This window comes from Acinetobacter sp. AS5 (assembly GCF_048957595.1).
Lineage (GTDB): Bacteria > Pseudomonadota > Gammaproteobacteria > Pseudomonadales > Moraxellaceae > Acinetobacter.
In genome coordinates this window covers 1-45,330 of the sequence record NZ_JARDAL010000038.1, presented here as the reverse complement: position 1 = coordinate 45,330, position 45,330 = coordinate 1, and the positions used below count along the sequence as shown (strand labels likewise).

Annotated in this window: 47 protein-coding genes, 6 tRNA genes and 1 pseudogene; 17 read left to right on the top strand and 37 right to left on the bottom strand. The window is 44.3% G+C overall.

Features of this window, described 5'->3' with window-relative positions; translation table 11 throughout:
* The 19 genes and pseudogenes from PV763_RS12615 to PV763_RS12525 form a co-directional block, all read right to left on the bottom strand.
* A pseudogene (locus tag PV763_RS12615) lies at positions 1 to 76 on the bottom strand (elongation factor Tu); the annotation flags it as partial.
* A gap of 150 nt (positions 77 to 226) precedes the next feature.
* A tRNA-Thr gene (locus PV763_RS12610) sits at positions 227 to 301 on the bottom strand.
* Between the two features lie 17 nt (positions 302 to 318).
* Positions 319 to 394: transfer RNA gene (locus tag PV763_RS12605), tRNA-Gly, on the bottom strand.
* 38 nt (positions 395 to 432) lie between these two features.
* A tRNA-Tyr gene (locus PV763_RS12600) sits at positions 433 to 516 on the bottom strand.
* A gap of 56 nt (positions 517 to 572) precedes the next feature.
* A tRNA-Thr gene (locus PV763_RS12595) sits at positions 573 to 648 on the bottom strand.
* Positions 649 to 755: 107 nt separating this feature from the next.
* Positions 756 to 2,249, bottom strand: a complete 1,494-nt coding sequence (gene trpE / locus PV763_RS12590; RefSeq protein ID WP_314104309.1) for an anthranilate synthase component I — start codon at positions 2,247 to 2,249, stop codon at positions 756 to 758.
* Between the two features lie 108 nt (positions 2,250 to 2,357).
* The gene (locus PV763_RS12585; RefSeq protein WP_086044201.1) at positions 2,358 to 3,026 is read right to left on the bottom strand and encodes a phosphoglycolate phosphatase; all 669 of its coding nucleotides are present in this window, start codon (positions 3,024 to 3,026) and stop codon (positions 2,358 to 2,360) included.
* A gap of 78 nt (positions 3,027 to 3,104) precedes the next feature.
* A complete protein-coding gene (locus PV763_RS12580) occupies positions 3,105 to 3,764 on the bottom strand; it encodes an FHA domain-containing protein (RefSeq protein WP_004729299.1) in 660 nt (219 codons plus the stop codon).
* Between the two features lie 62 nt (positions 3,765 to 3,826).
* Positions 3,827 to 6,088, bottom strand: a complete 2,262-nt coding sequence (gene gspD, locus PV763_RS12575) for a type II secretion system secretin GspD (RefSeq protein ID WP_420937968.1) — start codon at positions 6,086 to 6,088, stop codon at positions 3,827 to 3,829.
* A gap of 38 nt (positions 6,089 to 6,126) precedes the next feature.
* A complete protein-coding gene (locus PV763_RS12570) occupies positions 6,127 to 6,981 on the bottom strand; it encodes a type II secretion system protein N (RefSeq protein ID WP_005250460.1) in 855 nt (284 codons plus the stop codon).
* The gene (gene gspN, locus PV763_RS12565; RefSeq protein ID WP_005250453.1) at positions 6,981 to 7,724 is read right to left on the bottom strand and encodes a type II secretion system protein N; all 744 of its coding nucleotides are present in this window, start codon (positions 7,722 to 7,724) and stop codon (positions 6,981 to 6,983) included. The genes PV763_RS12570 and gspN overlap by 1 nt, the downstream gene beginning before the upstream one ends.
* Before the next feature lie 183 nt (positions 7,725 to 7,907).
* Positions 7,908 to 8,234 (bottom strand): H-NS family nucleoid-associated regulatory protein, encoded by a 327-nt coding sequence (locus PV763_RS12560; RefSeq protein WP_026055760.1) that lies wholly within the window; start codon positions 8,232 to 8,234, stop codon positions 7,908 to 7,910.
* 141 nt (positions 8,235 to 8,375) lie between these two features.
* A complete protein-coding gene (locus tag PV763_RS12555; RefSeq protein WP_086044203.1) occupies positions 8,376 to 8,804 on the bottom strand; it encodes an acyl-CoA thioesterase in 429 nt (142 codons plus the stop codon).
* Between the two features lie 8 nt (positions 8,805 to 8,812).
* Complete coding sequence (locus tag PV763_RS12550; protein WP_005250450.1) at positions 8,813 to 10,006, bottom strand: hypothetical protein; 1,194 nt, start codon at positions 10,004 to 10,006, stop codon at positions 8,813 to 8,815.
* 6 nt (positions 10,007 to 10,012) lie between these two features.
* On the bottom strand, positions 10,013 to 10,852 hold the full coding sequence (locus PV763_RS12545; RefSeq protein ID WP_005105429.1) for a hypothetical protein: 840 nt from the start codon (positions 10,850 to 10,852) through the stop codon (positions 10,013 to 10,015).
* Positions 10,849 to 11,628, bottom strand: a complete 780-nt coding sequence (locus PV763_RS12540; RefSeq protein WP_005105426.1) for a uroporphyrinogen-III synthase — start codon at positions 11,626 to 11,628, stop codon at positions 10,849 to 10,851. The genes PV763_RS12545 and PV763_RS12540 overlap by 4 nt, the downstream gene beginning before the upstream one ends.
* Entirely contained in the window at positions 11,628 to 12,551 is a 924-nt protein-coding gene (gene hemC / locus PV763_RS12535; protein ID WP_004647306.1) for a hydroxymethylbilane synthase, read from the bottom strand. Before hemC ends, PV763_RS12540 begins: the two co-directional genes overlap by 1 nt.
* Before the next feature lie 108 nt (positions 12,552 to 12,659).
* The gene (locus PV763_RS12530) at positions 12,660 to 13,400 is read right to left on the bottom strand and encodes a LytR/AlgR family response regulator transcription factor (RefSeq protein WP_086044204.1); all 741 of its coding nucleotides are present in this window, start codon (positions 13,398 to 13,400) and stop codon (positions 12,660 to 12,662) included.
* Positions 13,401 to 13,469: 69 nt separating this feature from the next.
* Positions 13,470 to 14,624: a sensor histidine kinase gene (locus PV763_RS12525; RefSeq protein WP_086044205.1), complete on the bottom strand. Its 1,155-nt coding sequence runs from the start codon at positions 14,622 to 14,624 to the stop codon at positions 13,470 to 13,472.
* Here PV763_RS12525 and argH point away from each other — a divergent pair.
* Together argH and PV763_RS12515 are read left to right on the top strand one after the other, a co-directional pair.
* Positions 14,615 to 16,045: an argininosuccinate lyase gene (argH, locus tag PV763_RS12520; protein WP_222110601.1), complete on the top strand. Its 1,431-nt coding sequence runs from the start codon at positions 14,615 to 14,617 to the stop codon at positions 16,043 to 16,045. The two genes, PV763_RS12525 and argH, sit on opposite strands and share 10 nt — an antisense overlap.
* Positions 16,046 to 16,060: 15 nt before the next feature.
* Positions 16,061 to 16,330: an oxidative damage protection protein gene (locus PV763_RS12515; RefSeq protein WP_004278636.1), complete on the top strand. Its 270-nt coding sequence runs from the start codon at positions 16,061 to 16,063 to the stop codon at positions 16,328 to 16,330.
* Positions 16,331 to 16,990: 660 nt separating this feature from the next.
* Here the strand turns inward: PV763_RS12515 and pgsA are convergent.
* From pgsA to uvrC, 3 genes are all read right to left on the bottom strand, one after another.
* A complete protein-coding gene (gene pgsA, locus PV763_RS12510) occupies positions 16,991 to 17,578 on the bottom strand; it encodes a CDP-diacylglycerol--glycerol-3-phosphate 3-phosphatidyltransferase (protein WP_016806864.1) in 588 nt (195 codons plus the stop codon).
* Positions 17,579 to 17,685: 107 nt separating this feature from the next.
* The gene (locus PV763_RS12505; RefSeq protein WP_086044207.1) at positions 17,686 to 18,480 is read right to left on the bottom strand and encodes a thioesterase family protein; all 795 of its coding nucleotides are present in this window, start codon (positions 18,478 to 18,480) and stop codon (positions 17,686 to 17,688) included.
* Positions 18,481 to 18,595: 115 nt separating this feature from the next.
* Positions 18,596 to 20,395 (bottom strand): excinuclease ABC subunit UvrC, encoded by a 1,800-nt coding sequence (gene uvrC / locus PV763_RS12500; protein ID WP_005250444.1) that lies wholly within the window; start codon positions 20,393 to 20,395, stop codon positions 18,596 to 18,598.
* 225 nt (positions 20,396 to 20,620) lie between these two features.
* Here uvrC and PV763_RS12495 point away from each other — a divergent pair, with 225 nt between their 5' ends.
* The gene (locus PV763_RS12495; RefSeq protein WP_420937967.1) at positions 20,621 to 21,682 is read left to right on the top strand and encodes an AAA family ATPase; all 1,062 of its coding nucleotides are present in this window, start codon (positions 20,621 to 20,623) and stop codon (positions 21,680 to 21,682) included.
* A 17-nt stretch (positions 21,683 to 21,699) separates the two neighbouring features.
* On the opposite strand, the gene PV763_RS12490 is transcribed toward PV763_RS12495, so the two are convergent.
* Positions 21,700 to 22,113 (bottom strand): PH domain-containing protein, encoded by a 414-nt coding sequence (locus PV763_RS12490; RefSeq protein WP_005105414.1) that lies wholly within the window; start codon positions 22,111 to 22,113, stop codon positions 21,700 to 21,702.
* A gap of 586 nt (positions 22,114 to 22,699) precedes the next feature.
* Here PV763_RS12490 and fadB point away from each other — a divergent pair.
* From fadB to PV763_RS12465, 5 genes are all read left to right on the top strand, one after another.
* A complete protein-coding gene (fadB, locus tag PV763_RS12485) occupies positions 22,700 to 24,850 on the top strand; it encodes a fatty acid oxidation complex subunit alpha FadB (protein ID WP_420937966.1) in 2,151 nt (716 codons plus the stop codon).
* Between the two features lie 12 nt (positions 24,851 to 24,862).
* Positions 24,863 to 26,035, top strand: a complete 1,173-nt coding sequence (gene fadA / locus PV763_RS12480) for an acetyl-CoA C-acyltransferase FadA (RefSeq protein WP_004729264.1) — start codon at positions 24,863 to 24,865, stop codon at positions 26,033 to 26,035.
* A 146-nt stretch (positions 26,036 to 26,181) separates the two neighbouring features.
* Complete coding sequence (locus tag PV763_RS12475) at positions 26,182 to 26,907, top strand: hypothetical protein (RefSeq protein ID WP_004729261.1); 726 nt, start codon at positions 26,182 to 26,184, stop codon at positions 26,905 to 26,907.
* Positions 26,908 to 26,912: 5 nt separating this feature from the next.
* A complete protein-coding gene (locus tag PV763_RS12470) occupies positions 26,913 to 28,016 on the top strand; it encodes an XRE family transcriptional regulator (RefSeq protein ID WP_004729258.1) in 1,104 nt (367 codons plus the stop codon).
* A gap of 151 nt (positions 28,017 to 28,167) precedes the next feature.
* Positions 28,168 to 28,548, top strand: coding sequence for a hypothetical protein (locus tag PV763_RS12465; RefSeq protein ID WP_005250432.1), 381 nt, complete (start codon positions 28,168 to 28,170; stop codon positions 28,546 to 28,548).
* A 98-nt stretch (positions 28,549 to 28,646) separates the two neighbouring features.
* On the opposite strand, the gene tehB is transcribed toward PV763_RS12465, so the two are convergent.
* The 8 genes from tehB to PV763_RS12425 form a co-directional block, all read right to left on the bottom strand.
* Positions 28,647 to 29,513, bottom strand: coding sequence for an SAM-dependent methyltransferase TehB (gene tehB, locus PV763_RS12460; RefSeq protein ID WP_086044208.1), 867 nt, complete (start codon positions 29,511 to 29,513; stop codon positions 28,647 to 28,649).
* 215 nt (positions 29,514 to 29,728) lie between these two features.
* Positions 29,729 to 30,001 (bottom strand): hypothetical protein, encoded by a 273-nt coding sequence (locus PV763_RS12455; protein WP_004278649.1) that lies wholly within the window; start codon positions 29,999 to 30,001, stop codon positions 29,729 to 29,731.
* A 109-nt stretch (positions 30,002 to 30,110) separates the two neighbouring features.
* Entirely contained in the window at positions 30,111 to 30,860 is a 750-nt protein-coding gene (locus PV763_RS12450; protein ID WP_005108098.1) for a hypothetical protein, read from the bottom strand.
* A 174-nt stretch (positions 30,861 to 31,034) separates the two neighbouring features.
* The gene (locus PV763_RS12445; RefSeq protein ID WP_148334663.1) at positions 31,035 to 31,538 is read right to left on the bottom strand and encodes a hypothetical protein; all 504 of its coding nucleotides are present in this window, start codon (positions 31,536 to 31,538) and stop codon (positions 31,035 to 31,037) included.
* A gap of 237 nt (positions 31,539 to 31,775) precedes the next feature.
* On the bottom strand, positions 31,776 to 32,297 hold the full coding sequence (locus tag PV763_RS12440) for a hypothetical protein (protein ID WP_005250420.1): 522 nt from the start codon (positions 32,295 to 32,297) through the stop codon (positions 31,776 to 31,778).
* A gap of 275 nt (positions 32,298 to 32,572) precedes the next feature.
* Positions 32,573 to 32,648, bottom strand: a tRNA-Phe gene (locus tag PV763_RS12435).
* 137 nt (positions 32,649 to 32,785) lie between these two features.
* A tRNA-Phe gene (locus tag PV763_RS12430) sits at positions 32,786 to 32,861 on the bottom strand.
* Positions 32,862 to 33,064: 203 nt separating this feature from the next.
* Positions 33,065 to 33,442 carry a GNAT family N-acetyltransferase gene (locus tag PV763_RS12425; protein ID WP_004278652.1) on the bottom strand — a complete coding sequence of 126 codons (378 nt, stop codon included), beginning with the start codon at positions 33,440 to 33,442 and terminating at the stop codon, positions 33,065 to 33,067.
* Between the two features lie 96 nt (positions 33,443 to 33,538).
* On the opposite strand from PV763_RS12425, the gene hisB reads away from it, so the two are divergent.
* From hisB to PV763_RS12395, 6 genes are all read left to right on the top strand, one after another.
* Positions 33,539 to 34,132, top strand: a complete 594-nt coding sequence (gene hisB, locus PV763_RS12420) for an imidazoleglycerol-phosphate dehydratase HisB (RefSeq protein WP_005250418.1) — start codon at positions 33,539 to 33,541, stop codon at positions 34,130 to 34,132.
* Positions 34,132 to 34,749: an imidazole glycerol phosphate synthase subunit HisH gene (gene hisH, locus PV763_RS12415; RefSeq protein ID WP_005250416.1), complete on the top strand. Its 618-nt coding sequence runs from the start codon at positions 34,132 to 34,134 to the stop codon at positions 34,747 to 34,749. Before hisB ends, hisH begins: the two co-directional genes overlap by 1 nt.
* A gap of 160 nt (positions 34,750 to 34,909) precedes the next feature.
* Entirely contained in the window at positions 34,910 to 35,443 is a 534-nt protein-coding gene (locus tag PV763_RS12410) for a DUF805 domain-containing protein (protein WP_005250414.1), read from the top strand.
* A 103-nt stretch (positions 35,444 to 35,546) separates the two neighbouring features.
* On the top strand, positions 35,547 to 36,206 hold the full coding sequence (locus tag PV763_RS12405; protein ID WP_044113079.1) for a 3'-5' exonuclease: 660 nt from the start codon (positions 35,547 to 35,549) through the stop codon (positions 36,204 to 36,206).
* A 327-nt stretch (positions 36,207 to 36,533) separates the two neighbouring features.
* Positions 36,534 to 37,268: a 1-(5-phosphoribosyl)-5-[(5-phosphoribosylamino)methylideneamino]imidazole-4-carboxamide isomerase gene (gene hisA / locus PV763_RS12400; protein WP_004278658.1), complete on the top strand. Its 735-nt coding sequence runs from the start codon at positions 36,534 to 36,536 to the stop codon at positions 37,266 to 37,268.
* Positions 37,269 to 37,334: 66 nt separating this feature from the next.
* A complete protein-coding gene (locus PV763_RS12395; RefSeq protein ID WP_420937965.1) occupies positions 37,335 to 38,264 on the top strand; it encodes a DMT family transporter in 930 nt (309 codons plus the stop codon).
* 59 nt (positions 38,265 to 38,323) lie between these two features.
* On the opposite strand, the gene PV763_RS12390 is transcribed toward PV763_RS12395, so the two are convergent.
* Genes PV763_RS12390 through PV763_RS12380 form a run of 3 tightly spaced genes read right to left on the bottom strand, consistent with a single transcriptional unit; the run spans position 38,324 to position 40,342 of the window.
* Entirely contained in the window at positions 38,324 to 38,719 is a 396-nt protein-coding gene (locus PV763_RS12390; RefSeq protein WP_278357823.1) for a hypothetical protein, read from the bottom strand.
* 21 nt (positions 38,720 to 38,740) lie between these two features.
* Positions 38,741 to 39,367 (bottom strand): DUF1294 domain-containing protein, encoded by a 627-nt coding sequence (locus PV763_RS12385; RefSeq protein ID WP_195725268.1) that lies wholly within the window; start codon positions 39,365 to 39,367, stop codon positions 38,741 to 38,743.
* 27 nt (positions 39,368 to 39,394) lie between these two features.
* Entirely contained in the window at positions 39,395 to 40,342 is a 948-nt protein-coding gene (locus PV763_RS12380) for a homoserine kinase (RefSeq protein WP_420937964.1), read from the bottom strand.
* Positions 40,343 to 40,455: 113 nt separating this feature from the next.
* On the opposite strand from PV763_RS12380, the gene hisF reads away from it, so the two are divergent.
* Together hisF and PV763_RS12370 are read left to right on the top strand one after the other, a co-directional pair.
* Entirely contained in the window at positions 40,456 to 41,214 is a 759-nt protein-coding gene (gene hisF / locus PV763_RS12375; protein WP_420937963.1) for an imidazole glycerol phosphate synthase subunit HisF, read from the top strand.
* A 53-nt stretch (positions 41,215 to 41,267) separates the two neighbouring features.
* The gene (locus PV763_RS12370; protein ID WP_420937962.1) at positions 41,268 to 41,714 is read left to right on the top strand and encodes a hypothetical protein; all 447 of its coding nucleotides are present in this window, start codon (positions 41,268 to 41,270) and stop codon (positions 41,712 to 41,714) included.
* Positions 41,715 to 41,942: 228 nt separating this feature from the next.
* On the opposite strand, the gene PV763_RS12365 is transcribed toward PV763_RS12370, so the two are convergent.
* Positions 41,943 to 42,590: a hypothetical protein gene (locus PV763_RS12365; RefSeq protein ID WP_420937961.1), complete on the bottom strand. Its 648-nt coding sequence runs from the start codon at positions 42,588 to 42,590 to the stop codon at positions 41,943 to 41,945.
* 115 nt (positions 42,591 to 42,705) lie between these two features.
* On the opposite strand from PV763_RS12365, the gene PV763_RS12360 reads away from it, so the two are divergent.
* On the top strand, positions 42,706 to 43,713 hold the full coding sequence (locus tag PV763_RS12360; RefSeq protein WP_026443915.1) for an AraC family transcriptional regulator: 1,008 nt from the start codon (positions 42,706 to 42,708) through the stop codon (positions 43,711 to 43,713).
* A gap of 39 nt (positions 43,714 to 43,752) precedes the next feature.
* On the opposite strand, the gene PV763_RS12355 is transcribed toward PV763_RS12360, so the two are convergent.
* Together PV763_RS12355 and PV763_RS12350 are read right to left on the bottom strand one after the other, a co-directional pair.
* Positions 43,753 to 43,995, bottom strand: coding sequence for a hypothetical protein (locus PV763_RS12355; RefSeq protein WP_005156717.1), 243 nt, complete (start codon positions 43,993 to 43,995; stop codon positions 43,753 to 43,755).
* Between the two features lie 71 nt (positions 43,996 to 44,066).
* On the bottom strand, positions 44,067 to 45,143 hold the full coding sequence (locus PV763_RS12350; protein WP_420937960.1) for a DNA/RNA non-specific endonuclease: 1,077 nt from the start codon (positions 45,141 to 45,143) through the stop codon (positions 44,067 to 44,069).
* Between the last annotated feature and the right edge of the window lie 187 nt (positions 45,144 to 45,330).

Genomic DNA, 45,330 nt, shown 5'->3' with positions numbered 1-45,330 from the left:
TTTTACCATGGTCAACGTGACCAATTGTGCCCACGTTAACGTGTGGCTTATTACGTTCAAACTTAGCCTTAGCCATGTTAATCTTCCTCGTTTACGTCGAACACAATTCTGAGTAAAACCCAGCTCCGACATATCGTTTAAAAAAACCGAACACCAAATACTTGAAAAGCAGACTAAATAGCCTGCTTTTGGAATTTCTTTGCAACAAAGTTGCCAAACTGTAATCTGGAGCTCTTATCGAGATTTGAACTCGAGACCTCTCCCTTACCAAGGGAGTGCTCTACCACTGAGCTATAAGAGCAAATATTAGTACTTCAATGGAGCGGGAGACGAGGGTCGAACTCGCGACATGTAGCTTGGAAGGCTACCGCTCTACCAACTGAGCTACTCCCGCACGATGTTGGTACAAACCACTTATTGAAGTCTTAAAATTGGTGGTGAGGGAAGGATTCGAACCTTCGAAACTTTCGTAGCGGAGTTACAGTCCGCCCCCTTTGACCGCTCGGGAACCTCACCATTTTTTACACTTACATCAGTGCTGTTCTTTACTTCACACTACCAAACTTCTAAGATGGTGCCGGCACACGGATTCGAACTGTGGACCTACTGATTACAAGTCAGTTGCTCTACCAACTGAGCTATGCCGGCGTTTCTTAGTGTTTCGTACGTTTCGTACGTTTCGTATCGGAACGGTGTGCAGTTTAGCAAAACTCAGAATCCTTGCAAGTGTTTTTTTCAAAAAAAACGTCAAAAACTCATAAAATCAAACCATTTGATGATAATTCAACCGCTTTGATCACTGCGCGAGCTTTTATTTGGGTTTCATTCCACTCAGATTCAGGATTTGAGTCGGCAACTAACCCTGCTCCAGCCTGAACATAGACCTTATTTTCGCGAATGACACAGGTACGAATCGCAATCGACATGTCCATTTCGCCGTGCCAGCCTAAATAACCAACAGCGCCACCGAAAATTCCACGTTTTACCGGCTCAACTTCATCAATAATTTCCATGGCACGGATTTTTGGCGCGCCTGAAAGTGTGCCTGCGGGGAAAGTTGCCTTAAAAACGTCCAGAGCATCGACATCATCACGTACTTCACCCTGCACATTGGAGACAATATGCATCACATGTGAATAACGTTCGATCACCATTTGATCAGTTACCTGCACTTTGCCAATTTTTGCAATGCGTCCCACATCATTACGTCCCAGATCAATCAGCATGACATGTTCAGCAATTTCTTTTTCGTCAGAGAGTAAGTCCTGCTCAAGTGCCAGATCTTCTTCTTTGGTTTTGCCACGTGGACGGGTTCCCGCTAATGGACGAACTGTGGCAATACCATTTTCCAGACGGGACAGAATTTCAGGAGAGGAACCGACAATATGGAATGGCGTGTTATTTTCCAAGGTCTGCCCTTGCACCAGGAACAAATACGGCGATGGATTGAGATGACGCAGCGCACGATACACCTGTAGCGGGTCACCGTCGAAGTCAGACACCATCCGGTGCCCGGGTACGACCTGCATTACATCTCCAGCACGAATATACTCTTTGACCTTTTCCACCGAAGCAATGAAGTTGTCATGTCCGGTGAGGGACTCGAAATGTGGCGGACTATGTTTTTCAGCTTTAAGACTGATGGGCGTGGCAAGAATATTTTCTAATTCATTTAATTGTTCATGTGCTTTTTCATAAGAACCCGGAGCAGTGGCATCAGCATGTACGATCAGGAACAAGGTATCTTTTAAATTATCAAACACGATGACGGTTTTAGACAGCATCATCCAGATATCGGGTAAACCAACCGGATCTGCTTCAGGCACATTTTTTAACTTCGGCTCGATATAACGCACAGCGTCGTAACCAAAGTAACCAACTAATCCACCAGTAAAACTCGGCAAGTCCGGCAATTCTACCTGGGTAGGCACCTTAAATTGCGCCTGAAAATCACGGATATATTGAAATGGATCAGCACAGTGCTGTTTTTCAATTGAAGCATCTGCATACTGTACAGTCAGTTCGCCTGCATTGCAGGAAAATACAGTAGATTCACCTAGTCCAATAATCGAATAGCGTGCCCAGTTCTCTCCGCCTTCTACGGATTCAAATAAATAAGCCTGCTGATGCTGTTTAAGGCGTGCAAAAATAGAAAGTGGTGTATCGGTATCTGCCAGACGCTGACGATAAACAGGAATGAGATTATAGCCTTGTGCAGCAAGTTGCTGGAATTGTGCTTGAGTGGTCATGCGGTTTTTCTCTTTAAATTAGGGTTACTCAGTATGTAAATAGAATTGAACTGAGCGACGCCATCGAAAAACCTTACAACTATTCATTTTCTTTCCTTAGTACGCGTATTAGGCAAGTAATTCTCTAAGATCATCCACAATCTGCTGCGGCTGACAATCTGCAATATTTTCACCATGATTATAGCCATAGCTGACCACAACACAATCAATCCCGGCGCGGCGTGCGGCTTCGACATCATTGGAAGAATCTCCAATCAACAAGACCTGTTCTTTGCTCACCTTATAATGTTCGACACAGTGCAACAACTGGCGTGGGTGCGGCTTACGTTCAGTAAAACGGTCGCCACCAATGGTATCGGCAAAATAATGAGCCATATCCAAGGTATCTAAAATGCTGCGGGCAGGAAGTTCAGGCTTATTGGTCACACAAATCAAGGTTTTACCTTGGGCTTTAGCCCAGTCCAGAAATTTCAGGATTCCCGGAAAAGGAACGGTATCAACACAGGGATCGACATTATAGATATCCAGAAAAGTCGTTAAGAGTTCCTGATGCTGTGCCGGTGTGACTTCACCCACCAGATGCTGCAATACACTCTCACAGAATATCGACGTGCCCTTACCTACCCAGGTCCGTACCTGCTCTTCAGTCACCAGAGGCAATTGCAGCACATTCAGGCTCATATTCATGGCGCGATACAGATCATGTGCTGAATCCACCAAGGTACCATCCAGATCAAACAAGATCAGTTCACGCTTTTCTAATTGTGCAATAGACATCCCGACCCTCTTTTATAATGTGCGCAGCCACAAAAAAGGCATGCGCTATGCATGCCTTGATTGTAACCAATCATCAGCTTATTTGAACAACAACCAAGCCATAATTGCCAAAATAATCAGCACAATCACTGAAATCAAACCTACAGATACATTTTTCTGGGTTTCTTTTTCCTGTTCTACACGTGATACAGGCTGCTCAACCGGAATTGGGGTAGGCTCTGGTTTTACCGCATTAATGTCCACGCCTTCCGGAATAGGTGCCGGTTTTGGAATACCGACATTGGTTGGCATGCCATCACGGGTTAATTGTACCGTAGCATCACGATGTTTCAGTTCCGGCATTCCCTGATCATTCATTTGCTGTGCAGGTGTAGGCTCAGCGACTTCGACCTGTTCCACGACTTTTTCTGCCGTTGCTTCAATTTCTGCTGGAACCTCTACTGCAGCCGCAGGCGCCATTACTGAAAATTTCAAGCTGGCAAACTGAACAATGTCATCCTGCTTTAATAAGGTTTCTTGCGCAATCTGCACATCATTGACGAAAGTGCCATTCGATGAACCCAAATCCTGCACCCAGAGCGCATCATCCTTTAGTAAAAATGCCGCATGTTTACGGGAGATTTCCGCAGCCTGCAAAACAATATCTGCCGCCTGATGACGCCCCACCAGCATGTCACGGTCAATGCTAATTTCCTGTCCTGTTAAGTCGCCTGTAATCGCGTGTATTTTCCAAGTCATGAAAGTTACTTCTCTGTTCTCTTTGACATTATCATAACATGCTGTCTGCAAATGCGAATGGCTTAGCTTTTGGGTCTAAGTGTGGTTGTTGTAACGGTATTTTTACTTTTTTCCACCTGCTGAACAGGTTGTGCCACTTGTCGCTGAATCACTGGTTCTATCGCTACCGGCGTAACGACTACATTGGCTGGTTGCGCCTGAACGGGTGCGGTCGGCACAGTTTGATAAGTCGAGTTTTGTAATGGCGTTCTGGATACCGGAATTCGCTGCTGATATACATCTTCAACACTTTCTGGCAGCTTGGCAAAGTTCCCATCTGAATCGAGTGCGAGTTGCAGACTATATAACTGACTATAACGTTGCTGGGTCAGTTTACGCACTGCATTTTTATCCCCCACAATGGTTGGATGGATAAAGATCAATAAGTTACGTTTTTGATTGGACTTACCTTCTGAACGGAATAAACGTCCCAAGCCTGGAATCGCACCCAAACCTGGCACCGCTTGGCGTCCATAACTGGTGTTATCCGAAATCAGACCGCCAAGCACAATAGTTTGTCCATGTTCGGCCAGAATTGAGGTTTTGATCGCTCGCTTGCTGGTAACCAGATCCTGCGCCTGCCCTTTACTGGCTTTGACATCAGAAACTTCCTGTTCCACTTCCAAGCGTACCGTACCATCTTCGCCAATATGTGGAACCACCTTTAAAGTGACCCCGACATCCTTACGTTCAATGGTGGTATAGGGATTAGCAACTCCAGCAGCGCCTGTAGATACTGAGCCTGTCACAAAGGGTACGTTTTCACCCACTACAATATAGGCTTCTTCGTTATCCATGGTCACAATCGACGGTGTAGACAACAGATTGGATTTAGTAGTTTCTTTGAGTGCCTGAATCATCGCGCCATACAGACGACGGGAACCATCACTGCCTTCACGATAATCTCCAAGTACCAGTGAGCTACCTGCGCCCACGGCACTTGCAGCACCTGCACCACCACCGGTGAGATAACCGGCCGCAATATTTTTCAGGCTAGTCCCAAAATTATCGAAATTCACCAGCCCAATACCACTGCTGATATCGCCCAAGGCCCATTGCACACCGAGTTGATCCGCATCGGTTCCTTCCACTTCAATAATCGCGGCTTCGATCAGCACCTGTTGACGACGGATATCCAGCTGGTCAATCGCCGATTCAATTTCCCGCATCAGTTGTGGATCTGCTTTCACCACCAGAGAATTTTGTGTGGTATCGGCAATAATACTGACGCCATTGCCATTAAAGCTGGTAATTCCGCCCTGCTCATTATTCATGCCGGTATTCAGCTGAATGCCTGAAGAGGTGTTGCTACTTGAACCTGTGCTGGTATTGTTGTTATTTAAATTGCTACTAGAACTGAGCGAAGACGAGTTCGAGGATGTACTACTCGAATTTGAATTACTGTTCACCGCCTGCCCGCTTACCAAACCCTGCAAGATTTCCGCAAGATTTTTAGCGCTGGCATATTTCAGACGAAAAACTTTTAATCCACCCAAACGATCCGCAGCCGGCACATCCAAGGTTTCGATCACTTGACGCACCCGTTTGCGCGTCGTGGGATCACCTTTGATGATGATCCGGTTGGTACGAGTATCTGCAATCACCCGCACCCGTGAACCGCGGACATCTTTAGCTCCACCGGTGGCAGTCATGGACTCGATCAGTCCAATCATTTCTTCGGCCTGACTGGATTGTAAACTGACCGCTTCAATATCATTTTGACCGGTGCCATCCAGATTACGAATAATGGTTTCCAGCTGGTAAATATTGCTGGCACGATCCGACACAATTAAGGCATTCGTACCCGGCACCGCCGCCAAATGGGCAAACTGCGGCATTAAAGGACGTAATGCAGGAATCAAGTCATTCGGATTGGTATTTTCCAGCCACAACACTCGGGTCACAATCTGGTCACCACTGGCACGGCTTCTGGCATCATAGGGAATGCCTGAGCTTTTGACATTGCTGTCCGGAACCAGCTTGATGGTGTTACCCGAAGGAATCGCCACCACACCATTGACATTCAGTACGCCTAAAAACAGGTCATAGACTTCATTTTTATTCAGGGCTTTATTGGAGATGACCGTCACGTTGCCACGTACCCGCGGATCGACTGCGAAGTTTTTGCCGGTAATATCGGCCACTTCATTAATGAATGCAGTTAAGTCAGCATCTCGAAGGTTGATTTTCCAGGTTTGTGCATAACTCGCCGTACTGACCATAGCCATTAACGGTGCGGCCACACAGAATGCCCATGCTGATCGATTATTATTAAATAAAGCCATAAACTTTCGTGTTTCCTAACCCTATGCGTGATGACACATCACTTCAAATCTTGTTGTATGGTCATCACCTGATCACCACGTTTTATTTCGAGTTTGACCTGACCTTCACGTCGGGCCTGTTCCAGTAATTGTGCTTCGGTCTGTCCCTGGCTCAGCGTCTGGCCATTTAAAGACAAAATCCGGTCGCCCGGTCTTAAACCCAGGCGATTACGCAGTGCAGCCGGCGTCCGTGAAGTCACTTCATAACTACCATCTGCTGCACTCACCCCCATATTCTGTAAATACTGGTCTTTGTTTTCCTGCATCTGCTGGATGGCCCGACCAATTTCATTCTGTGGCGAAGGCTGCTCAGGCATACCACTATTAGAAGGCATAGCAGGCATTGAACTTGAAGATGCTGATGTTTCCGGCACAATCGGCTGATTCAAGCCATTTTCCAGACCTTTGAATAAGATTTCCTGAGTAGCACCTGTGGATCGACGCAAAATAACCCGATCCCAATGCACTTCAGCCAACTCAAAACCGCTATTGGCCAACATTTCCCCGACACGGTAACGATCGACCTGATCATTGATTTTCAGTACCGCAGAAGAGTTATAACTTGGACTGGCGACCATCACCCCTTGTAAAATGATATTGGCGGTTTCAACCACACCCGCAGACTGCCCAACTTCCTGAAACAGCGAAAATGCACCGATATTCGGAATTTGCGGCTGTTGCGAACCCAGTTCAACCCGATCCAGCTGCATGGCCTGGGGTGGAGCTATCAGCAACCAGAACAAAGCCGCCAGCTTCCAGCATAGATACAGGATGAGCAGTAACAAAACCACAGGTGCAGCACGATTGAGCTGTTTCAGTTCAATATTTTTTAAATCATTCAGAGAAACTGTCATCAATTCAAGCCTCCCATTAAGGGTTGGCGGGTACTGATCACATAGGTATCTAATCCGGCTTTACCTTCATAGGAAGGCGCATTCATTAAAAAGCGTTGGGTGAGCTGGATATCCAGCATCAGACTCGGATCAAGCTTGATATTCAGCATACGTTGATCGCGACTATCCCGAACACCAATTAACAGCTGTCCGCTTTCATCTGCGAGTTGTCCAGTCATGGCGGGTACATTCATGCGTTCCTGACGCTGGGCAAAGGTATAAATCAGCTCACCACCCACCCATTGCATTTGCCCGGCCACCTGACTAAAGCCCTGATCTTTTTTATATTTAAAATCCAGATCTTTAAACTGAATCGCAGTACTCGGCCATTGCCAGTCTGCAACTTTTTTTAAGGTTTCAGGCGCGACCTGCCCTTCAAGATTTTTGACAATTAAAGATTTATTCAGACCATAGGCCATGATCCCGGAAAGCTGGGTATTGCCACTATGCAAATCCATATGTGCTCCAACTCGCAGCAACAGCAAATCCAGCGGCCGTACTTTCCAGTTCAGACTGCCCCGAAGATTGCCTTTTTTCCAGTCCGCACTTCCCTGCCAGATATTTCCGTTTACATTATGCAACGTCTGGTTATTTTTATAAAATTTTGAAATTAACCAGGCTGCTGGCACTTGTAATACGACAAAAATAAAAAATGCAACAAGAGCAAGGATCAACCATCTTAAAGTTTTCGGTTTACTGCTCATCCCCACCACGACCAATCGCTCAAGTCCAAATCCCCCATTTATAATTTTCCCCTTATACCCACACATTATGCACACTTTTCTGCCAACGCCAATTCATAGATATAAAAAAACCAAGCAGGTATGCTTGGTTTAATGATCATAGACTGTCTGTATGACAGCCTAATGACCAGATCAAATGAAGGCTTAGATCAGGAAATCGTCCAGCTTTGCGCCTTTTTCCAATTCAGCCACCAACCAGCGCGGCTGTTTACCACGGCCAGTCCAGGTATCGTCCGGATTGCTTTTGCTACGGTAACGCGGTTCAACCGACTTACGTGACGATTTCTTACGCTTAGATGCACCAAATTCAAGTAACTGTTCAACCGTCATACCCACTTTCTCAGCAACTGCCAAGATTTGCTGATAAGCGTCTTCAATTTCTTGATCTTTTTTTGAAGCAATCAGCGATTCTGCTTCTGCTTGTAAACGTTTTAACTCTTCTACTGATAAATGCGTAATATCTGGCATAATGCTCTCCGAAAAATAATATTATTCATTTTATTAAATAATAGACCCATCATATTTATATTAAATAAAACATTCAATATAAAACCTTAAAGCAATAACAATAAAGTTTAAAAAAAATTACAAAATAAAATGCTTCATTCATTTTTAAATTTCATGTTGAACGCTTAATTCAAGTGCTTTGATTTTTTCGCGAATATGTTCCGGAATTTCTGTTTTCTGCATGGTCTTTTTATCGACACAGACAATCACTGCTTCTGAAGTAGCAACAATACTTTGCTGTTTTTCACTCCATAATAGATATTGCATTCTAACTGCACTATTTCGAATTTCTTCAATACGTGCTGCCACTTTTAAATGATCAGGAAAAACCACGGGTTTTAAATAACGGCACTGATTGGATGCCACTACGGTAGATACCGATTCAGTGAGAATTTCTAATTGGGTTAAATAAGCTAGACGTGCACTTTCGACATAACGGTAATACATGGCATTATTGACATGTCCAAAGGCATCCATATCGCCCCATGCAACTGTTTGTTCATAAATAACTGGATATTGTTTTAATTCTGACATCATTATTCTCAAGTCTTAATTTCTATAAAGTTTACATTCGATTCAAATACTGCATTTAACTGCTGTAGCAAGTCCTCCCGATCTTGTAAGGCAGCTTTAATTCTTAAATAACTCATCCGGATATCATCCGGATATAAGTCGAGCAATTGCTGAGCTTGATCTGTATAGCCTGTAGCTTGCAACACATGCCATTTCGCAAAGCTTAAAATCGGTAATGCCGGATATTTGGCTTCCCAGTGCGAAATCTGTTGTGCAATCGCATCATAATCTGGATTTTGCCGCAATAACTGTTGCTGGAACCACAAATAAAAGACATCCTGATTAAATTGCTGTTCCATTAAATGAATCGCAAGCACTTCATGCTCGGCACTCATTTCTGGCATTCTAAATAATAATTTCAACCATAATAATTTGACCGAATAGTCACGATCAAATATCTGAGGTTTTAAATCTAAATAACGTTGCTGTAAATAAAATAAATCGTCCTGTGTGGCTTGGTCATAGGCCAGTAATAATTGTTCCAGCCATGATTTTTTTACTTCTTGGTCTAAATGCCCATATTGAGTCGAGCGTAAATATAACCAGGGAAACTGCATGGCAAATACTCCCCATAATGCAACAAGGCGCTGCTCATAGGCTGTTTTAACCTGCATTAACCAAGGTGATAATTCATGCTGATTTAAAAACTCCAAATGGGTAAGTGCTTGTTCACCTTGCTGTTGTGATAAATAAATTTCAATCCGTTGCAATTCTGCCAATTCAAATGCCATGGGATTGGATTGGTTTAAAGCAGTTAATGCATGGGTATATTGCTGTTGTCCCCAAGATAAACGTGCATCAATAATATGCTTGAGTAAACCCGACTTGGTGAAAGACTGCTGAATAAAATCCCGCTGATCCTGAGCAGCGTTTAATAACCAGATGACTGCCAATTGTTCATAAGGGTGCAAGCGGGAAAAACTAAAGACTGTTTCAGTTTTACGCTGTTCACGGCTGCGATACTGCTTGATCGCATACCAGATGCAATGCATCAAAAAACTTACACTGACCAAGGATGCGGCCAAAAACCAGAGGGTGGTTTGTAACTGCCACTCGCGCCAATACAGATAGACATAGCCAGCCCCATGTCCATAACTCAGGATACTCAGCACCGCAATGCCAAGTAAGCAGACAAATAAATAGGCCAGCAGAATCTGTTTCATAAGCAATTAGCCCACTAGGGTGCGTGTGTTTAATAATGGAATCGGAGTAATCGGGGTGGCCTTAATTTGATTCAATTGCTGAATCCATTTTTGGCTCTGTGCATCCGGCAATTGCTCCAAGACTTCAATCACGGCATTCAGTGCTTGCTGAAAAGCGACGGATTGGTCTTTTTGCAAGGTATTTTGTGCGATGAGCAAGCGCAATTGGGCCTCTTTCAGTACCAGATGCCGTTGCATCAAGACTATGCTTGGCTGATCTGCGGATTCAATCTGAACCCAGCGCTGCCAGAAAGAGCGTTGAGTTTCTGGACGCTGACGATATGGTGTCCGAATTTCTTTTTCAATTTCAGTATCCATCTGCACCAAAACTTCTTTTACTTTATTTTGCTGCACTAATCGGCTGTTCACGAATTTTTTCAGCATGTCCTGATCTTTTGCAATTACTTGCTGCAAACTACTGACCAAGGCAGGCGCTAAAATATAATCATCCAGCTCATTGGATAACTGATTTAATTTCTCAATCGCAGTGGCGTATTGTTGCTGTTGCAGTGCAAATTCGATCAGATCCAGATGTTGCTGTACTAAGGCAATATCATTCTGTGTTTCATTAGCTACCGCTTCACTTACTGGCGCTTTTGCTGAAGTAGCCCTAGCACTTTCCTGCTGAGCAGAAATCTGGCGTTTTAAAGCCACGAACTGATCATTGAGATTGGCATTTTGCTGCTGTAACTGATTGATGCTTTGATTGAATTCAGTCTGTGCTGTATTCAGAACATGAAAGTCATAGCTAAGCTTGATGAGCCACGCCATACTCAAGATGAACACTACAATGAATAGTTTCTTCATGCGTTCCCTAATATCAGCCTCATTTTCTGCAAGATCGTATTTGCCTCTAAATCATCGACTTGTACGAATTGAAAACTTGCCTGATGCTGCTGTTGATATTCCCCAAGAATAGTGGCCAAACGTGGCCCCAAAACCAAATAACAGGCTTGCTGTATGAACTCTGCACTATCCTGCATAATTGCCAGCCAGTTTAACCAGCTTGCCTCACTAGTGATCAGAACTGCAAAACGCTGCTGCCTCTTAAGCAGCGACAAGTTCTCTGCCAAAATCGTTGCCGTCGTTTCAGGACATTGCCGCCGGTACAAAATAAAGTTTAAAACTTTAATATTGCTGGCACGTAAATGATCCATCATAAATTGACGACCGCCTTCTCCGCGCCAGAAGGCTACACCTGAGCCAGAAGCCAGTTGCTTCAACACAGGCAATTGCAGCATGCCTTCCGAGGTTTCGACCTCAGGCACATGACTATGAATGCCGTAGCTCGCCAATGCCTGTTCAGTGGCTTTGCCCACTGCCACCCAATGCACCTGCGCCAAGGCCGAGAGCTTAATACCCGCCTGTTGTAAATATTGCATGCCAATCTGAGCGGCCGTCGGGCTAACCACCACAATAATCTGTGCCTGCTCCAGCTGCTGATACAAACTCGACAGCTCATCGGAATAAGGCATGGCATGCAGTTCGAGCAAAGGCAATTCTAAAACAGACACTTGCGCTGCCTGTAACTGCTGGGTCAAACCTGCAGCACGATCACTGGGGCGGGTATTAATCAATAACATCAGTGTGAATAGAGTGCTTTCAGCAACTCGCCAGCACCTTGATCAAGCAAGTCTTTTGCCAGCTTCACACCCAATTGCTCTGCATCTGCCGTTTTTCCAGTCTGCTGTGCCCGGAGCAAAACTGCTCCATCGATACTGCCTACACGACCTTCGATTGAAATCACACCCTCTTTGAGCGTGGCATAACCGGCAATCGGCACCTGACAACCGCCTTCCAGATAGGCATTAAAGGCACGTTCGGCACGTACGCAAGCATCTGTATCTGCATGCAGGAGTGGCTGAATCAAGTCCAGCACCGTCTGATCATGAGTACGGCATTCTAAGCCCAATGCACCTTGTCCCACGGCCGGCAGACTGACTTCAGGCGTCAGAGTATGACGAATACGTTCTGCCAGACCTAAACGTTTTAAACCGGCACTGGCCAGAATAATCGCATCATACTGACCAGCATCCAGTTTGGACAAGCGTGTGCCGACATTACCGCGTAAATCGATAATGTCCAGATCCGGACGCTGTTTTAAAATCTGGGTTTTACGACGTAAACTTGAGGTTCCGACTTTGGCACCTTGTGGCAATTCTTCAAAACTAGTGTAGGTATTCGACACAAAGGCATCTAATGGGTCTTCACGTTCGCAGATTACTGCCAGACTCAGACCTTCAGGCAAGGCCATCGGGACATCTTTCATGGAATGCACAGCCAGATCTGCACGACCATCCAGTAAAGCGGCTTCTAATTCTTTTACAAATAGTCCTTTTCCACCAATTTTAGCCAGTGGTGTATCTAGAATTTTATCGCCCTGTGTAACAAAAGTGACTAACTCGACCTGCAAACCAGCGTGCAAATCTTGTAGGCGCGCACGGATGTGTTCCGCTTGCCAAAGCGCAAGTGGACTTTGTCGAGTTGCAATTTTTAGGGTCTTCATAAATTTCAATAACAGTAAATGAGAACAATAGTCTAAACTTAACCTGCTCACTTGAAAATGCAAGTGAATTTATACAAGTTTCAACTGAATGCTCTCATTCATCCCCTGCTAAAGCTTTTGAATCCGATCTCGTAAAAATGGTAAATGTCGCCGACTGACCGCCAAACGGTCGTCCAGCTCACGACAACGTACCTGATACTGACCTGAACTGACCACTTCCAGACCATCCAGATAATGCACCGAGATCAAGGCATTACGATGAATCCGGATAAACTGGCTCCCAAACTCCTGCTCCAACTCCTTTAAGGTTTCATCAATCAATACACTGCCGTTTTTATGACGCACAGTGACATATTTCTGATCCGCCAGAAAATAATAGATATTTTCAACTGGCACCAATTCGACACCACGATAGGTCTTTGCCGCAATCTGCTGGCGGCTGATATTGATTTCGTCCATATTTTCTTTTTGTTTTAGTTGGCTCATTTGAGCTTGGGTAAGTTTAGTTAAGTGCTCTAAAACCTGTGCCAATTCCTGTTGCATCACCGGTTTAAGCAAGTAGCCTTCGGCATTTGATTTAAATGCATCCAGCGCATGTTGGTCATAGGCCGTACAAAAGACAATGGCCGGCATTGGATCCAGTTGACGCAAATGTTGCGCACAAGCCAGTCCATTCATTTCAGGCATTTGAATATCTAATAGGATGACATCGGGTTCGTATTGGTGAGCCAGATCAATCGCTTGACGGCCATGGCTTGCTGTCGCCACCACATCATGCCCCAGTTGAGAGACCAAACGTGATAAACGCTCGACGGCCAAAGGCTCATCATCACAAATCAGGATGTCCATTTCTCCTCCTTACCCAGTTAACATCATCAGATGAATGATAAAGCTAACTGCGATTTCTTTGATTTATTTTTATTTATATTGATATCGCACTACCGTCGTAAACATCCCTTCGCCGGCAAAGGTTTGAAAAGTCACACTGGGTCCATAATAAGCTTGCAGACGCTGTCTGACATTTTCTATTGCAATACCATGTCCCTTTTTTAAAGTTTTATTATCCTGTGCATAAGGGTTGGTTATGATGATATTAATTTGATTTTGCAATATTTCAACCAATATGCTTATGGTACTCTTTGTAAGAATTTTTTCAACTCCATGGAAAATACTATTTTCTAACAAGGGTTGTAAAGTTAATAATGGAATTTGAACTTGTGAGTATAAGTCTTTGTTTTCTAACTTCCATTCCACATGCAAACGCTCACCTAGACGGATCTGCTCAATCTCCAGATAGCGTTGGCACAGATCAATTTCCTCCTGCAGGTTGACCAGTTTTAATTCCTGAAAACTGGCACGAAATAACCGTGACAAATTCAACAGCATGTGCTCGGCTTTATCCGGATCGATACTGATCAGGCTGATCACACTATTCATGCTGTTAAACAGGAAATGCGGCTGAATCCGTGCCTGCATGGCCTGAATTCTAGCATTCAGCTCGCTATGCTGCTGCTGCTCCCATTGTTCACGCAAGTAAAGATAACGAAAACAGAAGGTTCCCAGTAAAATTCCCAGACTTAAATGGAGTCCAACCTGATCCAGCGCAATCACCAGGTTTAAATCTTGAAAATTAAAATTCTGTCCAAAATGTATCAAGATATTCAGGTTCACCGTGGTCAGCAATACAATTGCCTGTAACAGCAGAAATCCGGAAGTTAACGCCAGTTTAATGCCCATACGCTGAAAGGACTGATGGAACAGTTCAACCAGTGCTGCAAAACATAACAGTATCCAGTTGATATACAGCATATATTGCAGCAGGTGTATCCCATTTAATGCCTGCCAGGATTGCGCTTCTGCAAGCGCCAGAATCATGGCGAGAATATTGCCGCCAGCAAACAGTTCCAGCAAATAGCGTAAATTGCCGATCTGGCTAAAAAAATAGGAATTTTGCGTTTGTTCGTTCATCGATGTAAAAGATTGAGCAGATGTGATTTCGGCAATGGGCTTTGAATTTGTTATACTCTTTTTCGTTCTACTGCTTTTAATCTGATTGAGCCGACATGACCACATCTTCTAATTCCTCTAATCCATCACACGCCCAGACTTCGGGTATGTGGGGCGGTCGTTTCTCTGAAGCGACTGATGCTTTTGTTGCTGAATTTACAGCATCTGTTCAATTTGACCAACGTTTTTATAAACAAGATATTGCAGGCTCGATTGCCCACGCAACCATGCTGGCAAAAGTGGGCGTACTGACCACGCAAGAACGCGATGACATTATTGAAGGTCTGACAGCGATTCAAGCCGATATTGAAGCTGGTAACTTCGAATGGCGCATTGATTTAGAAGATGTACACATGAACATTGAGTCACGCCTGACTCAGCGTATCGGCATTACTGGTAAGAAATTACATACTGGCCGTAGCCGTAATGACCAGGTGGCAACAGATATCCGTCTTTATGTGCGCGATGAAATCGATGGCATCCTGGAGTTACTGAAAAAATTACAAAAAGGTATTTTAAGCTTAGCGGCTAAAAATACCGACACCATCATGCCGGGCTTTACCCACTTGCAAACCGCTCAGCCAGTGACTTTTGGTCACCATTTGATGGCTTGGTTTGAAATGCTGGTACGTGATTCAGAGCGTCTGATTGATTGCCGTAAGCGTGTCAACCGTATGCCACTGGGTTCTGCTGCACTTGCGGGAACAACTTACCCGATTGAACGCGCCTATACCGCTGAACTGTTAGGTTTTGAAGCCGTTGCTGAAAACTCTTTAGATGCAGTATCGGATCGTGATTTCGCAATTGAATTTAATGCGGCTGCATCTTTAATCATGATGCACTTGTCACGTATGTCTGAAGAACTGATTCTATGGACGTCTGCACAGTTCAAATTCGTGAACATTCCAGATCGCTTCTGTACTGGTTCATCCATCATGCCGCAGAAGAAAAATCCGGATGTACCTGAACTGGTACGTGGTAAAACTGGTCGTGTCTATGGCGATTTGATGAGCCTGCTGACTTTAATGAAAGGCCAGCCTCTAGCCTATAACAAAGACAATCAGGAAGATAAAGAGCCATTGTTCGATGCGATCGATACAGTTCGTGGTTCACTCATGGCATTTGCTGACATGATTCCTGCACTGGTTCCAAACATTGCTGAAATGCGCGAAGCAGCGCTGCGTGGTTTCTCAACTGCGACTGACCTAGCTGATTACCTGGTGAAAAACGGCGTTGCATTCCGTGATGCGCACGAGATTGTAGGTAAAGCGGTTGCACTCGGTGTACAAGAATCTAAAGACCTGTCTGAATTGACACTCGAACAACTGCAACAGTTCTCTGACCTGATTCAAGCAGACGTATTTGAAAAAGCCCTAACTCTTGAAGCTTCGGTGAATGCCCGTAATCACATTGGTGGCACCGCGCCTGCTCAAGTGAAAGCAGCCATTGAGCGTGCACATGCGCGTTTGGAACAACTTTACGCATAATTTTGGAGTATGGATATGTCTCGACAAGTTTTTTGCCGTAAGTATCAGGCAGACATGGAAGGTTTAGACTTTGCTCCATTCCCGGGGCCAAAGGGTCAGGAATTGTTTGACACCGTGTCTAAACAGGCTTGGCAAGAATGGCTAAAACACCAGACTACGCTAATTAATGAAAAGCGTTTGAACGTGTTTGAAGCAGATGCGAAAAAGTTTCTTGAAGAACAGCGTGAAAAGTTCTTTAACAATGATGCATCCCTAGAAAAAGCCGAAGGGCTGAAGCCTGAGTAAAAAAGAAAGCACTGCTTTTCTTTTTTACGTAAGACAAGGACGAAGTCCGCGTAGACTTTAATCTAAAAGAATCTCCAACTTTGGAGATTCTTTTTTATGTGTTGTTCTAAACATTACTCAAGACCAGCTAAGCACGTAGTTTTGAATGTGAAGAGCTCCCAATGCAGGAACTTTTCACATTAAAGCCCTGCCTTTCTTTTTTACACAAAACAAGAATGAAGTCCGCGTAGGCATAAATCTATCCCCTATCTCAGGGGATTTTTTGACTAATTCTAACAAATCTTACTAACTCACACTTAGAGCACAAAAACAGATTTTTACTTATTCTATTTCGTTTATCTAGTCAGCCACTATCCTGCTGAAAAACATTCAGATTTGTATCAAAATAATAGATTGTAAAAGTAATATACAGAGTAATCACAAAACACAACATTCTGCTACAAGAAGCCACATGATTAAAAAAAACTGTCTCTCTATAATGATCCCTAAGAAGATGAGATATCTTTGAATAACTATAATAATAAGCAACAAATACCCCGATTTCATCCCAGTTCTTCCCCCAAAGGCTGGGTATTTTTTTGCCTGCAATTTGCCGATTGGCTTGATAATTTAAGCGCATAAAAAAAGCCCCCTTTCAAGGAGCTTCTCTTTTCATTTCGATTAAGGCTGTTTCAGATATGGCCAAGCCGCTTTCAGATAAATGAACATCGACCATAAGGTGAGTACCACTGCGGTGTATAGCAAGGCATAGGCCAGCATTTCCAGCGGTGGCCAATTTAACAGAAATACGGTGATGGCGATCATCTGGAAAGCAGTTTTGTATTTCCCCACCGTTGAAACCGCAACATTGGTCCGTGCACCCAACTCTGCCATCCACTCACGTAAGGCTGACACAGTAATTTCACGCGAAATAATCACAATCGCAGCAAAAGCCATCGACATGGAAGGCTGCCATTGCACCAGCACAATCAGTGCAGCTGCGACCATCAATTTATCTGCAACTGGGTCGAGAAAACGTCCAAAAGCAGAAGTCTGGTTTAATGTACGTGCCAGATAGCCATCAAACCAGTCCGTTACTGCAGCCACCACAAAAATCGTGGTCAAAATAATATGCCGCGTCATGTCGGGGTTATGGGCATCAAAGCCCATTGCAGGTGGCCAGTAAGCCACCAATAAAAATACCGGAATAAGAGCGATACGCGCCAAGGTCAAGATATTTGGAATATTCAGGATACGACCTGTAGTCATAGACACCGCCAATTTTTCCCCTCATGTACGATGAAAATGCACACTTTTTTAGAGGTTTGATCCATCATTAATAGGCTTCACTTTATACGAATTGACTTGCAGTGTCACTAGGCAAACACCGTCACTGTTTGTCTTGCCATCGCAATCAGGCGATTTTCGGCATCCCAGAGATAGGCATGCTCCGTCGCATAACCATCCGCAGCATAGTCGGTAAATACTTTATATTTAAACCAATCATGCAATTGATGTTGAACCGGATGCACATAGGTCACTGTCCAGGTCAGACTACTCGCAGGCGCCATGTTTTTAAACATCGGCAACACCCCAGGTGGCCAGATATCAAAAATAGCCATCAAGTCTGCGACCAGAAATTCACGGTTGTGATGCTTTTCAGGATGAAACCGGCACCAGCCACCAAAGTCCGGACGAGGACTGGCACTACAAGGTAGATTGACATCCGCCCAGGCTACTTCGAAATGGTCATAACAGTCTGGCATACCATAGCCAACAGGAATCTGAAACAGCTGCTCTGGCGCAGCATAGTCGGGTGCCTGAACTTGTTGCTTTACCTGAATCTCTGAATCACGGGAAATACCAAAACTGGCAATCAGAATACTTTGCACCGCGTCGTCCTGCCATAAGCGCACTTCAATCGTGGTCACCGACTTGCCCTGCCGCAGGATTTCGGCACTCAGTCGTACTTTGGCTTGCTGAATCGGGCCGACAAAGGTCACACTGCAACTCAGCAAATGCTTGGCCGGATCATTGATGTGAGTGACGGCTTTTTGCATCATCATCGCGGCAGCCAGACCACCATACAGAGTACGACCCTGTAACCATCCCTGTGGAAACTCTACCCATTCCTGTTCGGCAATTTGTGCATAAAGTGCATGCAAAGACATGTTGATCCCTCAGTAAGTCTTGATGCTCAGTATATTCGGCAAAATTCTTCAGGTTGTGAATGTCACGTGACCCAAGCGTCAATGCGCACTTTGGCCCTTGCATTTAAGCCACGCGTCATTCATGCAGCACTTTATAAATCATCCGGGCCATGACTGAACCCAGTCCCGGTACCAGTTGCAGATCTCTTTCTGAGGCTTTCAGTACGCCCTGAATCCCGCCAAAATGGGTCAGCAAATCCCGACGGCGTTTTGGTCCGAGCCCCGGAATAACTTCCAGCACTGATGAACCTCGTTTCTTGTCACGTTTAGCACGATGCTTGGTAATCGCAAAGCGGTGTGCTTCATCACGTACCTGCTGAATCAGATGCAGCGCCTTATGATCCTCCGGTAATTGAATTTTACTGCCATCGGTAAAGTGCAGGGTTTCCAGACCGGGCTTACGTCCCTCACCTTTGGACACACCGACCATAAAGGCCTCTAAGCCTAGTTCCTGCATGACTTCCATCGCCATATGCAATTGCCCCTTGCCACCATCAATCAGCAGCAAGTCCGGTAACAGGGCTTTCTTATAACGACGGGTCAGCGCCTGACGCATGGCGGCATAGTCATCACCTGCCTGAATATCATGAATGGAAAACTGGCGATAGTCGCGCTTGCGCGCGCCCCCACTATCAAAGACCACACAGGAGGCCACGGTATCTTCACCCATAGTATGCGAAATATCGAAACACTCAATCCGATCTACAGGACGGCCGACCACCTGCTCCAACTGATGAAAACGCTCATTTAATTCTATATGATTGGCCAGCTTGCCCTGAATCGCGTGCTGTACATTCATCTGCGCCAGTTCCAGCCATTCGGCGCGGGTTTCGCGGACTTTGGACTTGATCTGGATTTTCTTGCCAAAATGCTGCGACAGTGCCGCTTCCAGTTCTTTACGGTCAGCCACTTCCAGATTGACAATCAGTTCAGCCGGGATTTCATCGGCTACCTGAAAATAAAAATTGGCAATAAAATCGGCCAGCATCTGCCCTAGGTCATCACTAAGCATATCCGGGAAATAACTTTTTCCACCTAGCATTTTACCATTGCGCACATGCATGATCTGCACACAGGTCACCCCGGCCTGATAGGCAATCGACAGGATATCGGCTTCGCCTTTGAGCTTATAGATCGCCTGCTGCGACTGTACGTCTCTTAACAATGCCATCCGGTCACGATAGAACACTGCTTTTTCAAATTCCAGCGCTTCAGCGGCCGCTTCCATTTTTGCGATCAGTTCCTGATTCAGCTCCTTGGTATCGCCCTGCAAAAATCGGATCGAGTTATCGACATCTGCCTTATAGTCTTCCGGAGAAATAAATCCGACACAGGGCGCAGAGCAGCGTTTGATCTGGTATTGCAGACATGGCCGGGTCCGGTTGGCAAAAAAACTGTTTTCACAGGAACGCACATTGAACAGTTTTTGTAGCACCACCAGAGTATCCCGGGCGGTATACGCACTCGGATAAGGTCCAAAAAACTTGCCCACCTGGTGCTTGCCCTTGCCGCGCCCACTGGCTAAACGCGGATAGGGTTTATCTGCCGAAACAAAAATATAGACATAAGATTTGTCATCACGCAGCATGATGTTATAGGGCGGATGATGCAGCTTGATCAGGTTCTGTTCCAGCAACAAGGCTTCAGTTTCAGAACGTACCACCAGGGTCTGGATATCATAAATCCGTGCCACCAAGGCCTGGGTTTTGGGATGATCCAGCGTTTTGACAAAATAGCTGGAGACCCGGTTTTTCAGGTTTTTGGCTTTACCCACATACAATAATTCACCGTCTTTGCCATACATCCGGTAGACCCCGGGCAGGCTGGTCATATTCGCCAGGATTTTTTCAATATGGGGGCGTGCGTTTTCGTTCACCTAAAGCCTATTTTTCACCTACAATCTGCAGATATATGTGATGATTGTTGCGTCATTTTCAAGCAAAAACACAAAATTCCCCTGAAGCTGCCACTTAATCTTAAAGTTCCTGTCGGGTTATCCCCCCAATCTATAATCCTCACGACATAAACTGATTGTTAAAAGCTATAAGTTTCAACCTTTAACTTTGTTATGCTCAAAAAGTCTAGTTTTGAGATGATTCGCATGACCCTGCAGCAATCGGGCATTCATATTGTTCAACCCTCCACCTCCACCCATCACCCGTCTGAACGTGCTCGCCTGATTGGTAAACCGCGTTTTCATTTCGAGCCGAGTAAGGTAATGCAACTGCTACGTGAACGGATTATTGGGCAGGATGCAGCCCTGAATGAAATTGAAAAAATGTTGCATGTGGTCAAGGCAGATTTTTCCAGTCCGGATCGCCCTTTGTCGGTTACCTTGATGCTGGGCCCTACTGGCGTCGGTAAAACAGAAACCGTGCGTCTGATTGCCGATGCGATCTATGGCCGCCCGGATGCCTTTTGCCGGATTGATATGAATACTCTGGCACAGGAACATTATGCGGCGGCTTTGACCGGCGCACCGCCCGGTTATGTGGGATCAAAGGAAGGTCACAGCCTGTTTGATGAAACTGCGATTGCCGACAGTCATACCCGTCCCGGCATCATGCTGTTTGATGAGCTGGAAAAAGCCAGTAACGAAGTGATTCGCGGCTTGATGAACGTGCTGGATACTGGCCGGCTGACCTTGAAAGCGGGCACTAAAACTATCGATTTTCGCAACTGCATGATCTTTATGACCAGCAATGTCGGGGCACAGGCGGCGCAGCAATATCTGGACAAACTCAGCTATCTGCCTGAGAAAATGCAGGCACTGTGTCTGAAGCGCGTTCCCACCCAGCGCATCATTGAAAAAGTCATGCAGCGTAAATTCGACCCTGAATTTCTGAACCGGATTGACCGCAGCCTGCATTATCAGGCGGTACAGCATGATGCCCTGCCACGTCTGGTCGAAATTGAACTGGATAAACTGAACAAGCGCTTGCAACATCAGCAACGCAGCGTGCATTTAAGCGCTTCAGCCAAAGCCTATTTCTATCAGGACCATGATATTCGTTACGGCGCCCGACATTTGGGCCGCAAGATGCGTACCGAACTGGAGCCGATTCTGGCGCTGTATTTTTTAAACCAGCCTGAGCAGTTCAGTCTGCATCTGGACTGTGTCGATGGACAGCTGGTGGTTCTGCCTGAGCAAGCAAAAGCTTAACTAAGGCAGACTCGATATCAGTTTTTATTCGGCTGAAGCACCTGTATAAAAGCAGTTTGATCTTTGGGTGAAACCAATATAAATTTCTGCACGCCCGCATCAGTATAGTCAATCCGCAGACGCTTTAAAGATAAGGCTGGCGCAATGATAGAGTGGTCTGTGGGCTGAATGGATTGGATTTCACTTAACGGAATCTTCCAGCTTAACCACAGGCTTTTTATGGTCAACACCCCATTGTCCATCACATAGCGCGTACTCCACAGCGGCCACCATAAAATGATAATAGTCAGGACATAAACCGCAGTGTGCAGCGGATATTGCTGCATAGTGCCTTTGGCCTGCATGGTCAGCAGTAGTTGCAGCAACAGGCCACTCATACAAATCACAAAAGCCAGCAGCCACCAGTCTTTTTTAGAACGAAATACGTGCATCGATATCCCCCATATCTAAGTGCAAGATCATCATAAACAATTCCATAGCAGATGACAGGGATTCAACCCGGCAGGATGGAAATTATTTTAAATCACACATCGACAGGATCGTTCCCATTTTCGATCTCATCAGAAAAGTTCAGTAACTCAAATGATCTAATACACTGTTATTTGTGCTGATTAAATACTATCAGCAAAGACCTGAAAGCCCTGCGCTCAGCATACTTCGAGGCTAAAAATGGCAAGTTCAAGGATAGAAATTGACTGAATTGACAAAATTCCGCTAGAAATGCACCTTGAAAATCAGTCACCCTGCTCCATATCTATCAGGCTGATTGATAAAAAATAATGAATTGAAACAAAATCTTTGGTTCATCTTCTTTTAGAAAACTGAAAGGAAAAGTTATAGCGGGGCGGATCAGTCTGGCAGAAATTGATGACCATTGCGTCACGGCTTGATACAACTTGTTATGTTCTTTTTGGATATAGTTATCGTAAGATTAGCGAAGTCAAAAAGTGCGCGGGACATGCGCACTTGCTTCACAACATCAACTTAGAAGTCCTCCAAAATAAAGGAGATCAGGGCATGATCCACGCTGGCAATGCCATTACCGTCCAAATGCTTGAGGACGGGATTGCAGAATTCCGCTTTGACTTACAAGGTGAGTCCGTTAACAAATTCAACCGTGCAACGATTGAAGATTTCAAGGCTGCTATCGAAGCCGTCTCCCATGCCGATATTCAAGGTCTGATTGTGACTTCAGGCAAATCTACATTTATTGTAGGTGCTGATATCACTGAATTCGGCGACAACTTTGCTCAGGGTGAACAAGCGATTGTTGACTGGGCAATGCCAGTACATGAAATTTTTAACAGCTTCGAAGACCTCGACATTCCTAAAGTGGCTGCCATTAATGGCATGGCACTGGGTGGCGGTTTCGAAATGTGCCTGGTGTGTGACTACCGTGTCATGTCAGAACAGGCACAAGTGGGCCTGCCTGAAATCAAGCTGGGGATCTTCCCGGGCTTCGGTGGTACAGTTCGTTTAAGCCGTCTAATCGGTATCGACAACGCGGTAGAATGGATGGCAATGGCCAATCCTAAGAAGCCAGCTGCTGCACTGAAAGACGGCGCAGTCGATGCTGTCGTTCCTGCTGACAAGCTACAAGATGCTGCACTTGATCTGGTAAAACAGGCGATTCATGGCCGTTTAGACTGGAAAACCAAGCGTCAGGAAAAACTCGATCCAGTTAAACTCAGCCCGATCGAACAGATGATGGCGTTTAACTCATCGAAAGGCATGGTTCTGGCAAAAGCTAATCCGGCTCAATACCCTGCGCCAAAATTATTACTTGATTCATTACAAGCCGGTGCGAGCCTGCATCGTGATGACGCGCTGAAAGCGGAAGCTGAAGGCTTTGCCAAAGCAGCGGTAACACCACAAGCAGGTGCCTTGATCGGTTTGTTCCTGAATGACCAGATCGTGAAAAAAACCTCGAAGCGCTATGAAAAAGGTGCGCATCCAGTGAACCAGGCGGCTGTTCTCGGCGCAGGTATCATGGGTGGTGGTATTGCTTACCAGGCGGCAAGCAAAGGCACACCGATCATCATGAAAGACATCGGTAACCCGCAACTTGCTTTGGGCATGAAAGAAGCCAACGGTTTACTGACCAAACAAGTTGAACGTAAGAAGATGAAGCCTGCTCAAATGGGTGAAACTCTTGCTCGCATCCGTCCAACTTTAAGCTATGACGAGTTTAAAGAAGTGGACATCGTGATCGAAGCCGTGACTGAAAATCCAAAAGTCAAAGGCATCGTACTGAAAGAAACTGAAGCGAAAGTTCGTGAAAACACGATCATTGCATCTAATACTTCTACGATTTCAATCACGCGTCTGGCTGAAAATCTGGAACGTCCTGAAAACTTCGTGGGCATGCACTTCTTTAACCCGGTACACATGATGCCACTGGTTGAAGTGATTCGTGGTGCGAAGACTTCTGATGAAGCGATTGCAACAACTGTGGTGCTTGCTCAGAAAATGGGTAAAACACCAATCGTGGTGAATGACTGCCCGGGCTTCCTGGTGAACCGCGTATTGTTCCCTTACTTCGGTGCATTTGACCTGTTGCTTAAAGATGGTGCTGACTTCCAGCAAATCGATAAAGTCATGGAAAAATTCGGCTGGCCAATGGGCCCTGCTTACCTGATGGACGTTGTCGGTATCGACACTGGCGTACACGGTGCAGAAGTGATGGCTGAAGGCTTCCCGGATCGTATGAAACCTGATTTCAAAGGTTCGATTCAGGTGATGTACGAAAACAACCGTCTGGGTCAAAAGAACGACGTTGGTTTCTACAAGTATGAACTTGACCGTAAAGGCAAAAAAGCCAAAGTGGTTGATCCAACTGCGTATGAGCTTGTGGCCTCTGTTGCAACTGCGGAAAAACGTGAATTTGACGCTCAGGAAATCATTGACCGCATGATGCTGGCTTTCTGTAACGAAACGGTTCGTTGCCTGGAAGACAACATTGTAGCCACTGCTGCTGAAGCAGATATGGCGATGATCATGGGTGTTGGTTTCCCTCCATTCCGTGGTGGTCCATGCCGTTACATCGATCAAACCGGTGTAGCTGAGTATGTTGCGCTTTGCAATAAGTATGCGCACCTTGGTAAAGCTTATGAAGCGCCAGAAATGTTGCGCGAAATGGCTGCTAACAACAAAAAATTCTACGGTTAAGGAGCAACGTGAATGGCTACTTTAAATCCACGTGACGTTGTCATCGTTGATGGCGTACGTTCAGCAATGGGTAAAACCAAAAACGGTATGTTCCGCAATGTACGTGCCGACTCGATGTCTGCTGAGCTTGTCCGTGCCCTATTGGTACGTAACGAATTCGACCCGCATGAAGTTGAAGACGTAATCTGGGGCTGTGTGAACCAAACCCTAGAACAAGGTATGAACATTGCCCGTAATATCGCATTACTGGCAGACCTGCCGAAAACTGTTGCAGGTCAAACGGTGAACCGTCTTTGTGGCTCGTCTATGCAGGCGATTCACACTGCGGCTGCGCAAATTGCGACGAACCAAGGTGATATCTTCATCATCGGTGGTGTTGAGCACATGGGCCATGTGGGCATGATGCACGGCATCGACCTGAACCCTGAAGCGTCTAAGCATTATGCTAAAGCGTCGAACATGATGGGTCTGACTGCTGAAATGCTGGGTCGTATGAACGGCATTAGTCGTGAAGAACAGGATGCGTTCGGTGTGGAATCACATCGCCGTGCCTGGGCTGCGACTGAAAACGGTCTGTTCCAGAACGAGATCGTTGGCATTGAAGGTCATAATGCAGATGGCTACAAAATCCTGTGTGATATCGATGAAGTGATCCGTCCGGATGCGAACCTTGAATCGTTCAAATCTTTGCGTCCAGTCTTCGATCCGAAAGGCGGTACAGTAACTGCAGCGACTTCTTCAGCATTGTCTGATGGTGCTTCTGCAATGTTGCTAATGTCTGCTGAACGTGCTCAAGCTTTAGGTCTTAAGCCACGTGCTGTAATTCGCTCTATGGCGGTTGCAGGCTGTGATGCGGCGATCATGGGTTATGGTCCGGTTCCAGCAACGCAAAAAGCGTTGAAACGTGCTGGCCTGTCAATTGCTGATATTCAGACTTTTGAATTGAACGAAGCATTTGCTGCACAAGGTCTGTCTGTTCTTAAAGGCTTAGGCATTTATGACAAGCAAGACATCGTGAACCATAACGGTGGCGCGATTGCATTGGGTCACCCATTGGGTTGTTCTGGTGCGCGTATCACAACAACATTGTTGAACGTAATGGAGCAACAAGATACGCAAATTGGTCTTGCGACGATGTGTATTGGCCTTGGTCAAGGTATTGCAACAGTGATCGAACGTGTTTAATGCTTAATTAAATACCGAGATCAAAAGAAACCCCGCTTATTGCGGGGTTTTTTGTAAGCAAAAGATTCAAACAATTGATTTAAATATATTAATGCCTACCTTCATGTTATAAAAATGATATTAAACAAAAATATGAGGGTTAAAATTTGTCAAATCGTGAACTTTTTTCTCAAGAAGAGCAAGAAAATTTCAATACACAATTCTTTGAAAATGATCAGGCACATGAAAAAGCAAATGAGCTTGGATTTTTTGATTGCAACTTGCTATTTAATGCTTTGGAAATTATCGATAATGCTTTTGAATTAAAAGATGAAAATAATGATATGAAGTTTGTGTCACGTTCTGGTGACTTCAAACAGGCTATCGGGCTGGCGTTAAAAAGGTCCCTTAATACAAATTGGCAATTCAAAAATATAGATGGTCAAAGATGTTTAGTTTCAGACGAAGAAAAGAAAATTATTCTTTTTGCTTCTGCTAATCATGCACTAGGATATAGTGACTCACAACTAACTACTGCCTCCCCTAAAGGAATAAAGACTAAAGATAAAGTTCATAAGAATTATGGCTCTTATACTGATAAAGACTTATTTAAAACTTGGATATGTTTTTATCCCTCAAGAAAAGACATTCGCTACCTTCAAGATGATAGATCTCAAATAAAAATAGAATTAGCCTTTCCAACATCTTATACAATTGTGAAAGAGTCAGGAAAAGATAAATTTTTAGTTAAAAATTATTTAATTAGACTCATACTAAACAATCAAAATCCTAATAATGATTTTAATCCAAAGTTAAGAAAACCTAGTCCTGATCTCACTACATCTAGTACAATCACTGAAGAGGATTTACCTATTAACTTGAAAGCCGGCTAGAGGAAATGCAAGTAATTGATCGAACTAGATTAAAGGTTGCGAAGGATTTGCGACGCTTGTCCAATAAAGATTTTGCTAATCTTTTAGGTTGCTCTGAGCCTAAAATTCGTAAAATTTTAACAGATGGAAAATATCCTATTAGTTGTGAAGATTTTCAGCAAATAACTGAAAAATTGGGTTTGCCTGCTAGCTTTTTTTTAGCGGACGATAATCTCGAATTAGTCAATTCGTCCGACATTTTTTATAGGTCAGCAGCTAGAATTAAGGCTGAATATAGAAATGCAAATGAAGCCTATATTCTGTTAGCAAAAAAAATTAACCTTTACTTTGAGAGTAAATTAACTCTTCCTAAATTTAGTTTCCCTGATCTTGAAATTTTTGAATCTAATCACCCAGACTATCCATCAAGTGTTGCAAATAATTTAAGAGGTTTTTGGGGATTAGGCATCCAACCCGTTAATAATATTATTGCGCTACTTGAGCTAAAGGGTTTTCGCGTCTTTCGCCTACCTTTTGATATAAAACAAATGGATGCACTTTCTTTTTTTGATGAACAAAGTGGCAATCCTTTTATATTCTTAAATGATTTTAAATCATTTGAAAGACAACGCTTTGACGCTGCTCATGAACTTGGTCATATGATTCTGCACAAAGATGATAATGCCGAATACAATCGAACAAAAGAAAGTGAAGCAGATCAATTCGCTTCAGAATTTCTGATGCCTTATGAAGGCTTTACCAGTAATTTACCAAAAAATTTAAGTATTCAATCTATGATTGAGTATAAAAAATATTGGCGTGTCTCACTTAAAGCTGTGAATTATCGTTGCCATAAATTAGATTTGATTTCTGATTGGATTTATAAAAACAACTCAATTCGTATAAATTCTTTTGGATATCATTTGAATGAACCTGATCCAACTTATGGTGATCAATCTCTGTTTTACTCAAAAATTTTAAAAACTTTAGCCACTCAAGATGGTTTTAGTATTTCTAAAATGCTAGATGGAATCGGCATTTCTCGTTCAGATTTCAATGATCTAACATTTTATTCAATAGATAAATTTGAAGAATCTAAACCTAGACCTAAACTTTATGTCGTTAGTTAAAGCTCTTCGGAGCTTTTTTTATTTAAATTAAAATGTTATCTATTTGTAAAATTGGTTTATTTTTCAGTCACTTAAATCTTGATTATGAATCACTTAAATTTTATAAGCGTATGATCAAGCCTCTTTTTCCTATTTCCTTAAAAGGGTTTATATGAACATGCTTAAAACAATGATCGCAACTGCAATCGTAGCGACTTCTGCATCTGCAATGGCAACTGAAGCTCAAGTTACACCAGCAATTGTTGTAACTAAAACAACCCAAACTGTTGCCAAAGAAGCTGCTGCACCTGCACAAGCGAAAGTTGAAGCTGCTCAAGCGACTGTTGCTGCAACTCAACAAGCGGCTGAAACTAAAGCTAAAGCAGTAAAAGCAGAAGCGACAACTCAAGTAGAAACGGCTCAAGCTACAGCAGAACAACACGTTGAAGCTGCGAAAACTGAAGCAGTAGAAACCAAAGACGCTGCTGCTGAAAAAGCAGAAGTAAAAGCCGAGAAAAAAGGCTGGTTCTCTTGGTTTAAAAAAGCGGCTTAAGCTTTTTAAAAGCATAAAAAAAGATGTCAGCCTGACATCTTTTTTTTGTTTTATGTAGTCTCATTTAAGCTCAAGAATTTAAAAAAATCCTCAATCTTCTATTCAACCTTCTGCGCCAGCATGGTGGCAAAGTGCTGTTTAATCCGCTGACCCTGCTCATCGACACGATACAGCTCACCGACATTTTCATTATATTTCACAATATGCCAGCCCTCATAATACCCTCGCAACTCCCCCGGCTGAAAAGCAAATGGAAAATCGACTTGTGCCGGAATATCTGGCGTATCCATGGCACAGACAATCAGGTTATAGCCACCTGGCACGGTCGCCTGCTGCATCTGTGCAATAAGCGGTGGAATGGTTTTCGCCTCAAGAAACATCATCACCACGGTACAGTAGATAAAGTCATATTGGCCTGCAATGTTGGTATCCGTGTTAAGGTCGCGGCGCTGTACTTGCACATGATCAATCTGCTCAGTCTGCACGATCTGTCTTAAAGTCTGCAAACTGTTTTCGTTGACATCCCAGGCATCGACATTAAAGCCGTTCTGGCTCAAATAAAGCGCATTACGCCCTGTACCGCAGCCGACGTCCAGCGCACGGCCACCTTTTAAATAGGGCATCGCTGCCAGCACTTCAGAATGGGTAGGATTTAACTGATATTTCTTGATAAAGTAATCCTCAGGCTGGCAGTAAAAACGTAACTGACATTCGACATCTTCACTGGCAGAGACAATTTTGTGCCAGGCCTCAGGCTCAATAAATGGCGGTTGCTGCTCTGGTGTAAACACATGCTCGGATTGCACTGCACCAGATTCTTCCAGCATGGCAAAACGCAGCTCACCTTTTAATACTGTCAGTTTCGCCCAGGTGCCGGCTTTAGTATTGTGCTGATTCTTAAAGCCCTGGGGAATACTCTGCTGGTTCCAGACTGGAAGTTCCTTATAACATCTCAACTGTTGCATAATTTTTGCCCTCCATATCATCCATGCTCCGCCTGCCATTCTTTTGGCAGCAGTAATTAATTCAGCATAGCCTGTTCAAATCGGAATTGGAATCAGCGCCTGTTCGCGCTGTACCGATGCAACAGCAAGATCAATACCAGTTTTCTATCAAAATAAAAAAGCTGCCTCTCTTGAAACAGCTCGGTTGTATATCAATCAGGAATTTGATGACTTGATTAATGCAGCAGTTCCGACTTTAGCCAGTTGATGTATTTATCCTGATCCATAAAATCCGGTGCGCTCCCCAGATCCAGACTGAAATACTGCTGATTGAACTGAATCACAATCTGTTCGGTATAGTGCCAGTCCTCGATCAGCGTGAAATATTGATCCAAGAACAACCGGTTCTTGTCCCCGTTATTCATCCTTTGTAATTTTGGACATGTTTTATTTGCGACAAACTCACCGTACACCTGCTGAATATCAGCAAAAACCTGAATTGTTTGCATGACTCACCTGCTTAAATGTTATGTCGTGATCTGTGCGACCCTTTCAATTTAGCAAGCGAGTTTGAACAGCAGATGACAGTCCTATGGCAATCCTGTCATCTCAGTCAGGCTACAACTTGTTTTCAACCTCTTTCTGGTTAGCGCTCGCCACTCGTTCCGTCTGTTTATTCAGGTGCAGCATTTCTTTATACAGCGCATTAAACTCTTGCACGGCTTTATCGTCATAGAACATAAAGGTGTTATTTTTCTTTTGCCATTTATGCTTTTTCAGTACTGCAAATAAGGCATCAGCCTTGGCCAGCGTCTGTTTTTCAATTTCAAAAATGACATGTGCATTACTATTTTGCTGACTGTCTTTCAGGGTCAGGCTCAGTTGCTGGCGATAACGGTTCTTAATATCCAGTTGCTGTGCCTTGTCGATCAGCTCGGCATCGCGCTGCTGGATTTTCTGCTGATAGCTATTCACAATTTGATGGACTTGCTTGAGCATGGCTTCAGTTTCTTTATAGCCTTGTGCCTGATCCTTAGCCAAGCGGTCGATATTCAGAAAATTCTGCCAGTTGGCGGCTTTTAAGTCGCGTAGATACTGATTACGTTCCTCGGCACTGTCGCGCAATTGCCCCAGCATAAATTCAGCCATGATGGCATAGTCACCATCCAGACGGTCATCCTCAAGTTCAATCTGAATCGGTTTAGACCAGTCCTGTGCCTGCTGCGCAATACTCTCGGTTTTTTCTTCAAGCACAGTTTCATATTCGAGCAGCTCGGCCTGATGTTTTTGCTGAACTGAATTCTGATAAAACAGCCCAATAAAAATTGCCAGTGTCACAGCGGCTACAATCATAAAAACACGCGGCATGCACATGCTCCCCTGCTGCAGGTTATGTATAGATTTCCTTTTTATCAATATGCTTATTTTTTAAGCATAAATCAATTCTTCTATACAAAACCCCTATGCAAAGGCACGGACTGTTCCAAAAGGAAATCAGATCGAAATCCTGTTTTAAGCTCGCGCTGAATCGTTTGACTTTATCTAGCAACCGTTCGCCGAACACCATTCATTCAGCAGCGTCCGGTCAATATTATTCAGGTTGAACTGTTCTCGGGCAGCCTGAACTGATGTTGCATCACGGTTAATGCCAAATGGCACCAGCATCAGATAAATCCCATCACGTGGGTCAGCAGAGCGCAAACCATCTGCGATGGCCTGTACATACTGTTGCAGCCCCGGTGGCAGGCTATCCAGTCGTGCCGGATTGCTGCTCGGTAGAATGTCGAGATCACCCGCGAAATCAGCATTGACCGAGTAGTCCTGCAATTCACGTTCAATCTTCATCATTCGCATCTTTAACGCCTTTTTCTGGCTGGATTGTTCTTGCAGCGGCAGCATGAATTCCGTTTCTTCACGCAATTCACGATCTGCCATCACGGTCAGTGTCGGTAAAGTGACTGACTCTGGGGCGGCATGCGCATTGACCAGATGCAGCAAAGAAAACAGGCTTATTAATACAAGGAAAGTTGTGCTAAGGGGACGCATAAGGAAAACCTCCGCATCATCATTTCAGGGGGAGAGACCTTATTGTTCCTTAAACTTGTGTAAATATGATCAGCATTACTGTGAGGATTGATACACGGTCATGTCAGCCTGATTACTGGCGCATATTTCGAGCTGGTTTTAAGCGGGCGATTAGAAATTAATGCTCCTTTTACCGTAAATTCAAGCAATAAAAAATCCCCGACTGGCGGGGATGGATAGGTAGTATTGAACAGTATTTCAGGGCTGCCTCGGTAATTGCATAACAGGCGGTAAATTCAGGTGATTTTCAAGCAGGTCGATATTCACCCTGTCCAGATTGATCTGGATCTTCATATTGCGATCTGGCTGCATGCTATTACTCCGATCAATGCCAAAATTCTCCAGAATGGTATACAGCCCCTGGGTTGGATCACTGGATTGCAGTCCTTGGGCAATGGTCAGCACATACCGCTGTAGTGCCGGTGACAGTGAATCTAAATCAGGTGCTTTTATGGGCTGGATCTCGAGGTTTGCCACCATCTCGGGATTAACCATGAAATTCTCTGCATCCCGGGTTCCACGAATCACCTGATGCTGTAAGGCGCGCAGATTCTTTTCTTCCTGTACAAAAGGCACATAGCCGGTTTCATTACTCATTTCAGGTTCAGCCATCACGGTCATAGTGGGCAGAGTCACAACCGCTTGCTCGTCCTCGGCTTGTGCTCCGATGCTGTAAACACCGAGCATGAGTCCGAATATAGACATTTTCATGATATTCATTGATCTGCCTTTCCCCTATTATTGATGGCCCAAATACTGCAACTGATGATGATCCAGTCAATTTCCAATATTCTTATCTACTAGATTACATTGATTACTTGGATAACTCATGCTTGCTCAGATGAATGGCAACTCATGTGAATCATCCCGGAAATAGCAGAGCACAGACTCATCGCCTGAACACCAGATAGTGAGGCAAAACCACTGTTTTCAGCTGAATGACAAAGTGACAGGCGAAAAAAAACCTCAAACACTGTTTGAGGTTTTTTCGAATATGGTGGCGAGACCCAGGATCGAACTGGGGACACACGGATTTTCAATCCGTTGCTCTACCTACTGAGCTATCACGCCGATGCGGTGTATTAAGCCGTATCTGGCCTCATTAGTCAATCAAAATTATGAAAAAAATATTTGAGTGGCTGATTTTTGGCCTAAAAAAAATCCCTGATGGGATCAGGGATTGAAAACTTTGAAATCGTTTTTAAATATGGTGGCGAGACCCAGGATCGAACTGGGGACACACGGATTTTCAATCCGTTGCTCTACCTACTGAGCTATCACGCCGATGTCGCGTATTAAACAGTTTCGGCTTGAAATCGTCAAGAGCAGAGAGAATAATTTTCGTTAAATGTTTACTTTTCCATCAACTCGCGTCAATTTGAGTCAAAAATCGAACAGTGTTTACCAAAGACCTCAGCAATAAAACAGATTTAAGCGCTTATTTACATAAAAAAGCAGCCTAATGGCTGCTTATGGTTGATCGATTTTCAGATTTTTTCTAGATTGGCCAGACAACGATGAATGGCCCCACAGCCCGGCACAAAGTTTTTCACGCCTTTTTCTTCTTCCATGCGGCAAACTTCGCTCACCAGCCTTTCTGCAACGCCACGACCACGGTTGGCCGGATGTACGACGATATTTTCCAGAATCCGGCTTTCACCCTGTCCGGTGCACCAGATTGCCCCAATAATTTTGCTATTAAATTCTGCGCTATAAACTGAGGTATACTGTGCAAGGTTTTGCTCTAGTTGTTCCATGGCATCTGCCCCGTCACTAAATTCAGGGCTCGTGTCATACAGTCGCTCAAGCTGGCTGCGCACTTCGTCATTTTCTAAAGAAGTATAAGCATGTACGGTGATAGGCATTGATAAACCCTCCTGAGCAATCTAATATGCGGTGACTTCGTCACGGCGAAAATATTTTCTACATCAATCATTTTGACGTATTTGAGGAACGTGTCTATGACAGATCGTATCAGTGAAGTGGTAAGAAATACCAACGAAACCAAAATTCGAGTTCGTTTGAATCTCGACGGTACTGGTCAAGGCACCTTAAACACGGGTATTCCCTTTTTAGATCATATGATTGATCAAATCAAGCGTCATGGCCGGTTTGATATTGATATTCATTGTGATGGCGACTTGGAAATCGATGACCATCATACTGTGGAAGACTGCGGTATTACGCTGGGTCAGGCTTTCGCGCAAGCACTAGGTGATAAAAAAGGCCTGAAACGCTATGGTCATTTCTATGCGCCACTCGATGAGTCTTTAAGCCGTGTCGTGGTGGATCTGTCTGGCCGTCCGGGTCTGTTTATGGATATTCCATTTACCCGTGCCATGATCGGCCGTTTTGATGTGGATTTATTCTCTGAATTTTTCCAGGGCTTTGTGAACCATTCCTTGATGACGGTACATATCGACAACCTGAAAGGCAAAAACAGCCATCACCAGATCGAAAGCGTATTTAAAGCATTTGCGCGTGCGCTGCGTATGGCCTGTGAAGTGGATCCACGTGCTGCCAATACGGTAGCTTCAACCAAAGGTACACTGTAATGACCCGTATTGCCCTTCTTGATTATGGCATGGGAAATTTGCACTCTGCGGCAAAAGCGTTAGAACATGTCGGTGCCACAGTGGATGTCACCAATGATCCAAAACTGATTGCTCAGGCAGACAAGATTGTCTTTCCGGGTGTAGGTGCCATGCGTGACTGCATGCAAGGCATGCACGAAGCCGGCATTGATGAAGTGGTACGCAATGCCGTGTTTAACAAGCCGGTACTGGCTATTTGTGTCGGTATGCAAGCCTTGATGCAACATTCTGAAGAGAATGGTGGTACCGATGCACTGGGTATTTTCGAAGGTGCGGTTAAGCATTTTCCGGAAATGGCGGGCTTAAAAGTGCCGCATATGGGCTGGAACCAGGTGCATCAGGCTGATCCTGACCATCCGATGTGGAACAATATCGAACAGGATGCACGTTTCTACTTTGTACATAGCTACTATGTAGAGCCACAAGATTCAGACCTGGTGGCAGCTACTTGTACCTATGGCATCGAGTTCTGTACTGCAATTCATAAAGAAAACCTGTTCGCGACCCAGTTCCATCCGGAAAAGAGTCATACCGCCGGTTTACAGTTATTGAAAAACTTTGTGGACTGGAAAATCTGATTTTCCTTTCGCCTAAAAAGCTCGCAGATTGCGAGCTTTTTTATTCATTTAGATTAGTTCACTGCTAGTGATTCTGACTATTTTTTAGTCATTGAAATTGTTATGATGTTGAAGTAACTCATTATATTTAAAAATAATTAGACTCAGGGGAAATACAATAATGAATCCACACTATCCAAACAATGAATCAGCTTTAAGCCCAAATGGTCGTTTTGGCCGCTTGTCTTATCTCGGCTGGAACATGCTAATGACCTTTTCGCTCCTGATCATCATTGGGATCATTGCAGCTTTTTCACCTGGCCTATTTATGGATAGCTCTGCCTTGGCAGGCTCATCCATGGTTGCAACTGTTCTCATCGGACTCGCTTACTTGGTCATGCTTTATTTTAGTTTTGTTTTTACTATTCGCCGTCTACATGACCGCAATCATACTGGATGGTTATCGCTGCTGATCTTGGTTCCGCTACTCAATCTGATTTTTATCCTTTATCTGATTTTTGCCAAAGGTGATGACAGAAGCAATCAATACGGCCCGCGACGTACCACCAAAGCTTGGGAAAAGGTGTTGGGATTGATTTATGTACTTATTTTTCCAATCGGTATTTTAGCCGCGATTGCAATCCCAGCTTATCAAGACTATGTGACGCGTGCTCAACAGGCGCAGATGGAACACAGTAGCTATCACACTGATTAATCCTATTTAAATTTTGTATAAAGCTCATTCTTTATGGGCTTTATTTTTACCTAGAACAGGAAAAGTGATTAAGCTGAACGCATTCATTTCATGATTGAAGCTTATGCAACAGCTGCTGGATACTTTACCAAGCAAGGAACAAATTCAGACCTTTCCTGTATTTAAAAATCTTCCGATGCAACAGATTCAGGTGATTAATCGTCTGGAACAGTGTCATGCCCTTGCACAGGAGCTAAAAAGCCATGCAGTCCTGGGTTTCGATTCTGAATCCAAACCGACCTTTAAAGTTGGTGAGGTTTCTACCGGGCCACATCTGATTCAGCTGGCCACTTTAGATAAAGCCTATTTATTTCAAATGAATGATTCGATCTGGGATTTTCTTAAACCGATCTTTGCCAGTCGCGAGCAGATCAAGGTCGGTTTTGGCCTGAAAAATGATGCGCACCTGTTCCGTAAAAAAGGCATTGAACTGAATAGTGTGATTGAACTGTCCAAATGTTTTAAAGCTTTTGGTTTAAACAATCCGGTCGGATTAAAAAATGCCATGGCTTTGCTATTTCAAGTAAATTTTCCTAAATCCAAACGGATTAGTACCTCGAACTGGGCCAGCAAGAAGCTAAGCCCGGCACAAATTGATTATGCAGCCGCAGATGCCTACGCGCCCGTGCTGGTATTTGAAGAATTACTACGTCGGGATTTATTACCCAGAGAGATTCCCAATACTTCATTAAAATTAAGAATCCGTCCTTCATCGACGGCTTAAGCGCTTAAGTGGCGTGTTGGTTCTGGTAACTTGATGTACGCATAAAAGCTGTGATGAGCGCGTTCGATGAGAGAGCTGTGACTTTAACAGGTCTTACAGCTTCGGTTATCGACCAGCTCAGTACACGATCCGTTATGGAAAATCTGATCTCCATTCAAGAGACGGATCATTAAAATCATTAAAACGAGCAAAATAAATTACCTCACTGCTACCTATCTATGGACAGGTTTTCTTTATTCATACCGTTTAAGAGTTAGAAATTTCGACTTTATTTGCTAAGATGAATACACTCAAATTCATTCTAAAGATTAAGCAAGGAGCGAAAGCATGCTGATCATCCCTGCAATTGACCTGAAAGATGGCAAATGTGTCCGTTTAAAGCAAGGTCGTATGGAAGACGATACCGTATTTTCAGACGATCCGGTCGCAACAGCACAGCATTGGGTAAATGAAGGCGCTCGCCGCTTACATTTAGTAGATTTAAACGGTGCTTTCGCAGGTACACCAATCCATAAGCCAGTGGTTGAAGCCATTGTCCGATCTCAACCTGATTTGCCGATCCAGATTGGTGGTGGTATCCGTTCTCTGGAAACCATTGAGCATTATCTGCAAGCCGGTGTTTCTTTTGTGATCATTGGCACCAAAGCAGTTCAGGATCCTGAATTTGTTGAAGAAGCATGTCGAAAATTTGCTGGTCATATTATTGTTGGGATTGATGCCATGAATGGCATGGTAGCAACAGATGGCTGGGCCAATGTGACTGATGTCAAGGCTACTGACCTGGCGAAACGTTTTGCCGATGCTGGCGTGTCAAGCATTGTCTACACGGATATCGCGCGTGATGGCATGATGCAGGGTGTGAATATTGAGCAAACCGTGAATCTGGCGCAATACTCAGGTTTGCCTGTGATTGCTTCAGGCGGCGTGACCAATCTGGATGACGTGCGTAACCTGAAAGACCAACCGGGTATTTTAGGTGCAATTACCGGCCGTGCGATTTACGAAGGTACATTAAGCTTGCGTGAAGCACAGTTATTGCTAGATGAGCAACAGGCGCTATAATTAAGTCTGCTGTAAAAGAGGTCTTCGGACCTCTTTTTTATTTTTTTAATTTTCTGATCTCCTGGCATGTCTACACTTATTTCCAAAAATCACTCCGGCTGGATGGTAAAAGCACCGCAACTCGCCCTGATCCTGATCACCATTATCTGGGGCGGCAGTTTTATTACTGTGCAATACGGGCTAAATTTTAGCAGTCCGATTATGTTTGTCGGCCTGCGCTTTGCTGCGGCAGCGCTTGCTGTCACCCTGATTTCACTGAAGTCGCTAAAAGGCATGAACCTGAAAGAAGTGTTCGCTGGCGCGGTGATTGGCATCATGATCGCCATTGGCTACGGCACTCAAACTGTGGGCTTGCAGACCATCAGCAGCAGCGAATCGGCTTTTTTAACCGCCTTGTATGTTCCACTGGTTCCAATCCTGCTCTGGTTAATGTTCCGTAAAAAACCGCATGTCATGACCTGGATCGGAGCACTGTTTGCCTTTATCGGTCTGGTGTTTTTGACAGGAAATGGCTTTGCTGCGATTCAGCTCAGTTTCGGGCAAACCCTGACTTTGCTCGGTTCGATTGCGATTGCACTGGAGATTATTTTTATCAGCCATTTTGCCGAGCAGGTGAATGTACGCCGGGTCACCGTGCTGCAACTGATTTTTGCGTCCCTGTTCTGCTTTATGATCGCACCTGTTTTAGGTGAATCTCAGCTACCTGAATTCCACTGGCATCTGGCAGGGATTTTAGTCGGTTTGGGCATTGCCAGTGCCTTGATTCAACTGGTGATGAACTGGGCGCAGCGCATGGTCGACCCATCACAGGCAGCGATTATCTATGCCGGCGAACCGGTATGGGCAGCCCTGTTTGGCCGTCTGGCCGGAGAACGGCTACCTGCACTCGCGCTAGTCGGTGGATTGATGGTGGTGCTTGGCGTGATTGCCAGTGAATGGAAACCAAAGTTTTTAAGAAAAGAACCCACAGAAGAATTAAAGCAAGATCTTTCTTAATTCCGCTAAATCCCCCTTAAAAAAGGGGGATTTTTTTCTCTAAGGAAATACGGCTAAAATTATTTGCTATACATCGGTCTATTGTCATTTAAGCGCATGATGCCGCGAATCGCCCGATACACAATCCAGATCCAGGCCAAAACCACCACCACTAAACAGAACGCCGATGCGCCAAATGCGACCCCTGCAAACAGGTTAGGATCTTCGCCGGTAAAGAACAAAAAGAAAAATGGAATAAAGGCGACGATATTCCAGAACAGATACCACCAAAAACTGCGGATCTGCCAGGTGAAGTGGCTTTCAAAGATTGAACCGCGCACATCACGACGTTTGACATAGTTAATGATTAAAGCCACGACAGCCAGTAGGCCAGCACTAAAAATGGCCACAATATATAAGATGTACAGGACAAAAGTCAGCGTGCGATTTGGGTCTTTATCAATGGAATAATTCACGTCCCCTCCTAGTGTGTTCCCCTAGATATTTAAACTATTCAATGGGGAAATCAGCCATATAATCAAAATGATGTTAAAGGCTATGGTACAAAAATATATCTGCCGGAAAGGTTGTTTTTGTGTTTTATGCCGTAATTTCTGCTGGGCCAACCAGGCTGCTGGCCAGCCACCCAAGAAGGCCACCAGATGCAGGGTATTTTCCGGAATACGGCGATTGCCCAGCTGGGCCGCTTCCTTATCTTGCGCATAAAGCCAGTAGCTGAGCGCATTCATCAGGCTGACCAGCAACAACACCAGTCCACTGAGTAAACCGCCCAAGGTCAAAGCCACCAGAAAGAGAATATAGAGCACACATGCAATTTGCATCGGCTGTAATTTCTGTGCCTGTTGTGGCTTGGACGGTTTGAGTTTTGCTTGCAGACTTTTGGCCTGAGAGGCTTTCAGGTACATGACCTGCTGGGCACGATAACGTCCGCGTTCATCCAGAATCACCAGATAATCCAGCGCACAGCCGACAATGGGACGTGGGCCAGGTTTGACAAAATCCTTGATATGCAGAAATACGCGATCTTTGGCCAGATCATTGGGCTGGATAAAACCATAACCTTTGTCATCAAACCATTCCACCAAACGCCCCTGATCGCGCATATCCCCTGTCCTTTTTGATTTGATTGTTTAAGCGGTGACGAATTTTAAGCGTTCAATCAGCATATTACGCATTTCATCCGGATTTTTTTGCAAAATATCTTCGCCCGTCCGGCCTAATGCTGCATTACGCTGTGCTACCTGCAGACGCATCATCCAGAACCGTCCTGCCGCCATAGCCAGATACAATTCCAGACAGGCGCGTTCATCACTGGTTAAAGGACGAATCGTTTCATAGGCATTTAAAAAGGCAATCGCTTTTTCTTCATTTAAGACCACGTCAGGATATTCGGTACAGAAGTCATTTAAAGTAATGGCAATATCGAACAACCATTCATCTTGATTCAGCTCATAAAAATCCAGAATGCCATTCAGCTGATCGCCTTCAAACAAGGTATTGTCACGGAACAGATCCGAATGAATAAAACCGCGTGGACGGTCTGGATATACCGCCGTCAACGCCTCATATAAACCTAATAATTTGCCGAGCAAGACTTTATCTGCATGACTTAAACTCGGTTTGATCTCTTGAGAAACGGCCAGCCAATAGGCATGATCACGCACGAAATTACGTTGCAGGTTAAAGTCTTTGAGAGCCATATGCATTTTTGCCTGAGCGACTGCAATCGCCTCTACCTGCGCAACAGTAGATGGCATCGGATGTTCACCCATCAGGCGCGGTGCAATCTGTGCCGGTTTATCTTTAATGCTGTGAATCGCTTTGCCTGAATGCGACAAAGGCACAGGAACGGCCAATCCAGCCTGACCCAGATGTTCTAAAACAGGAACCAGCTCACCTGCCGCCTGCTCATTCATATCTTCAAATACCGTCAGCACATATTGCTGATCTTCGCAGACTAAAAAGTAGTTGGTATTTTGAATACCGCCTTGAATGGGAATCAGATCAATCGCCTTTAAACCATAAGGCGCTGCAAAATCCTGAACTTCCTTTAAAGTCAAAGTGGTATAAACCGACATAGAAAACCTGCGAAAAAACTTACATAATTTTGCTAGAATACCGTTTCCATCTGCCAAGGTGTAGCGCTTGCGTGGGTGAGTTTCATAATCGGCTGTAATAATTGGAAAAATTTATGCTAGCTAAACGTATTATTCCTTGTCTGGACGTGGATAACGGCCGCGTGGTCAAGGGTGTCCAGTTCCTTGATATTCGTGATGCGGGTGACCCGGTCGAAGTGGCGCGCCGTTATAATGAACAAGGTGCCGATGAAATTACTTTCCTTGATATTACCGCTACACATCATGGACGCGACACGACTTACCGAACTGTTGAACGTATGGCCGAATCTGTATTCGTGCCTCTGACTGTCGGTGGTGGTGTCCGTAAAGTCGAAGATATCCGTTTATTGCTCAATGCCGGCGCAGATAAAGTCAGCATTAACTCGGCTGCGATTTATAATCCTGAGTTTGTGCAGGAAGCGTCTCAACGCTTTGGCGCACAATGTATCGTGGTGGCGATCGATGCCAAAAAAACCGGTGACCATAAATGGGAAATTTTCACCCACGGTGGCCGTAAAGAAACCGGGATTGATGCGCTTGAATGGGCTGTGAAAATGGCTGACTTCGGTGCGGGCGAATTGCTGATTACCAGTATGGATGCCGATGGAACCAAAGCTGGTTATGACATAGCCTTGATGCGTCAAATCAATGATCGTGTCAATATTCCGACCATCGCATCAGGTGGCGTAGGCAATTTACAACATTTGGCTGACGGAATTTTGAAAGGCGGTGCAGATGCGGTACTGGCTGCCTCTATTTTCCATTTTGGTCAACATACCATTCCTGAAGCAAAACAATATCTTGCTGAGCAAGGGATTGAGATGCGTCTCTAAAGTCTATAACGGGCGTAGCTTTCAGTTACGCCTAAATCTTTAGCTGAAAAAATATGAATGAAACTTTAGTTTGGATTATTCTTTTTGGTTGTATAGGTCTGATTATCTATTGGCTCAAACATAAGGAGTCTGTTTTTCTCAGTGTTGTAATTTCTCTTATAAGTGTTCCCAGTATCATTTTTTTATACGTTTATGCTCATCAAATTTACTATTATTTTGCAGTGAATAACGCCAAGCAAGAACACCACTGTGGAATTTTCACTCAATATCAAAGCATTGAGCATTATTCAAGGAATGGTAATTGGACTCAAATCCTATATGAGTTTAAAACAGAACAAGGACAGATTTTTGTTTTTGCACGTACTCGTGCTGTTGCTAAACATTTGCCAATCATGGCTCAAATTCAACCTAATCAGAAAATATGCTTCCAGTATTCACCCAATTTTGAAGATAGTAATACACGCTATCTTTTGACAGGTTTAAGTTTACAAAGTAAATAGTCAAAAAAATACCTTGCTCAGCAAGGTATATGAAATGCGTTTATACAACGCTAGAGGGTAAACGAAAACCAATAAATTTGGATAAATATCAAGCAACAAAAAGGCTTGGGCTAAATTAGCGAGATATTCAGCAAAAATATTGACATTAAAAACCAATTTTATTGACAATTCACGACATAAGCACACGACCAGCATCATGTTTTGTCAAAATGCCCTCTTCACGCTTTATCAAGAAGCAACCGATACTTTTTCGATCTCTTCTGTCTGAGCAGCGGCCACCAATTTTGGTTTCTGTTCTACCCATTTAGCAGGAAATACTGATTCAATCGCTTCAGTTAATATCTTCGAAATCGGTGCAGGTAAAGGCAGACCCAATGGATTGGCTTCTTTCAAATCTGCTGAAGACACCACACGCGTCCCCATCACATAATCAAACCAAGGACGAGTAACACACCAATTTGCATCTTGGTTCGAGTTCATGTGGTGATCATAGTGCCACGGGATTGTACGCTTCGCCCAATCAGGCTCAAGATGGGCACGGCGATGAACATAATAATAATTCCCCGCACTATAAATCGCTGCAAGCGCCATGCCTTTTGAAAAAGGATAGAACACAACACTTGCCACACCTGCGGCTACAGCAAGTGACATTAACTCATGGCGCGTACGCCAGTTGTCCAGACCCTCGACATAACAATCATCAGAAAAGCCCTGCTTGCGCACTTCACGGTGGTGTGCCCAGTGCGACTCCATGCTTTTAGGTACAGGGCTATAACGTGGCTTGCCTTTACGGTGAACCCCATGCAGTAGATATTTATGGGCAAACCATTCATAACCGTTTAAAATCACCAAACCTGCGATAAAACCCTTGATCATTTTGATCTCCTATACTGTGCTTCTTTTTATTTAAGATATAAATTTTTGTAGGCGGAGTATTGACGATACGATATATTAATATTGACAAAACACGACAATAAGAGGAATAGACAGGATGTCTCAACTCAAGAACTATACAGGCTCTGTTTATGGCGGATTAGGGCATTTATTAAAGGCTTATTGCGAAACAAAAAATATTGAAATTCCTGAGCAATTACAACAAGTCCAAAATCTTGAACGTTTTGATTACGTCATTTGGCGTGACTTACTTGAAGATCTTAATCGTTTAAATCCCAAGACAGGTTTAGGCTTAGAAATTGCAGAGCACGTACAACCTAAACATTTAGGAATTATTGCTTATCTCGCACTGTCATGTGAAAACTTGGGCGAAGCATTGGCGCGTTATCATGATTTTCATCGCTTAATTTATGATGGTAGCCCTCTCGTCGTTGAATTTAACCCACCCTACGCATCAATCCGCTGGGAAGCTCCAGAACCCAACCCAACCCAATTAACAGATGAAATTGCAATTGCGCTGATGGTGCAATTCCATAAGTTATTTCTGTCAGGTGAAGATCTCAATCTACACGAAGTGCATTTTGTGAATACCGCACCGAAAAACATTATGGTTTATGAGCAGTATTTCCGTTGTAAAGTCCGTTTTGATCAGCCTAAAACTCAGCTACTTCTACCTGTTACCGAAGCCTTTAAGCCACTTCGAACAGGCGATCACACTTTACAGCAATTGTTGCTACAACAAGCTCAAGCTTTATTGGATAAGCTTCCCAATTCCACTCAACTCGATCAACGTCTACAACATGCAATTTTGACTGGATTACAAAAAAATCAATATCAAATCGATTTTATTGCAGAAAAATTAGGATTATCGGTAAGACAATTACAACGCCACTTACAACAGCAAAACACCACCTTTCAAGAACGTGTGCAACAAGTACGTTTTATGCTCGCAACGGAATATTTAAAAGATCCGCATTTGAGCCTACAAGAAATTGCCTTGCTACTTTGCTATTCGGAACAAAGTGCTTTTCAACGTGCATTTAAAATTTGGACTGGTTTAACTCCACAACAGTGGCGAAAGAACAATACCATTTATAGTTCTTAATCAAATTGATAAGGAAACGATGGTTTCTTAAAGCATTTTTTATAGAAATGGATTTTCGATTTCCTGTTCAGGTGGGCGCTGAATTTTCTCAGGGAGATTTTCCTGCTCCAGGGCTGTCACCACCTCATTCATAAAGGCCTGCAACTTTCTGGCAGCCTGTAAACCAACCTGATCTTTAGTGATCTGTAGGTTTCCATATAGACTGACACAATCGACCTGATTTTCCAGCGTCAGGTCATAGATTGCCGAAGACTCATTTCCATCCACAAAAGGCTTAAACATCTCGTTCCCTCATTGTTATTCTCTTTTCATCACACTGAGCTAAACATAGATGATTTGCAAGATGCTCTACATTATCTCAACAATTGTAAAAAATACTGCACCAGCATATCCACCAACTGCTTGATCAGCGCCTGCTTGGTTTCCTCATCAATCTGTGGCAACTTACTTTCAGCAGTCTGGGACTGTCCTGAAGCAAACTGCTTTTGTTGAGCCTGAATGCTGGCGGTATCGGCTTCTTCCGCACATTGGCTTTCCGCATCCCAACGCATATATTTAATGTCTTGATTGGCCTTAACCTGAGCTGCAGTCAACGGTAATTGATAGATGTTACGCTTCTGCTGCTCGGTCAGTTGCGGGAATAAATTAACCCCCAGCTTCTCTTCCAGATAACAGATACTGACCACCCTGACCTGCTGTGAATCATTGTTAGGTGCATAATAGGCACCGCTAATCCCCTGTTTGGGCAGATACACCGCCTTATACACGGCAGTTGGCACAATCACGCCCTGCCCAATGGTTTTGAGTCGTTTTCCCTCAAACACAGGCCCTGTAACAACATAAGCATCCCTATGCTGTTTGGTTACAATCGCACGCACGGCTTCCTCCAGCTTGCGCCAGACTTCCTGATTATTCTTGGGCGCTTGCGGCACCATATTGGCCAATGAAAAACTGTCAGACTGCGCGGCCTTGTTAGGCATATCCGCATTCGGCGCCATATGACCGCGGTCATAACCTGAACCACGATAATCCGCCAATGTGGCACGATGCTTCGCACTGACCCGATCTTCTTCATGAAAATTATCTTCACGGGGAATTTTCTGGCTTAAGCGTGCTGGCGTTAAGGCTTCTGCAACCCAAAGTGGCGTTTTAGATACCCCGGAATAACCGACATTAAAGCCATTAAAACACAGCGAATAGCTGTCTTTTTTCAGGCTGTCTTTCATCAAATATGGCGGTACATCACGATAAAACTGGTTCAGACAGGCAGAATCACTGGAAGAGGATAGTGACACCCACTGACTGATTTTTTCCTGACCAAAAGCGATGGCGAAGCTGCTCGAAGCCACCACGCCCAGAATGACTTTAATACTATTATCATTTAAAAACTGAAAAAAAGAGTTCTTGGGTTTACGCTGCTTCTTGGCCATTCTTACACGTACTTTTTAGATCAATACAGATTTTGACCGAGCTTAACAAGCTGTATAAGTGAAGTATATCTTGGCTCTACCATTCGTTTACTAAATAAACAATAAGTATCTAGGGCGTGTCCTCATTTGAAGAATTGGTTTTAAATACTTAAAATCCTCCTTTGAGTTATTTTTATTTCTATATTTT

What these genes read in the sequence shown, in the direction of transcription:
- PV763_RS12470 (WP_004729258.1), top strand. Translation starts at nt 26,913, where the DNA reads ATGCAAGTAATTGATCGAACTAGATTAAAGGTTGCGAAGGATTTGCGA.
- PV763_RS12550 (WP_005250450.1), bottom strand. Translation starts at nt 10,006, where the DNA reads ATGAAACAGATTCTGCTGGCCTATTTATTTGTCTGCTTACTTGGCATT.
- PV763_RS12370 (WP_420937962.1), top strand. Translation starts at nt 41,268, where the DNA reads ATGAATGAAACTTTAGTTTGGATTATTCTTTTTGGTTGTATAGGTCTG.
- PV763_RS12410 (WP_005250414.1), top strand. Translation starts at nt 34,910, where the DNA reads ATGAATCCACACTATCCAAACAATGAATCAGCTTTAAGCCCAAATGGT.
- PV763_RS12445 (WP_148334663.1), bottom strand. Translation starts at nt 31,538, where the DNA reads ATGCGTCCCCTTAGCACAACTTTCCTTGTATTAATAAGCCTGTTTTCT.
- PV763_RS12465 (WP_005250432.1), top strand. Translation starts at nt 28,168, where the DNA reads ATGAACATGCTTAAAACAATGATCGCAACTGCAATCGTAGCGACTTCT.
- PV763_RS12350 (WP_420937960.1), bottom strand. Translation starts at nt 45,143, where the DNA reads ATGGCCAAGAAGCAGCGTAAACCCAAGAACTCTTTTTTTCAGTTTTTA.
- pgsA (WP_016806864.1), bottom strand. Translation starts at nt 17,578, where the DNA reads ATGACTACAGGTCGTATCCTGAATATTCCAAATATCTTGACCTTGGCG.
- PV763_RS12395 (WP_420937965.1), top strand. Translation starts at nt 37,335, where the DNA reads ATGTCTACACTTATTTCCAAAAATCACTCCGGCTGGATGGTAAAAGCA.
- PV763_RS12540 (WP_005105426.1), bottom strand. Translation starts at nt 11,628, where the DNA reads ATGTTATTGATTAATACCCGCCCCAGTGATCGTGCTGCAGGTTTGACC.
- trpE (WP_314104309.1), bottom strand. Translation starts at nt 2,249, where the DNA reads ATGACCACTCAAGCACAATTCCAGCAACTTGCTGCACAAGGCTATAAT.
- PV763_RS12365 (WP_420937961.1), bottom strand. Translation starts at nt 42,590, where the DNA reads ATGATCAAGGGTTTTATCGCAGGTTTGGTGATTTTAAACGGTTATGAA.
- hisB (WP_005250418.1), top strand. Translation starts at nt 33,539, where the DNA reads ATGACAGATCGTATCAGTGAAGTGGTAAGAAATACCAACGAAACCAAA.
- PV763_RS12525 (WP_086044205.1), bottom strand. Translation starts at nt 14,624, where the DNA reads ATGTGGTCATGTCGGCTCAATCAGATTAAAAGCAGTAGAACGAAAAAG.
- gspD (WP_420937968.1), bottom strand. Translation starts at nt 6,088, where the DNA reads ATGGCTTTATTTAATAATAATCGATCAGCATGGGCATTCTGTGTGGCC.
- fadA (WP_004729264.1), top strand. Translation starts at nt 24,863, where the DNA reads ATGGCTACTTTAAATCCACGTGACGTTGTCATCGTTGATGGCGTACGT.
- PV763_RS12405 (WP_044113079.1), top strand. Translation starts at nt 35,547, where the DNA reads ATGCAACAGCTGCTGGATACTTTACCAAGCAAGGAACAAATTCAGACC.
- argH (WP_222110601.1), top strand. Translation starts at nt 14,615, where the DNA reads ATGACCACATCTTCTAATTCCTCTAATCCATCACACGCCCAGACTTCG.
- PV763_RS12490 (WP_005105414.1), bottom strand. Translation starts at nt 22,113, where the DNA reads ATGCACGTATTTCGTTCTAAAAAAGACTGGTGGCTGCTGGCTTTTGTG.
- PV763_RS12385 (WP_195725268.1), bottom strand. Translation starts at nt 39,367, where the DNA reads ATGCGCGATCAGGGGCGTTTGGTGGAATGGTTTGATGACAAAGGTTAT.
- PV763_RS12570 (WP_005250460.1), bottom strand. Translation starts at nt 6,981, where the DNA reads ATGACAGTTTCTCTGAATGATTTAAAAAATATTGAACTGAAACAGCTC.
- PV763_RS12380 (WP_420937964.1), bottom strand. Translation starts at nt 40,342, where the DNA reads ATGTCGGTTTATACCACTTTGACTTTAAAGGAAGTTCAGGATTTTGCA.
- PV763_RS12530 (WP_086044204.1), bottom strand. Translation starts at nt 13,400, where the DNA reads ATGGACATCCTGATTTGTGATGATGAGCCTTTGGCCGTCGAGCGTTTA.
- PV763_RS12580 (WP_004729299.1), bottom strand. Translation starts at nt 3,764, where the DNA reads ATGACTTGGAAAATACACGCGATTACAGGCGACTTAACAGGACAGGAA.
- hisF (WP_420937963.1), top strand. Translation starts at nt 40,456, where the DNA reads ATGCTAGCTAAACGTATTATTCCTTGTCTGGACGTGGATAACGGCCGC.
- PV763_RS12355 (WP_005156717.1), bottom strand. Translation starts at nt 43,995, where the DNA reads ATGTTTAAGCCTTTTGTGGATGGAAATGAGTCTTCGGCAATCTATGAC.
- PV763_RS12505 (WP_086044207.1), bottom strand. Translation starts at nt 18,480, where the DNA reads ATGTCTTTGCATGCACTTTATGCACAAATTGCCGAACAGGAATGGGTA.
- PV763_RS12545 (WP_005105429.1), bottom strand. Translation starts at nt 10,852, where the DNA reads ATGAAGAAACTATTCATTGTAGTGTTCATCTTGAGTATGGCGTGGCTC.
- PV763_RS12585 (WP_086044201.1), bottom strand. Translation starts at nt 3,026, where the DNA reads ATGTCTATTGCACAATTAGAAAAGCGTGAACTGATCTTGTTTGATCTG.
- PV763_RS12515 (WP_004278636.1), top strand. Translation starts at nt 16,061, where the DNA reads ATGTCTCGACAAGTTTTTTGCCGTAAGTATCAGGCAGACATGGAAGGT.
- PV763_RS12450 (WP_005108098.1), bottom strand. Translation starts at nt 30,860, where the DNA reads ATGCCGCGTGTTTTTATGATTGTAGCCGCTGTGACACTGGCAATTTTT.
- PV763_RS12495 (WP_420937967.1), top strand. Translation starts at nt 20,621, where the DNA reads ATGACCCTGCAGCAATCGGGCATTCATATTGTTCAACCCTCCACCTCC.
- PV763_RS12455 (WP_004278649.1), bottom strand. Translation starts at nt 30,001, where the DNA reads ATGCAAACAATTCAGGTTTTTGCTGATATTCAGCAGGTGTACGGTGAG.
- PV763_RS12440 (WP_005250420.1), bottom strand. Translation starts at nt 32,297, where the DNA reads ATGAATATCATGAAAATGTCTATATTCGGACTCATGCTCGGTGTTTAC.
- PV763_RS12425 (WP_004278652.1), bottom strand. Translation starts at nt 33,442, where the DNA reads ATGCCTATCACCGTACATGCTTATACTTCTTTAGAAAATGACGAAGTG.
- PV763_RS12360 (WP_026443915.1), top strand. Translation starts at nt 42,706, where the DNA reads ATGTCTCAACTCAAGAACTATACAGGCTCTGTTTATGGCGGATTAGGG.
- hisA (WP_004278658.1), top strand. Translation starts at nt 36,534, where the DNA reads ATGCTGATCATCCCTGCAATTGACCTGAAAGATGGCAAATGTGTCCGT.
- hemC (WP_004647306.1), bottom strand. Translation starts at nt 12,551, where the DNA reads ATGAAGACCCTAAAAATTGCAACTCGACAAAGTCCACTTGCGCTTTGG.
- tehB (WP_086044208.1), bottom strand. Translation starts at nt 29,513, where the DNA reads ATGCAACAGTTGAGATGTTATAAGGAACTTCCAGTCTGGAACCAGCAG.
- fadB (WP_420937966.1), top strand. Translation starts at nt 22,700, where the DNA reads ATGATCCACGCTGGCAATGCCATTACCGTCCAAATGCTTGAGGACGGG.
- hisH (WP_005250416.1), top strand. Translation starts at nt 34,132, where the DNA reads ATGACCCGTATTGCCCTTCTTGATTATGGCATGGGAAATTTGCACTCT.
- PV763_RS12555 (WP_086044203.1), bottom strand. Translation starts at nt 8,804, where the DNA reads ATGTCAGAATTAAAACAATATCCAGTTATTTATGAACAAACAGTTGCA.
- gspN (WP_005250453.1), bottom strand. Translation starts at nt 7,724, where the DNA reads ATGAGCAGTAAACCGAAAACTTTAAGATGGTTGATCCTTGCTCTTGTT.